We start from the raw sequence: 55,598 nt of genomic DNA, 5'->3' as shown, positions 1-55,598 counted from the left end.
CTACCAGGCGTTCGCGATGTACTACCGCTTTGCCGCCGCCGACGTGGCCAGCCCCGCCTTTCGCCCGCGAGCGATCTCACTGGTGATGGCCGGCGGGGTCGTGGCCGCCTTCCTCGGCCCGTGGAACGCCCACCATGCCCAGGCCCTGCTGCCGGACACGCCGGAGGCCGGACCCTACCTGGTCCTCGGCGCCCTGGCCCTGCTGGCGATGGCGCTGCTGGCCTGGCTGCGCGTGCCGGCGCCGCCGCCAGAGGAACGCGGGCCCGCCCGGCCGATGGCCGAGATCCTGCCGCAGGGTCGCTTCCTTGTGGCCCTGACCGCGGCCGCACTGGGCTATGCGGTCATGGTGCTGCTGATGACGGCGACCCCGCTGGCCATGCGCCAGGCGGACTTCGACATGGGTCAGGTCGCACTGGTGATGCAGTGGCACGTGCTGGGGATGTTCGCGCCTTCGTTTGTGACCGGCCACCTGATCACCCGCCTTGGGATCACACGCATCCTGGCGCTCGGCAATGCGCTGGTGCTGTTCAGCGTGGCGGTTGCCGCGCACGGGGAGACGCTGGGGCATTTCTGGCTGGCGCTGTTCCTGCTGGGGGTCGGCTGGAACTTCCTGTTCATTGGCGGCAGCACGCTGCTGACGACCACGCATACCGCCACCGAGAAGGGCAAGGTCCAGGGTGTGAACGACCTGACCATCTTCACGCTGGTCACGGCCGGCTCGCTGCTGGCTGGCGCACTGCTGCGACCACTGGGCTGGGACGGCCTGAACCTGGCCATGCTGCCGGTCGTCGCGCTGCTGACCATCGCCGTCGCCTGGCTCTGGTTCGACGACACCCGCGCCTCATCCGCCCCACGCGCCGAACCCTGATTTCCCGTTGCCGGGCCGCCTGTCTTGTTGTGGCTGGCTCTGGTTCGGCATCCGGTGTTTACGGTGGCTTCGGGCCGCCGCCTGCCATGCGCTGTCTCGCCAGCGCACCGCGCCCGTTGTTGATCAAAAACGGGCTTCTTTGCTCGTGCAAAGAAGTATCCAAGAAACACGCCCGACTGCCGCGACCCCGGCCCGCTATGCGGGCCGGGGTTTCCCTCGCTCCGAGGCTTTTCGCGGGCGGCGCTGAAACTCGCTGCGCTGTCGCTTCGCTCAGACAGTCAGCGCCTCTCTTCCCGCGAAAACCCTCTCCACTCGGCGCGGCGACAACGGGGGGTGAAGGTCTAAACAGCGGCGATCCCCATGTTCGTGCTTCTGGATGGAGGCTGGGTCTTCGGACATCTTCGGCACGCTCGGCCTACGGCCATAGCGTGCCGCGCCCGCAAGCGGGCGCCAAGGGTAAGATGCCGATGAGCGTAGCGAATCGCATCAGGGTTGCCCGGACGCTGGGATGGTGCGTTTCGCTGCGCTCAACCGCACCCTACGGCGTCGGAGTTGGGCGAAACGTTGGGGAATGGCTCTTGTTTTGACCTTCTCCCCCCGTATGAAGCCCCTTGCGGAAGGGTCCTCGGGACGGACGATTCAAAATAGAAACGGGGGCGCTGACTGTCTGAGCGAAGCGACAGCGCAGCGAGTTTCAGCGCCGCCGGCCCGAGGGCCCTGGAGCAAGGTCCCCGGGCGGAATCCGGGTGCCCTTCTTTGGGTACTTTCTTGGGCAAGCAAGAAAGCCCGTTGTTGATCAAAAACGGGCGCGGCGCGCTCGCGAGTGAGCGCTCGGCAGTATGCGGACCAAAGGCACGTAAACACTGAGGCCGATCCAGGGCCAGCCACAACAAGACAGGCGGCCCGGCAACGGGAAATCAGGGTTCGGCGCGGGGGGCGGATGAGGCGTGGCCGCCGCGGCGTTCGCCGTCGACGTCGGTGACTTCGGCGTCGAGGTCGTGCAGGCGGCGGGTGGTCGCCAGCGGCGAGGTGGTGCCGCGCGCGACCAGGCTGTAGGCCGCCGGAATCACGAACAGCGTGAACAGCGTGGCAAACAGCACACCGGAGAACACGGCCACCCCGATCACGAAGCGCGTCTCCTCGCCCGGCCCGGAGGCCAGGATCAGCGGAATCGACCCGGCCACGGTGGTCAGCGCGGTCATCAGCACCGGCCGCAAACGCATGCGCGCCGCCTCGACTACGGCAGTGTCGAAGTCGCGCCCGCGGTCACGCAACTGGTTGGCGAACTCGACAATCAGGATGCCGTTCTTGGCCGCCAGCCCGATCAGCATGACCATCCCGATCTGACTGTAGATGTTCAGGGTCTGGCCAGTCAGGTGTAACCCCAGTAATGCCCCGACCACCGCGAGTGGCACGGTCAGCATGATCACGAACGGGTGCACAAAGCTCTCGAACTGGGCAGCCAGCACCAGGAACACGACCAGCAGTGCCAGCGCAAAGACGAACAGGATCGCCTCGGAGCCCGTGCGCAGGTCCAGCGACTCGCCCTTGTAGTCGATTCCTGCCTCGGCCGGGAGCAGCTCGGCCGCCTTCGCATCCAGGGCATCCAGCGCCTGGCCGAGCGTCATCCCGTCCTGCAAGCCGGCGGTCAGGGTAACAGCGCGGGCTCGGTTATAGCGTTCCAGAGACGAGGGACCGGCAAATTCCTCGTAGGTGACCAGGCTCGACAGCGGCACCATGGAGCCGGCCGCCGAACGCACGTAGAGGTTGTCGATATCCCCGGGGGTGCGGCGCTGGTCGGTCAGGCCCTCAATGATCACGTCATACTCCTCGCCGCGATCGACAAAGGTGGTCACATCGCGCCCCCCGAGCACGATGTCCAGCGTGCGCCCGACGTCGCGCATGGAGACGCCAAGGTCACCGGCCCGGTCGCGGTCCAGGCGCACGTTGATCTGTGGCTGCGTGGGCTCGTAATCCAGATCCACGCGCGTCAAGCCGTCCATGCCCTCGGCGGCCTCGCGCATGATCTCGCCCCATTCCTCGAGGGTGTCGTAGTCCGGGCCGGAGATCACAAACTGCACGGGTGGACCGATGCGTCCGCGCGAGAGACCCTGGCGCATGACCACGCGCGCCTCGACCCCGGGCATCTCGTCTACAATGCCCCGCACCTCGTCGATCACCTCCTGCCCCGACATGTCGCGGTCGTCCCAGTGCTCGAGGATGGCGATCACAAAGCCGTTGTTCATCAGCTCCGACCCGCCAAATCCGCGCGGCGTACGCACCAGGGCCCGACGGATGGGACCGTCCTCGACCAAGGGCTGAATGCGGGTCTCGATCTCGGCCATCTGGCGGCTCATGTAGTCGAAATTGGCCCCCTCCGGGCCGTCGACCATCACGAAGAAGGCACCGCGATCCTCCTGTGGCGCAAACTCCTCGGGCAGGGTGTCGAACAGATACCAGGCGGCCGCGAGCACGAGCGCCAGGATCGGCACGATCAGCCAGGCTCCCTTAAGGCCGGTCTGCAGCGCACGCCCGTAACCGCGTTCCAGGTAGGAAAAGCCGCGACTGATAAAGCGCGCCGCGCCGGTGTCATCGTCGCCCTTGTGCATCAGCCGCCCGGACAGCACGGGCGCGAGGGTGAGCGCGACCAGGCTGGAGAAGAACACGGCGATCGCCATCGCGATCGCAAACTCGGTGAACAGACGCCCGACCGTGCCCTCGAGGAAGGCCAGCGGCACAAACACCGCAATCAGCACCGAGGTGGTCGCGACGATCGCGAAGCCCACCTGCCCGGCGCCACGATAGGCCGCCAGCAGACCGGGCTCGCCACGCTCGATGCGCCGGTGGATGTTCTCCAGCATCACGATGGAGTCATCCACCACCAACCCCACGGCGAGCACCAGCGCCAGCAGGGTCAACAGGTTGACCGAGAACCCGAACAGGTTGATGCCGATAAAGGCCGCCGTGATCGCCACGGGCACCGTCACCGCCGGGATGATGGTCGCCCGCCAGCTCCCCAGGAACAGCCAGATCACGAATACGACCGCCGCCGTCGCCACGGCCAGCGTGATGTAGACCTCGCGGATCGCCCCCTCGATGAACACCGACTCGTCGTAGGTGGTCACCAGCGAGGTACCCTCCGGCAGGCTGTCCTGCAGATCGGCGGCCAGGGCCTTCACCCCGTTGGCGACATCCAGCACGTTTGCATTCGACTGACGGATGATGCCCAGGCCGATCATGTCCTCGCGGTTGCCGCGGAACTCGCTGCGTTCGGTGTCGGCGCCGATGTTCACCTCGGCGACGTCGCTCAGCCGCACCAGCTGCCCTTCCTCGCCACGCTTGAGCACGAGGTTGGAGAAGTCTTCCGGGGTGCGGTACTGGCGATCGACCCGCACCGTGAACTCGCGCTCGACCGACTCCAGACGCCCGGCCGGGAGCTCGACGTTCTCCTGTTCCAGGGCATCGGCGATGTCCGTTACGGTCAGCTCGCGCGCGGCCAGGGCCTCGCGGTCCACCCAGATCCGCATCGCATAGCTGCGCGCACCGCCGCGGCGCACCAGCGCGACACCATCCACCACCGAGATGCGGTCGATCAGGTGACGCTCCGCGTAGTCCGCCAGCTCCAGCTGATCCATCGTGGTACTGGACAGGTTCAGCCAGAGGATCGGGTTGGCGTCGGCATCCGCCTTGGTGACCTCCGGCGGGTCAATATCCTCGGGCAGGTCGCGCATCGCGCGGCTGACGGCCTCGCGCACGTCGTTGGCCGCCGCGTCCAGGTCGCGATTCAGGTTGAATTCGATGGTAATGCGGGACTGGCCGTCCTCGCTGGTGGACTCCACATAGCGGATGCCCTCGATCCCCGCGACCCGGTCTTCCAGCCGCTGGGTCACCTCGCGCTCGATGATGTCGCCGCTGGCGCCTGGGTAGACGGTGTCGATCGTGACCACGGGCGGGTCCACGTCGGGGTATTCACGTAGCGGCAGGTTGTCGTAGGCGATCAGGCCGAAGGTAATCAGCAGCAGGTTGAAGACAATCGCCAGGACCGGACGGCGATTGGCGACATCCGAGATAATCATTGCGCGTCACCGGCCTCGCCGGTTTCCAGGAACTCGGGCACGCGCGGCGGCAGCACGCGCACGGACTGCCCGTCCCGCACTCGGGACACGCCCTCGGAGACGACCACATCCCCGGTTTCCAGCCCGGACAGGATCTCGGCAAAGCCCGGCATGCGACGCCCAATGCGGATCCGTACGCGCTCTACCGTGCCGTCATCCAGATGGCGGAAGGTGAAGTGCTGATCGGCCACCTGTTGAACCGCGCCCTCGGGGATGGCGACCCGTTCGACCGGATCCAGCGCCAGGCGAATATTGACCAGCATCCCCGGGCGCAGGATGAAGTCGGGGTTGTCCACCGTCGCGCGCACCGTCAGCGTCCGGGTCGACACATCGAGGCGGTTGCTCACCGCCGAGACCTGTCCCTCGAACACCCCGATCGCGCTGCGACCATAGACCGTGCTACCCAGCGGGATCGCGGCCGCGTGCCGCTCGGGGACCGCGAAATCGACCCTCACCCGCTCGATATCATCCAGCTCCGCGATCGGGGTACCGGGGCTCACCAGCGAACCGGGACTCACCTGGCGCAGGCCCAGCCGGCCGGAAAATGGGGCGCGGATCGTGCGGTTGGCCACGCGCGCCTCGGCGGCCGCCAGCCGGGCCTCGGCCTCGCTCAGGCGCGAGCGCTGCTGGTCCACCTGCTGCTGTGTCACCACGCCATCGGCCACGCGATCGCGCACACGTTCCAGTTCGCGCTCGGCCTCTTCGACCTGAACACGCGCCTCGCGCAGAGCCGCCTCGGCCTCGTCTGCATCCAGGCGGACCAGGATCTGCCCTGCCTCGACCTCGTCACCATCGTCGAACAGGACCTCGACCACGCGCTCGGTCACGTTCGCGGTGACTAGCACCGATTCGTTGGCGCGAACGGTACCCAGGGACTCGACAATGGTTTCGAAGGTGCGCGGCTGCACGGTTGAGGTCCGCACCGGCGTGCGGCGATCCGCCTCCTCGGGGGCCTCGTCGGCGGCCTGCGCGTCGCCACTGTTCGACTGGAATTCGCCCTCGAGCCCGTACCAGGCAGCCACGCCCAGCGCGAGCACAGCTACCAACCCCAGCAACCAGCCAATCGCCTTCACCCAGCCAACCCCTCGCTAAAAAGCGGGCCCGAGCAAGCCCGGGCCCGCGTAATCCTCGCCAATAGTGTAACGACCGTCACATTTCCGCGGCGTTCCGGAGTTCGGCCGGGAGATCCCCCAGCGGCCGACCGTGCGGCGCACTGTAATCGATCACCGGGCCCTTCGGCACGATGCGGCTGGGGTTCAGCATCGGGTGGCTGCCGTAGTAGTGCGCCTTGATGTGATCCATGCGCACGGTCTCGGCCACGCCGGGGCGCTGGTAGAGCATGCGCAGGTAGGCCGACAGCGCCGGGAAGTCGATGATGCGCTGGCGGTTGCACTTGAAGTGGCTGTAGTAAACCGGATCAAAGCGCACCAGGGTGGTGAACAGTCGCCAGTCGGCCTCGGTGATCCGGTCGCCCACCAGGAACGGCTGGCGTGCCAGACGCTCTTCCAGCCAGTCCAGGGTCTCGAACAGGCGGTCCCAGGCGGCATCGTAGGCCTGCTGGGAGGTTGCGAAACCCGAGCGGTAGACGCCGTTGTTCACATTTTCATAGACGCGATCGTTGACCGCGTGGATCTCCTCGCGCAGGTCCTCCGGGTAGAAATCCAGCGTATTGCCGGTGATGCCGTCGAAGGCGCTGTTGAACATGCGCACCAGGTCTTCCGACTCGTTGTTCACGATCCGGTCGGTCTGGGTGTCAAACAGCACCGGCACGGTCACGATGCCCGTGTACTTCGGATCGGTGCGGGTGTAGAGCTCGTGCATGTAGCGGGAGCCGTGCACGCGGTCGCCGGTGCAGCCGTCGCAGTCATCGAAGGACCAGCCGGCGTCGCCCATGTAGTGATGCACCACCGACAGCCCGATGTGCGACTCCAGACCCTTGAGCTTGCGCAGGATCAGCGCGCGATGCGCCCAGGGGCAGGCATAGGAGACGTACAGGTGGTAGCGCCCGGACTCGGCCGGGTAGCCGCCCTCGCCCAGCGGGCCCGCGGAGCCGTCGGCGGTCACGTAGTTGCGGTATTGCTGGTCCTGGCGCACGAACTCTCCGTTCTCGTCGGACTCCTCTTCCAGCCAGCCCTCGCGCAGTTCGCCGTTGATCAGAAGACTCATGGGGTTCCCTCTGTAGCGGTCCAGTCGCCACGGTTACGGATGATGGCTTCGATTATCATTTCGATAAATTCGAAGATAAATCGCGTTGTTTCCGCTTGAAGATTCGAAAATATCGAATCAACAACCAAGCACTGAGGTTCAGGAGGCGCGCAGCGTGCCGTCGAAGTAGCGGGCAAGGAAGGTATCGAAGTCCAGGGTATCGGCCGCCTCGATCGCGGCCTGCTCCGCCAGGCTCTGGCGCGCCAGGGCCTCCAGCGTCTCGGCGCGCGGCAGCGGACCGTTGAAGCGAAACGCCTCGCGGTGCTGCGCGGACAGACGGCTGGCGTAGCGGTAGAAGCCCTCCTCGCGCGCCATCATGTCCTCCAGCATGCGCGCCGAGGGAGTCAGATCGGCCTGCTCGACCTTGCCCCACTGCTCGCTTAGCGCACGGCGGTACGGGTCGCCCGGCAGTTCCTGGTCAAGGATTGCGGCGACCGGGCGCATCAGGGCCAGCAGTTCGCGCGCCCAGTCCTGCAGCGCGACCTCGCCGCCGGGGCGACGCAGTGCAAGCCCCGGGCGGCGGCCATAGTGCGCCACATCGAGCAGGTTGGCATCGATCGCGTCCAGCTCACCCGCCTCCAGCTGTGGGCTCGGCTGCAGCAGGCAGGCCAGGGCGAACACCTCCAGAAAGCGCAGCTGGGTCTCGTCCACCCCCAGCGGGTGCTGGGCGTTGATGTCCACCGAGCGCAGTTCGACGTACTCGATCCCGCGCGCCTCCAGCGCATCGGTGGGTTTCTCGAAGCGCTCCAGCGGCTGCTTCGGGCGCACCGTGGAGTAGTACTCGTTCTCGATCTGCAGGATGTTGGCGTTCAGCTGGCGATACTCGCCATCGACCTTCACGCCGATGCGCTCCCACTCGGGACTGGGCGTGTTGATCGCGCAGCGCAGCGAGTCGACGTAACCGCCAAGGGAGTTGTAGTCCGCCTTGATGCCGGTGTCCGCCTCCTTGCGGTTGGTGTACCCGATGTCGCCCATGCGCAGGCTGGTCGCATGCGGGAGGTAGGAGGTGTCGTCGTCGAAGTCCTCGAGCACCGCGCCGTGGCCCTCGAGGAAGGAATTGCACACCGCCGGCGAGGCCCCGAACAGATACGGCACCAGCCAGCCGAAGCGCAGCAGGTTGCGGATCATGCCCATCATGCGCTCGTCGCGGAACGCGCGGTCGTCCTGTTCGCCCAGCACCTGCGCGAGCGCCGGCCAGAACTCGGGGCGCGGGGAATAGTTGAAGTGCACCCCGGCGATCACCTGCATTTTGCGCCCGTAGCGGTGCCCCAGTCCGATACGGTAAACGGTCTTCATGCGCCCGGCGTTGGACGTGCCGTACTGCGCGACCGGGATCGCATTGTCGTCGGCGGTCACGCAGGGCATGGAAGTGGACCACAGGGTCTCGTCGCCGACATTGGCGGCGGCGAAGGCCTGCAGGTCGTGCAGGAAACCCAGCGTCTCGCGCACATCGTCGAACGGCGGGGTGACCAGCTCCAGCAGGGCCTCGGAGTAGTCGGTCGTGATATTCGGGTGGGTCAGCGCCGAACCCAGTGCCGCCGGGTGTGGGGTCAGGGCCGGCGAGCCCTGCGGGCCGACGCGCAGGGTCTCCTTCTCCAGGCCAATGCGCCCGTGCAGGCCAGTGCCCGCCAGGCGCTCCGCCAGCTGCGCGACCAGTCCCTGCAGATTGCGTTCGTCGGTTCCCACTGGGCTGCGTTTCCTGCCTGTCTGCAAACCCGGCGAACATACCGGAATGCGCCCCCGGGGTCACATGCAACCGGCACGGGGTTGCGGGAAGCCCAGCGCCCGCGCAACCTTGCCGGCAACCGTTTGCGCTGACCGGAAGCCACCGAGATGTCCAGTAACGATTTACCCGATGACCTGATGGAACGCTTGAGCGCCCGTGCCCGCCGCGAAGGCCAGGACCCGCAGGCCCTGATAGAGCGCTGGCTGGAGACGCCGGCGACCGCCGCCAGCCTGCATGTCTCGGCCCCGGTGAACGCCCTGGTCGAGGGGCTTTATCGCGAGGACACGACGATCGCCGACATCCTCGATCGCGGCGATTTCGGGCTGGGGACCTTCAACGACCTCGACGGCGAGATGGTGGTCCTGGATGGCGAGGTCTTCCAGCTGCGCTCGGACGGCCGCGCCTACGCGGTCAGCCCGGAGACACGCACGCCCTTCGCCTGCGTCACGCGCTTTCGCCCGTGGAGCGAGGAAACCATCGACACCCCGATGGACTACGACGGGCTGCTCGCCCTGTTCAACCGCCTGATCCCGTCGCACAACATGGTCTACGCGATCCGGCTGGATGGCGTGTTCGATTACGTGCGCACCCGCTCGGTCCCGCGCCAGGACGCCTACCGGCCGCTGGTGGAGGTTGCCCGCGAGCAGCCGGAGTACGAATTCGAGGGCATTGAGGGTTCGATGGCCGGCTTCTGGACCCCCGAGTTCATGCAGTCAGTTGCGGTGCCCGGCTACCATCTGCATTTCGTGGACGCCGACCGCCGCTGCGGCGGTCACCTGCTGGAGGCCCGTCCGCGATCCATCCGCATCGCCCTGCAACACCTCCCGCGCGTGGACCTGGGCCTGCCCATGACACTGGACTATCTGACCGCGGACCTGTCGCGGGACACATCCGAGGATCTGAACGAGGCCGAACACTGACCTGACCGTTCATACGCGCCTTTGCCTGCGCCCGCGCTGCATATTAGTCTTTTCTTATTTTTGGTAATCGGAGCGCCCGTGGACCAGGAAAGACAACGCCGCAGCTGGGACGAGATCGTGGTGGATGCCCTGCGCACGCCCGCCGCCTGGCTGTTTCTGCTCGGGCTGGCAGCGGGCGCCGGGATAGTGCACTGGGGCGTCGAGCCGGGGCCGCCCGAGGGGGTCCTGATGGTCACCCTGCACAATGACAGCGAGGTCCCCATCCGCGCGGTTCACTTCGACTTCGGGCACGACCTGTCCGAGTCGTCGCTGCGCGAGGGCGAGATCGGCCCCGGAGAACGCCGCCGTGTGGCCCTGAACCACCCGCCCGGGGCCGGTTTCAACGTGGAGATCCGCTACGCCGACGGCCATAAACAGGAGTTCTGCGCCAACCGCGGCGTGGAGGGCCGGGAGCAGGAAGTCCGGGTCTATCGCTGACACCCCCGTCACGGTCATCCCGTGACAAGTGGATCGACGGCTCGCCATGGCCTATAAGCCAGGTTGCGGGGTGCAGACGATGCCACAACGATCGACCAGTATGCTCGACTTCTTTGCGCGGGGGCACGACGCGCCGTTCCTGCAGGAGGTCCGCGCGCGGGGAAACCCGCCGATCCCGATGATCGAGAACGCCCACCCGCCGGGGCGCATGAGCACGCCGCCAGTGCGCGAGCTGATGATCAGCGACACCTGCGGGGCACCCTTTCGCTTTCGTTGCGACATCGGCGCCGGGGCTTTTTCCGGCTGGGCAGACCCGAAGGAGTTCGTGGTGATCCCACCGAACGTTCCTACTTACTGCCAGATGCACGACCCTGCCAGGATGCGTTTTGTCGGTATACCCGCGGGACTCGCCCGCGCCTGCCTGGAACGCGCCCCCGATGACCCGCTGGACTTTGGTCCCCTTCATACCCGCACACAGGCCGACCCGCTGGTGAGTCAGGCCCTGGCGGCGCTGTGGCAGGAGATGGGGCGGCAGGACCCGGCCGCACGTCTGTTCGTGGAAAGCATGATCGCGGTGCTGGTCGTGCGCCTCGCCCGCCTCGCGGATCAGCACCAGGAACTGGCGTCGCGCCGAGCGGGTCTCGCGCCGCACCAGTCGGCACGGGTCATCGAATACATGCGCGGCCATCTGGATCACCGCGTCACACTGGGCGACCTGGCCGCCCTGACCGGTCTGTCACCCTGGCACTTCGCGCGCGCCTTTCGCGAGACGCATGGCCTGCCACCACATCGGTACCTCACGCGCCTGCGCCTGGACCGGGCCCGCGATCTGCTGGTCCGCACCCCCCTGAGCGTTACCGAGATCGCCAGCGCCACCGGGTACTCGTCGCAGCAGCTGGCGCGACACTTCCGCCGCGCCTTCGGTGTTGCCCCGGCGGCCTACCGGCGCATCCACACGGGCAGCGCCGCATAGGGCCACACGGTTTTTTCGAGCCTTCCTCGCTCGACCCGCACCCGCCTCGGGGTGGCCGGCCAGCGGCGGACGCCCCCGGCGGGACATTTGCCGCAAGAAAGCGCCGCCCGGCGCAAGTTTCTGACAGCGCAGGGCGCCCCCGCCCCCTAGGCTCGAGACAAAGCCATCCGCCACCCCCGAGGCCGGCCCATGTCTTCTGCCTCGCAAACCAGAGCAACGCCACGGACTGCCGAGGCCTTCGGCGAGCACCTGATCGAGGTCCTCAACCACGGTGCGTTGTGCCTGATGATCTCGATCGGACACCGCACCGGGCTGTTCGACCGGATGCGCGACCGCCCCGGCGCGACCGCAGAGGCGCTTGCCACGGCCGCGGACCTCCACCCGCGCTACGTGCGCGAATGGCTGGGGGCGATGGCCACTGGCGGCTTCGTCACCGTGGAGCCGGAGGGCCCGCGCTTCGCCCTGCCCCCGGCACACGCCGCCTGCCTGACCCGGGCCGCCGCGGCTGACAACCTGGCCGTCTTCGCCCAGTACATCGGCCTGCTGGGCGGGGTGGAGGACCGGATCGTGGACGCCTTCCATACCGGCGAAGGCGTCGGATACGAACACTATGCCCGCTTCCACGAGGTGATGGCCGAGGACAGCGGCCAGTCCGTCCTGTCGTCGCTGGAAAGCGACATCCTGCCGCTGGTGCCGGGCCTGACCGACCACCTCGAACGCGGCATCCGCGTACTGGATGTCGGCTGCGGCAGGGGCCGTATCCTCAACCGGCTGGCGACGCTCTACCCGCGCAGCGAGTTCACGGGGCTCGACCTGTCGGCAGAGGCCATCGAGCAGGCCCGAGCCGAGACGCAGACCCTCGGGCTGGACAACGCGGTGTTCATTGAGGCGGATGCCGCGACGCTCGATCGCCACGTGCCGGCACGCCAGTTCGAGCTGATTACCACCTTCGACGCCATCCACGACCAGGCCGACCCGCTGGCCACCTTGGAGGGCATCCACCGCGCACTCGCGCCCGAAGGGATCTACCTGATGCAGGACATCCGCGGTTCCGGCGCGATCCGCGACGATCTCGATCATCCCCTGGGCCCCTTTCTCTACACCGTGTCCTGCATGCACTGCATGCCGGTATCGCTCGCCCAGGGCGGCCCGGGGCTGGGCGCAATGTGGGGCGAACCCCGGTCCCGCGAGTACCTGGCGCGCGCCGGATTTCACGACATCCAGGTCCATCAACTGGCCCATGACCCGCAGAACAACTGGTACGTGGCCACCCGATAACCCAGCGAGGAGGAATCACCATGACCGACACAAGTCTCTACGAACGCCTGGGCGGCGAGGCACGCATCCACGAGCTCGCCACGACCATCTTCGACAAGCACACGCAGAACGCCACCATCCGCAACCGCTACGCCAACACGGATCGCGATGACGTGATTCGCCTGGTGACCGAATTTATCTGCAACGGCACCGGCGGCCCGCAGGCCTACAGCGGACGCGACATGCTGACCACCCATCGGGGCATGAACATCAGCGAAGAGGAATTCGTCGCGGTGGTCGACGACATCGTCGAGGCCCTGGACGAACATGGGGTCGGCCAGCGCGAGAAGGAAGAACTGCTGATGATCTCCTGGTCGCTAAAGCCCGAGATCGTGCGGGTCTGACATCCCGGAGGAACGAACCATGAAGACCTATTCACCCTTCACAGGCCTTGCGCTGTCGGTCGCAGTCGCCGCGACCCTGGCCCTGACCGCCCCGGCGATTGCCGCCGAACCCGACGACCACTTCATCATTCGCGACACCGAACAATCCCGCGAGGAACTGGCGCGGACCGTCCGCGAGTTTGCCGAGAACGAGGAGGACTGGATCTTTCTGGCCGAGTTTGGCCTGGCCGGTGGCGACATCACGGCCCTGAAGGTCTGCTATCTGCCCCTGGGGCCCGACATCCTGGATGCCGGGATGCACGTCGGCGCGATGATGCCCTGCGGCCATATCGGGCTGTACGAGGAAGACGACGTCACCAAGCTGTCCATACTGCACCCCAAATTCATGACCACACTACAACCGCACCCGAGCCTGGAGCGGGCAGTGGAACGCGCCGAGCCGGCCTTCGAGGCGCTGCTGGACCATGCCCTGGGCCCGCGCCCGCAAGGCAATGCGCCGTAGCCACACACCAGCAATCCGCGGCGGGGTGGCCCACGCCTGGCCGCGGGCATGGGTCTCCGGACAGAGACCGTCCGGAGACCCGCCAGCCGGAATGACCCTTGAGGAGATGCCGGTTTGATTGCGCAAACTGCCTGTCACAGAACCGTCACTTTCGCGTTGTACGCTGTCGCGATGACGCACTCACGTTCTCGCCACTGGGCCGGGGCCGGCGCCGACCTCTGGCTTCTGCTGAAGGCGGTCGACGGAGTGGCAAAGGCACAGCGCCTGGCCCGGGCCGCCGGCTGGGTGCTGGCGCTGGCCGGTGCGGTCGTCGTCGCACTCGGCCTGCTGATGCAGCACACCCCGACGATGATGGAGGGAACACTGGTCGCACTGCTGGCCGTCATCGGCGGTTGGCTGCGCAGTCGCATCGCCGCCACGCTCCTGATGCTGCTGATGGCGCTCGGGCTGGCCACCGGCCTGGCGGCCGGGGCGGCGACAGGGGGCCTGTTGGTGCAGGTGGCCCTGTTCGGCGTGGCCCTGCGCATGGTCGAAGCGGCCTTTCGCTTTCGCCAGCGACATGCTTTCGCGCAGCGCCAGAACGGTCAGTAGTTCTCGGAGCAAACGGGGCTTCGTCACGGAGACTTGAACCCGTCTCGCGGGCCAGACAGGATGAAGCTTTCCACCCGCGAAGGAACCGCATACGCGATGTCGGTCGTCGCCCGTCTGCAAACCCGCCTGCGGCGCTTCATCTGGCCCGGCTGGGCCACACGTGTCCTGGGGTCGCTGTCGATCCCGGGGCTGATCCTGGCCACGCTGTTTTTCGCCGCCTCGCTGACCCCGAGTCTGATCCCGCGTACCGACGACGTGCAGGGCGTCCTGTCCGGGCTGTCGCTGGCCGCGGGCTACGGGCTGGGCGTGTTTTTCCACTGGCTGTGGTCCTACCTGGAGCTGCCCGAGCCCAGCGAGCGCGTGCACAACACACTGGTGCTGATCGCCGGAGGCGGGGCCGCACTGATCGTGCTGATGTTTCTGTGGCAGGCCACCGAGTGGCAGAACACCATCCGCGAGTTGATGGATCAGGAGCCGGTGGACGGAGGCTTCCCGGTCCGCCTGGGGCTGATCGCCGCGGCCGTGTTCGCCGCGACCCTAGCTGTCGGGCGACTGTTCCAGTTGCTGGTGCGGTTTCTCGCGCAGCACCTGCGGCGCTTCATCCCGCGCCGGCTGTCGAACGTGATCGGCGTGGTGGCGGCCGCGGCAGTATTCTGGGCCGTGATCGACGGCGTCGTCCTGGAATACGGCCTGCGCACCGCCGATCGCAGCTTCCAGCAGTTCGACGTACGCGAGTACCCCGGGGCCGAGCAACCGACCAACCCCGCCCGCACAGGCAGTGCCGAATCGCTGGTCTCCTGGGAAGAGGGCCTGGGTCGCCAGGGCCAGCGCTTCATCGGCGACGCCCCGGTCGCGGCCGACATCGCGGACTTCACCGGTGAAGTGGCCTTTGACCCGATTCGGGTATACGTCGGACTGAATGCGGCCGAGGAAATCGAGGAACGGGCCCGCCTGGCCCTGCAGGAGCTATTGCGGGTGGACGCTTTCGACCGTTCGGTCCTGATCCTGGCCACCCCCACCGGGCGCGGCTGGGTGGACAACCGCGCGATCGCGCCGGTGGAATACCTGCATAACGGCGATATCGCAACCGTCGCCGTACAGTACTCCTACCTGCCGAGCTGGCTGTCGCTGATGTCGGAGTCCCAGTACGGTCACGAGACGGCCCAGGCCGTATTCGCGGAGATCTACAGCTACTGGAAACAGCTCCCAGAGGACTCGCGTCCGGAGCTGTACCTCTATGGCCTGAGCCTGGGCGCACTGAACTCCGAACGCGCGGCGGACCTCTACGACGTGATCGGCGACCCGTTCAACGGTGCCCTGTGGGCGGGGCCGCCCTTCCGCAGCGAGACCTGGCGCGACATCACGCGCCAGCGCCAGCCGGATTCCCCGGCCTGGCTACCGCGTTTTCGCGACAGCTCGGTGGTGCGCTTCACCAATCAGCAAAACCACCTCGACATCCCCGGCGCCTCCTGGGGCCCGATGCGCATCGTCTACCTGCAGTACGCAAGCGACCCGATCACCTTCTTCGAGCCGCAGGCGCTGTACCGCAAACCCGAATGGATGCAGTCGCCACGTGGCCCGGATGTCTCGCCGGACCTGACCTGGTACCCGGTGGTCACCATGCTGCAGCTGGCCGTGGACGTGGCCATCGGCGATGCCGCACCGCGCGGCTACGGACATGTCTATGCCACCGAGCACTACATCGACAGCTGGCAGGCGGTGACAGCCACGGAGTGGTCGGAAGACGAGCTCCAGTGGCTGAAGCGCCACCTGGCCGACTAGTCGGAAGCCCCCTGTGGAATCAGGCCGCGCTTGCGGAGATTGCGGCCGGTGATGCTGACCGCGCCCGCCACGCATCCCGCGTACAACAGCGCAACAACACCCAAAATTCCGAGGAACACGGGGTCCAGTGCGTTGCCTTCGGCCCATACCAGCAGAAATGCAACGGGAAGTTGCGTACCCAAGAGCACGGCCACCATCACCGCAATCACCCGCCACTTCTCGGAGCGCGACAGATAGCGCCCGTTCCTGCGCCCGAAGGCCTCGCACGGCCACATGACCGCCAGCATGAGTATCGCAATGCCAAGTGGCGTACCGAGCTCCTCCAGCTCGAAATACGCAATCACCACCATTGCCGCAATCGACAGCGAGAAATAAAGCAGTACAAACCGCGTCAGCAGATTCTTGATGGACATGATCCCCTCCCTGGGTGTGCGTTGGCCGCACCATCCTGTGCGGCCCGAATGACATCTGAAATACTCTGGCCCCGCGATCAGGGCGCGTTGCTACCTCTCGGTAAACTCGGCGTCCTCGATGAGCACGGGATAGGTATAGCCCGCGCCGAAGTCCCGCTCCAGCACCAGCGTCCCCGTCACCGAAACGCGGTCGCCGACCTCCGGCAACTCGGTGGATGTAATCGTGATGTAGTCACCCTCGTTGCCGGTTCCGTCCACGAAGTGGATGAAGTTCACCCCCATGATGTCCTCGTTGACCCGGCCGACGATGCCCTCCAGGCGCACCGATTCACCCTCGAGTTCGGCCGACGCCTGACTCAGCTGCGCGACCGTATGGACCTCATCCGCGGCCACAAAGGGCACCCACAGGGCCGCCACCAGCAGCCCCGCCACGATTCCTGCTTGCTTGCGCATCCACTCCACTCCATCGCTTGCCTGTGGCAGCCACACGGGCCGCCCGAACGATTGATTCTGGCACAGAACATCCCTTTCACGTCACACCGCCGCCCGCAGCGGACAGGAAGCCCGATACCTTCGATAGCCGCCAGCCGCCCTGCCCCTCCCCCGGGCCACGCCGAATCCGTCCACGCGGCACCCCGCACATAAAACGTGCGACGATGTCGGCATGCACGACACGCCCCATTATCCGTTGCGCGGCCTGCTCAAGCGGCTGATCGAGCCCTTTGCGACTGGCCATAGCGGCCGTGTGCCGCTCGGCCCCGATGAATGGGAGACCCTGCGCCGCCAGGTTCCGTTCATCGCGACGCTCACGCCCGAGGAGACCGAACGCCTGAAGGGGCTGGTCGAAGAGCTGTTGGGCACCCGCGAGTTTGTGGGCATCGAGTCCGAGCCGACCCCCGGCCAGTGCCGCATGATCGCGGCCTACGCGGCACTACCGGTCCTGGAGCTGGGGCTCGCCCCCTATCGTGACTGGCGCACGCTGGTGCTGTATCCGGATACCTTTGTGCCGGAGCACGAATGGGTGGACGAGGACGGCATCGTGCATCAGGGGGCCATGCCGCAGTCCGGCGAGGCCTGGGAGCGCGGACCGGTCATCCTGTCCTGGGCCGATGTCGTTCGCGACGGTGCCGTCGTGGTGCACGAGATGACCCACGTGCTGGATGCCGGCAACGGCGAGGTGAACGGCTTTCCGCCACTCGCGCGCGATCACTCCGCCGAGGACTGGACCCGCGACTTCACCGCGGCCTACGAGGCATTTGTCGAGGCCGTGGAGAACGACACCCCGGAAGACCGGCTGCCGCTGGATCCGTACGCCGCGACCGCGCCGGAGGAATTCCTGGCCGTGGCCGCAGAGGCCTTCTTCTTCGAGCCGCAAGGGCTGCGCGAGGCCCTGCCGGCGGTCTATGATCATCTGGCCCGATATTATCGCCAGGAACCACACCGTCGCGCGGCGGCCATCGCCACGCAAGGGACCCACTTGCCACACGAGATCTCCGCATGAAGACCCTGTCGCCAAGCCTTTTCCTGCTCGCCATGCTTTGGTGGATGATCCCCGGCAGCGCTGTCGCTGTCGATGACCTCGACAGCCGCTACGTGACCCTGGAACCCGTGGTGGTCAACATGGAATCCTCCGACCGCGCCCGTTACCTGCAGGCCAAGATTCAACTCGAGGCTGCGGAGATGGGTGACGCCCGCGAGATTCGTGGACATATTCCGGCCGTGCGCGACCGGCTCATTCGCATCCTGGGAGGGCGCTCACCCGACAGCCTGCGCGGCAGCGCGGCCCGCGAGGACTTGCGCCAGGAGGCGATGGAAGAGCTCAACGAGCTGCTGGAGGAACTGACCGGCGCCCCGCGCATCGAGGCCCTGTACTTCTCGGACTTCATCCGCCAGTAGTAACGCGCGCCACCGGCCAAACAAAGGAGACCCCGGCAGCCAAGATCTGCCGGGGCCCAAGCTGCCCGACGGAGGACCGGGCCGGGGTCCCGCCAGGGACCCAGTTCATCCTGCCAAGATCAGTGCGGCCGGTGCAGCAGTGGCATCTCGCCACGCTCGACCATGTGCCGGATCAGGGTCGCCCGGCCAGGTTCTTCCTGCTCCAGCTCGGCAGCACACTGTGAATCCTGGTGCGTGGCCTCGGCCAGCAGCACCTCGAGCTCACGCAGGTCCACCTTCGGCTGCTGCAGATCCTCCGGCTTCGGGTTCTCCACCATGTGGGTCTCCCAGAACATCCGGGGATGCCAGCAGTGCAGTTGTGCATCCGGGTGCTGAAAGAGTTCGACACAACGACGATTGAGTTCCTGTGCATTCATTGCGAATGACTCCTCGTGCCGGTGTATTCACTCTTCTGTATAGACCCCCGAATACCCGAGTGCAAGGCTCGGGCATTAGACCTGGCCCACAGAATCCCCGCGCGCTGACTCAAGTGCCTCCAGCGCCTCCATCCATTCGGCCTCGGCGTTCTCCAGGCGCGCACGCAACTCGCCCTGCTCACGGGTCAGCTCGGCCAGCCGGCCCGTGGCATCTCCGGTGTACAGCGCGGGATCGGCCAGCTCGCCTTCGATCGCCTCCAGCCGCTGCTGCAACTCGCCACAGGCCTGCTCCGCCGTATCGGCCCGCTTTTGCAGTGGACGCAGCGCCGCGCGTGCCTGAGCAGCCTGCTGGCGGCGCTCCTTCTGCGAACGCGGCGCTTCCGGCGCGCGCGACGCCGATGGCGCGGAGGCGTCCGGCGTCTCCCGTTCGCGCTGCAGCTCGCGCGCGTAGTCATCCAGATCGCCGTCAAACTCGGTCAGACAGCCCTCCTCGACCCGCCAGAAACGGTCGCAGACACGCGCCAGCAGTTCGCGATCGTGTGCCACCACGACCAGCCCGCCGGCATAGTTCTCCAACGCCTCCGCCAGGGCCTCGCGCATGTCGAGGTCCAGGTGGTTGGTCGGCTCGTCGAGCAGCAACAGCGCGGGCGCCTGCCAGATGAGCATCGCCAGCACCAGACGCACCCGCTCGCCGCCGGAGCACTGCCCGACGGGGTCGTCCGCACGCTCGCCGGGAAACCCCATGCCGCCCAGGAAATCACGCAGGCGCTGTTCCGGTGCGGCGGCATCCAGCCGCGTCATATGGGTCAGGGGCGAGGCCGCAAGATCCAGCTGCTCGCGCTGATGCTGGGCGAAGTAGCCCACCCGCAGGCTGGGGTCGACGCGCCGCTCACCCGCCGTCGGGGCAAGCGCGCCTGCGAGCAGGGACAGCAGTGTCGATTTCCCGGCGCCGTTGGGTCCCAGCACGCCGATACGATCCTCCGGGCGCAGCCGCAGGTCGGTCGCCCGCAGGCGGCAGGTCTCGCCGTCGCAGACCGCCGCCGCCTCCAGCGCCAGCAGAGGATCGGGCAGACGCCCCGGGGTCGGGATCTCCAGGTGGATCGGGCGCGCGGCGCGAATCACCGCGACCTCATCCAGCCGCTCGAGGCGCTTCAGCCGGCTCTGGGCCTGGCGCGCCTTGCTCGCCTTGGCGCGGAAACGGCGCACGAAGTCCTCCAGGTGCGCGCGCTCGGCGGCGACCTTCGCGGCCGCCGCCTCGCTTTGTGCCGCGACCTCCGCGCGTCGTTTCTCGGCCTGGGTGTAGCCCCCGCTGTAAAGCTCGATCCGTCCGCGCTCGATATGCGCGATGTGTGTGACTACCGCATCAAGGAAACGCCGGTCGTGGGCGATCACGATTACGGTGCCCGGATAGCGCGCCAGCCAGCCCTCCAGCCAGACGATGGCCTCCATGTCGAGGTGGTTGGTCGGCTCGTCCAGCAGCAGGAGGTCCGACCGGGTCATCAGGGTTCGCCCCAGGCCGAGCCGCATCCGCCAGCCACCGGAAAAGTCGCTCATCGGACGATCGGCATCCTCCGGCGCAAACCCGAGACCGGCCAGCAGGCGGCGCGCGCGGGCCTCGGCGGACCAGCCATCGACCGCATCGATGGCCGCATACAGCTGCGCGTGTTCCGCGCCGTCCTCGACCGACTCCAGCTGGCGCTCCAGCTCGCGCAGCTCGGCATCGCCATCGAGTACGTAGTCGACCGCTCGACGGGGGCTGCCCGGGACCTCCTGCGGGAGGTGGGCGACCACCCACTCCGCCGGCACATCGACATGGCCGGCATCCACGGAGAGCTCGCCCTGCAACGCGGCCAGCAACGAGGACTTGCCGCAGCCATTCGCCCCGGTAAGCCCTACGCGCCAGCCGGCGTGAACAGTCAGGTCGCTGTGCTGCAGCAGCACCTGCCGGCCACGCCGCAGCTCGATATCGGAGAGTCGGATCATGAGCGTAGTGTAGGGAAACGGTTACCCGCGCACACATGACAGTGCGAGTTCAAAGCCCCCTCCTGACCCAGGCGTCAATTTATTGCCACCCCTTGCCGCCTGGGGCGGCCTTGCCTTGCCACCCCGGCAGAAAGGCGCCGATTTTCCGTCACCCCAAGAAAGACAATAAACGCACCACATTGTTTATACTCGTTTTTTATTAAATGGCACAAAATTCGCTTCAGCTTGAGCCCAAGACTTTTGGATACGGCGAGGCGGCCATGAATCGCGACGGAAACGCAGGGAATCTGCGCCTGGTATCGGGCAAGGGGAAATCCACCGAGCACCCCGAGGCCCCATTTGACGCGCTGGCCTTCGTCCAGTCCCTGACCGCGACACTGGAATTCGACGCCGTCCTTCAGCGCCTGCAAGAGCAGCTCCACACCCTCCTGCAGCATTCCGGATGGATCTTCTACACCGACAACGAAGACCAGTCGTGGTCGGGCGGCGAGGATGACCGTCACCGCATCGAATACGGGCTCAGCTACAACGGCGTCACCATGGGCTCCTTGATCCTGATGCGCGGACGCCGCTTCAGCGACGCGGAACAGCAGCAGATCGAGGCGCTGCTCGGGCTGGCCGCCCCCGCCCTGCACAATGCCCACCGGTTCCGGCGGCTGATTTCCAACCTGGAGAGCGACGAACTCACGGGGCTGGGCAACCGTCGTGCCTTCGAGATCCAGGGCGCCAAATGGCTGGCCGACTGCCGCCGCCAGGACCGCCCACTGTCCGTGCTGGCCATCGACCTGGACCACTTCAAGCGCATCAATGACGACTACGGCCATGCGGTGGGCGACGAGCTACTGCGCCGCGTAGCGGACACGCTGCGTACGGCCACACGGCAGTCCGATCTGCTGGTGCGTATGGGCGGAGAGGAATTCCTGGCCGTCTTGCCGGGGGCCGACCTGGCCTGCGCCATGGAGTGCGCGGAACGCATCCGCACGGCGATTGCGAGTATCCGCGCCACCGCGACCGCCGATGATGCATCAGCCCTGCAAAGCGAGGGCGTAGTCAAGGTCACGGCCAGCATCGGGGTCGCGAGCGTGGGCCGCCACACGACGCTGCAGGCCCTCTACCAGAAGGCCGACGAGGCGCTGTACGCTGCCAAGCAGTCCGGGCGCAACCGCGTCCTGGCGGGCAACTGACCCCCGGCCGAAGCTGGACTCAGGGGTTCGCGCCAGGCTGAATAAAATCCACACAGGTAAGCGCCGTGGCCAGGATGGCCTGGCGCAGGGCCTCGATCGCCTCCGGCCGCGGAAAACTGGTACGCCAGGCCAGCGCCACCCGGCGGCTGGGGGCCGGGTCCTCGAATCGACGCACGGCCAGCAGGCGCTGGGCGTAGCGATCGGCCCCCACCGCAGTACACGGCAGAATGGTCACGCCCATACCCGAGGCCACCATATGGCGAATGGTCTCCAGTGAGGACCCCTCCATATTGCGCGGCGTACTGCCATCGGCCGTAACCGTCCTCTGGCAGGCGGGGCAGCGTTCCAGCACCTGATCACGGAAGCAGTGCCCGGCACCGAGCATCAGCAAGGTCGCATCCGCCATGTCCTCGAGGGTCAGCGTCTTTCTGTGCTGCAGGGGGTGGCCGCCCGGCAGCACCGCGACGAAGGGCTCGTCGTACAGCGGCAGCGTGACCACACCCGGTTCTTCGAACGGCAACGAAATGATGATCGCGTCCAGTTCGCCGTGCTTCAGTCGCTCGCGCAGTCGATCGGTGTAGTTCTCTTCGATCACCAGCGGCATCCTGGGTGCGCGCTCGCGCAGCACCGGGATCAGCTCGGGCAGCAGGTACGGGCCAATGGTGTAGATGGCCCCGAGCCGCAAAGGACCCGCCAGCTGGTCCTGACTCTGCACCGCCACCGCACGCAGATGCTCCACCTCGGTCAGCACCCGGCGGGCCTGGGTCACGACTTGCTCGCCGGCCGGGGTCACGCTGACCTCGCCACGGCCGCGCTCGAACAGGGTGACCCCCAGTTCATCTTCAAGTTTGCGAATGGCGACGGACAAAGACGGCTGACTGACATGACAAGCCTCGGCCGCCCGACCAAAATGACGCTGGTCGGCCACCGCAACGACATAGCGCAACTCGCTCAGCGTCATCGTTCGGGGCCCCGATGCCCCGCACCGCCATCGCCATCCACCAGGCGCCCGTCATCGGGCAGGTCGAGGGTGACCTGGCGCAGACGACGGCCATCCAGCGAGATCTCGCCCACATGTCGGCTGGCCCCGTCGGTGGCGAATTCAAAGCGGTATTGCCGCCACCAGGCCAGGCCTCCGGGCCGGCGCCGAATGGACTGGCGCGTGCGTACCACGCTGCCATCCAGCAACTGCACACCGGCCTGCTCGCAACTGCGGCGCGCGATCTGGCGCACCCGTTCGTGGGTGCGCCAGGAGTCGTTCACGTAAAAGGCCACCAGAACCAGGGCTAGGATTATCAGCAAAGCCGTCATGGACGGGTATGATACCCACATTCCGTTTCTTGCCGACGACCACCCTGCACTCGACGCCCCATGTCCATCAGCACAAACGCATTCAATCAACTCGCCGGAGAGCTCCGTTCTGTTGGCCAGAGCGAGCTGCTACCTCGCTTCGAGGCCAGGATCGCGGTGGACTACAAGGCCGATGGCTCGGTGATCACCCAGGCCGACCATGCCGTCGATGCACGACTTCGCGACCTGCTGGGGACCGCGATCGCAGGCGAACCCGTATTGAGCGAGGAGCAATCGCGGCAGGAGCAGGCCCGCGTACTCGACGAGGCACCCGCCTTCTGGCTGGTCGACCCGCTGGACGGCACCAGTAACTTCGCCGGCGGCATGCCCTTTTTCGCGATCTCCATTGCGCGCATCGAAGACGACCGCGTCACCCATGGCGCGACCTACGACCCGGTACGGGACGAACTCTTTACCGCACGCGAAGACGGACCCCTGCTGCTAAACGATGCGCCCCCCCCGGCAGCCGCCCGCGCCCCGGCCAGCCGCCTGGACAAGGCCATCGCCCTGGTCGACTACAAGCGCCTGGCCCCCGACTTGGCGGCGGCCATGGCCACTAACGCCCCGTACCGCTCGCAGCGCAACCTGGGGGCCTGCGCCCTGGAATGGGCCTGGCTGGCGGCCGGGCGCGCCGATCTGTATCTGCACGGCGGGCAGGCCCTGTGGGACAGCGCCGCCGGAACGCTGATGCTGGCCCGCGCCGGCGGCACAATGAGCAACCTCGAGGGCGAGGCGGCGTTTGGCCGCTCCCTGAACAAGCGCTCGGCCATCGCGGCCCGTTCGGCCGCGTTGTTCGATCAATGGCGGGCATGGACCTCCCCACACCGAATGCCCTCCATGGCCTCTCAATCGTGAAATCCAGAAAATCAAACAACGGGCGCTTGTCGGCGGGGGATTTCACTCCACGCTATCTCCCCATCGCCTGGAAGATCGTCGCGGTCGTCGCCATCCTCACCCTGCTGGGCATCGGCACCCTTTCGGTGGTGGTGCTGAACCAGGTCACCAATGTCCTCAACAACCAGATCCAGGCCCAGGCCGAGCTGACCCTGGCACCCGTCGCCCGCACCTCGGCCGAGCTGATGCTGGCCGAGGACTATCTGACCCTGGAGACCCTGCTGAACTCGCTGGTCGAGGACGGTCGCGTCGAATCGGTCACCGCCTACGCCATCGACCGCGGCGTGATCGCCTCGGCCGGCACCCCACCCTCCCCCGGGGGAGGCATCAGCGAAGGCGTGTGGCCACTGGCCGTTCCGGTAGAGCCCTACCAGCGCGAGGTGTACTTCCAGGATGTACAGGTCGGGTACATCGAGGCGCACATCGACACGACCCCCATGCAGGAACTGATCCGCAACACCATCAATGCGGGGATTGCGACAGCGATCGGGGTCTTTCTGCTCAGCCTGATCCTGGCAATCGACATCAGCAAGCGCCTGGTGCGCCCGCTGGAGCGCCTGGCACATGCCATGCGCGAGCGCATACGCCATCCCGTCGACGAACATGGGCGACCCGTGCCGATGGTGCACGAGGACGAGATCGCCCAGCTGACCGACGCCTTCAACAACATGGCCCAGGACCTGCTGCGCAAGGACCAGGTCGAATCGGCCCTGCGCCGTTATGTCTCCGACGCGATCGCGCAGGACATCCTGGAGAATCTCGACCGGATCGAGCTCGGAGGACGGGCGGTCGAGGGCTCGGTGCTGTTCGCCGACATCAAGGGCTATACCGCGCTGTCGGAGCGCTGCACCCCGGAAGAACTCGGCCGCATGCTGAATGAATTCTTCGGTCCGATGGCGGAATGTATTGCCCGTCACGGTGGGACGGTAGACAAGTACATGGGCGACTGTACCATGGCGGTGTTTGGCCTCGGCGGTGACGAGAACCATCGCCAGACGGCCGCACGAACCGGGCTCGCGTTGCTGGAAACGGTCGCCGCGATCAACGCTGAACGCGAGGCCCGGGGCGAGGAACGCGTCGAATTCCGCATTGGCTTGAACGCGGGCGAGATGCTGGCCGGCAACATGGGCGCGCAGGACCGCATGCAATTCACCGTGGTCGGCGACACCGTCAACGTGGCGGCCCGCCTGGTCACGGTCGCGCCATCCGCCGGCATGGTAACCACGCAGTGCTTCATGGAGCATGAGCAGGTGAAAGGGCAGTTTGAAACCGAACACTGGGGGACGCACGAGTTACACGGCGTCAGCGAACCCGCCGAGGTCATTCGTATCCTCGCGGTGGCGGACACCCATTGATGCGGCTCCACGGCGCGCGACCGGGCCTGCTGCTGGCCGCCCTCGCTCTGCTTTTTTTCCAGGGCTGCGCCGGCATGCAGCCCTTCATGACGGCGGAAGACCAGATCGAAGCCGCCGTCGAGGAAGGCGAGTACCAGCGCGCCCTGGAGCTGATCAACGAGCACGACCCCGAGCCAGCCGCCGAATGGACCTCGCGCCGAGAGCAGATCGAGATCATGGCGCAAGAGGCAGCAGAGCAGGCCATGAAGAAAGCACGGGCTGTTTCCGCCGAGGGCGCGGTCGCAGAGGCCCTGGGGATCCTGGAGGACGCCGACTCCCGCCTGCCCGAAAGCGAGGAGCGTGCCCGCTTCATTGACCAGCTGGAGCGCCAGCGCCAGGTCGGTCTGCGCACCCTGCAGCAGCGCCACGATGTCCTTGAGGCCCGCAACCTGGTTCAGCAACTCCGCCTGCTGGAGATCATGCGCCCCCTGGTTCCGGATACCGGTCAACTGCCCGCAGACCCGGACGCCCTGAGCGAACGCGCCCCCGCCCTGGCCAAGGCCCTGGAGCAGTATGCCGACGACAGCGATGGCCGCGAGCGCCTGGAGCTGTTGCGCCTGGCACAGGATTTATCCCCGGTCAGCGAACGGGCCACCCGCATCCGCGAACTCCAGGAGGAGATGCGCACACGCGAGGAAGACAAGGACCGCGAAGAGGAGGCCGAGCGCCTGTCCGCGATCAACGCGCAGTTGCGTCAGGCACTGCAGGCCGGCGAATTGCAGCGGGCGGCTCAGTGGTGCCGTAGTGGCGACATCCGGCTGGACGAAGATGCCTCCGGCCCCGACCAGGCCGCCCAGCGAGCACGCATCTCCCTGTGCGACGAGTGGCGCGAACAGCGCGACCAGCGCGCCGAGCACCTGCTGGAAGAGGGCCGCCGCCAGTACACGGCCGGCCAGATCCAGGAGGCGGTCGACACCTGGGAAGAAGGACTTGCGCTGGCCCCCAGTCATTCCGGGCTGGCCACCGCGCGCGAGCGGGCCCTGCGCGTACTTGAACGTCTTGACACCCTGCGCATCCCCGAGGCCCCGGCGCCGGTCGATCCGGAGGCCTTCCCCATCCCCGACACCGAGGATGCCGAGGGGGACGAGGAGCCGGAGTCCTGAGATCTGGCAGGCTGCCAGGTCGTCCCCATGCGGCGACCCTGCTAGGATTGCCGCGCCCGCCTAACCGGAACCACCCCCTGCGATGAGTGCTTCTGTCCACGACCTGATCACCGACGAACCCCACCGAGTCCTGCAACTGGGCAGTACCGAGGTCGTTGTGCTGGGCACCGCGCATGTCTCCCGCGCCAGCGCCGACAAGGTGCGTGCCCTCGTGGACACCGGCGAGTTCGACGCGGTGGCCATCGAACTGTGCGAGAGCCGCCAGCGCGCGATGCTGGATCCCGACGCGGTCGGGCGCATGGACCTGTTCAGCGTGATGCGCCAGGGGCAAGCCCCGATGATCGCCGCGAGCCTCGCCCTGGGGGCCTATCAGCAGCGCCTGGCGGAACAGTACGGGATCGAGCCGGGGGCCGAGATGCGCGCGGCGATGGACGCAGCCCTGGATGGCGGGCTGCCGCTGGCGCTGATCGACCGCGACCTCGGCCTGACGCTACGCCGCACCTACCGCGCGGTGCCCTGGTGGCAGCGCATGGGGCTGATCGGCGGGCTGTTCGGCTCGGTCCTGTCGCGCGAGAAGATCGACGAATCGGAGATCGAACGGCTGAAGGAAGGCGACATGCTGGAGTCCACCTTCAGCGAATTCGCCGAACAGTCGGAGGACCTCTATCGCACGCTGATCCACGAGCGCGACCAGTACATGGCGGCCCACCTGCGGCGCCTGGCCGCGTCCGGCAACCACCGCCGCATCCTCGCCGTGGTCGGTGCCGGGCACCTGTCCGGGATCGCAACCCAGGCGGAAGACGAACTGACGCCACCCGACGCCATCCTGGACTCCCTCGACCAGTCACCGCCCAAGGCACGCTGGCCCAAGGTCCTGCCGTGGGTGATCGTCGCCGTGATCCTGACCGGCTTCGTGATCGGCTTTTTGCGCAATCCGGACATCGGCCTGCAGATGGTGATGGACTGGGTGATGATCAACGGCGGCCTGGCCGCCATTGGCGCCATCATCGCGCTCGCGCATCCGCTGACCGTGGTCACAGCGGCGCTGGCCGCACCCCTGACCTCGCTGAACCCGACCATCGGGGTAGGCTTCGTCGCGGCCGCGGCCGAGCTGTTTCTGCGCAAACCGCGGGTCGACGACTTTGCCCGCCTGCGCCAGGACACCACCACCCCGAGGGGCTGGTGGCGCAACCGGGTCTCGCGCGTGCTGCTGGTCTTCCTGCTGACGACGCTCGGCTCCGCGGCCGGCACCTATATCGGCGGTGCACGCGTATTCAGCCACCTGTTCGGTAGCTGACCTACTCCGGGATCCGCAGCACCAGCTTGCCGCGACGCCCGCCGGCCTCGATACGCCGGTGCGCCTCGGCCGCCTCGGCCAGCGGCAGGCTGTCCTCCACGTTGACCTGCAGCCGCCCGCTGGCCAGGCGCGCGAGCCCCTCGGCCACCAGCGTGGCCTGGTGCTTCAGGCGCCGGCGATCCCCTTCCAGCATCGGGGTCAGCATCAGCTCCAGGCTGATACTGGGGTTGCGCAGGCGCGCCGCGTTCCAGTCCACGTCATCCGGCGGCGCCAGCAGGGTCACCAGATCACCGCCGTAGGCCACCTGTGCCAGCCCATCGCGAAAGACCGGCCCGCCCACGGTATCCAGCACGATGTCGAAACCGCGCCCGTCGGTGTAGCCCCGGATCGACTCCCCGGCGTCGGGCCGGGTCAGGTCGACCACGTCGCCGCCCAGGCCGGTGACCAGGCGCTGCGCCTCTTCGCGACGCACCAGCCCCAGGACCCGGGCCCCGGCCGCGCGCGCGATCTGCACGGCCATCTGTCCCACCCCGCCTGCAGCGGCATGCACCAGTACGGTCTGTCCACGCTGCAGATCGGCACGTTCGAACAACGCCTCCCAGGCCGTGAGCCAGGTCAGCGGCAAAGCCGCGGCCTGCAGGTCCGTCACCGCGGCCGGTACCGGCACCACGGCCGCCTCCGGGACCACCACCTGCTCGGCATAGGTACCCGGGGCCGCCCCCACGCCACCAAAGCAAAAGGCTACGCGCTGCCCCGGTCGGACATGGCGCACACCGCTGGCGCAGGACTCGACCACACCGACGCCGTCACAACCGGGCGTGTTGCGTGGCGCGCCGGGCACCAGCATGCCCCGCGTCCGAACCTTGGTGTCGACGGGATTCACCCCCGCCGCCAGCAGTCGAATCTTTACGTCGTCAGTCCCTTCAAGCTCGGGCTCGGGGACCTCCCTCAGTTCCAGGACATCCGCCCCGCCGGGCTCGTCGAAAACGATGGCTCGCATCGAGCGACTCCTCGTGTTTGAACATGCCTTGTGGATTTTGATACCGCTCCGGGAAACCTTGCCGGCGACGCGCTAGAGTCCGATCCCGATGCCGATCCCGAAACGCACGCCCGACGACGGCCTCGGGGGTTCCGGGTCTGGCCACAGGTGGACCGAGTAGGCATCCAGCAGCGGGAAGACATAGGCCAGCTGCCCGATCGAGCCCTCCTCGGTCCCCGATACCGTCCCCACCGCCGTCACGCGCCGCCCCGGGCGGTAGTCGACCGGGTCGGCAAAACCATCGAGCTTGAGGCGAAAACGCCCTGTGTTGGCCTGCCGTGTCTGGGGTTCCTGGCGCTGCAGCGGGTAGCTGACCACCTCGAGTACCGTGCTGTCCGCACGGTTGTCGACGCGGGCAATCACCCCGCCCCAGACCTGGTCCTCGGCGGGCAGATTGTCAGCCGTCACGCTGCGCGGGGGCACCGGATCACCCACCGCATCGGGGATGTCCAGCGGGCCGGAGGCGCAACCCGCCAGCAGCACCGGCGCAAACACCAGCACCAGCGCAGCGACCCGGGTGCGCCATGCGTTACCAGTACCAGGGATCATATCGCCAGGGGTCGTGACGCCAGTGGTAGGGGTGCGGCCGCCAGTACGGGCCCATATAGCCCGGCGGGCCCCAAGGGTCGTAGTAATACGGATCGCGCGGCGGGGGGCGCTTGGCCCACAGGTGTACCGTCTGTGCGTCGATACGGACGAAGCGATAGCCGAACTCGCCAATTGAGCCGTCCTCTATGCCATCCAGCCGGCCGCGCACCGTGACCTCGCGCCCCTCCGCGTACACCTGGGGATCGAGGAAGTCGTCGATATAGGCACGGAACCGGCCCTCCGACTGGTCGACCTCGCGCGGACGAGCCTCGCGATTGAGCGGGCGCGCCACCACCTCGAGCCGGGTGCCGTCCCGGGTGTTCTCGACCTTTGCAATGACACCGCCCCAGACCACGGCCTGGCCCTTGGTCGCCTCGGGGTCGGCCAGGACCTCGGCGCGGGTCAGGGGCTCCTCCGGCAGGGGCTCGATCCCTTCGGGGATGCTCGCACAGCCCACGAGCAACCCGCCCAGCAGCAAGCCGGTCAGCGCAGAAAAGTGACGCAGAAGGTTCATGCCTCTAGGACCGCCCGCAGCGCATCAAGGTTCGCGTCACTCCGGGCCTGACGCACAAAGCGCCTCGACATCCACGATCTCGTGCTGGGCCGCCTCCACGGCCCGCAGCAGGTCCTCCGGCTCCAGCCCGACGGCCTGCCAGACACCCTCGTCCACCGGTGGGGCATCGGCCCAGTCGCGCGAGTCAATCTCGGCCAGGTGGGCCCCGGTATTGGCAAGATGCACCAGCATCACCGCCAACCGGTGCCCCTCGGGCGCTGACTGCGGGTGGTGGTGCCCAGCCACACAGGCCACCAGCCCCTCCGGCAGTCCCCAGTGGGCGGCCAGCGCCCCGCCCAGTTCCGCGTGATCGAAACCCAGCTGCTCGCGCTCGGCCCGCTGCGGACTGGGCCCCGCCCCGATATCCAGGCTGGAGAGAAATGCGCGGTGCGCCGCCTCCGGCGACTGGGTGAACAGCAAGAGCTTGCCCAGATCATGCAGCAGCCCGGCGAGAAACACGCTACCGGCCTGGCGCGGCAGGACGCGGTCAGCCAGGTGGCGGGCGATGACCGCACAGTAGGCGGAATGGCGCCAGAACACCTCCAGCGGCAGACGCTCCTGGTCGGGGATGCGGCCGGTCGCGCGGGTGATCGCACCGGCCACGACCAGACGCTTAAGGGTGTCGCGTCCGAGCAGGTTCACCGCGCGTTCCACGGTATCGACGCTGCGCGTCTGTGCATACGCCGGGCTGTTGGCCAGGCGCAGAACTAGGGCCACCAGACCGGGGTCCCGCCCCAGGGTTGCGGCGATCTGTCCCGGTGTACTGTTGTCATCCTCCAGCAGGCGCGCGACTTCGAACACGACCTGCGGCATCGCCAGCAGCTTGTCGGCCGACTGGACGCGCGCCTCGAGGCTTTCCGTTGCGTGCATCTCGGACATCCTGGTTCTCCACAACAGGGCCGCACGCCCCGCTGTATCTACTGTAGCCCCATGCCCCCCCGCCAGGGAAACGAAGCCCGGGCAAATCGCGGCGGAACGAACCATAATCAGGTACTCGGATCACTAATTGTTGCTTGCACCCCACAACGGAGGTTGTCCCATGGCGTTTCGACTGACCGCTGCACTACTGGCCTTTACCCTCCCCGGCCTGGCGCTGGCCGGCATTCAGACCGAGGAGGTCACCTACGATCATGATGGCGAGGAGATGACCGGCTATCTCGCCTACCCCGACAGCGACGGCCCCCACCCGGGCGTCCTGGTGGTCCATGAATGGTGGGGCCACAACGAATACGCCCGCGACCGGGCCGAGCAACTGGCACGCGAGGGCTATGCCGCCTTCGCACTGGACATGTACGGCAGCGGCAAGAGAGCCGACCACCCATCCGAGGCGGGAGAGTTCGCCGGACAGATTCGCGGCAACCGCGACCTGATGCTGGGCCGCTTCGAGGCCGCCCATGACTGGCTCAAGGAGCACGATGCCACAGCCGACCAGGCGCTGGCGGCGGTGGGCTACTGCTTCGGCGGCACGGTGGTGCTGGAGGCCGCGCGTGCCGGAATGGACCTGGCCCTGGTTGCCAGCTTCCATGGCGCACTGGTGACTGACCACCCGGCGAGTGCGGGCGACGTCACGGCGGAAGTCCTGGTCTTCAACGGTGCGGCCGACCCGATGGTCCCGCCGGAGCAGGTGGCGGACTTCCGCGAGGAGATGGATAACGCCGAGGCCACCTATACCTTTGTCGACTTCTCCGGTGTGGTGCACAGTTTCACCAACCCCGGGGCCGACGAGATCGCCGAGAAGTTCGACATGCCGGTGGGCTACGACGAGCGGGCTGACCGCGACTCGTGGAAGCACCTGCTGAGCGCCCTGGAACGCATGTAGTTCGAGTATCTGGCACTGCTCGAGCGTGGCGGGCCCGTTGCCCGCCACGCTCGATTTACGCTACCCGGCCCCGCCGATCCGGTCAGAAGTTGCGGAAAAAGATCAGGGTCCCAAGCCCCACCACCACGGCCACCATGACCAGGATCGCCAGCTTCAGCCAGCGCCAGCCGCGAGAAGGCGCCGGACGACTGCGGCGCTTGCGCGATGAAGGCCTGGCCGCGGGCGTATCGGCCGCCATCGCCGGTGCGGGCGACATCGGTTCGTTGGCACGGGCCACCAGCGGTTCATGCGCCTCCCCGCGCGCAGCGGGGGCGTCACGTTCCTGCCCCGAAAGAGACGTCGCCGACCCCAGCTCCAATTCGCGGATGCGGGCTCGCAGAGTCTGATTGCGTTCGCGCGACTCCTCCAGTTCCTGCTCACGACGGGCCAGCCGTTCAGCAAGGGCCGAGGAGGAGCCGTCCTGCTCCGAACAGCGGGCCTCCAGGTCGGCCCGTGCCCGCTCGGCTGCGGCGGCACGCTCACACTGCTGATTGCGCTCCTGACGCAGCCGGGACGCCTCTTCCAGGGCCTGATCCCGCTCCTTCTGCACGGTCTCGCGCAAGCGGTCCAGCTCGACCAGCTCGTGGTCCAGCCGGATATTCTCGTTCTCGAACTCGCGCACGCGGGCACGTAGTACTTCTAGCTCCTCGACCCGCTCGGACGAGTCCGGAGTGGCCGTCTCCTCGCCCGGATCTTCGCCCGCGATCAGCTCGGCCGCCTGCAGCTCGGCGAGCTGGCCTTCGCTTTCCTCGGCGCGCTGCAAGGCGGCCGTCGCCTCGTCGCGCGCCTCGCTCAGCGCGGTGCGCAGGCGTTCGATCTCGCGCTGCGCCTCGCGCTCACTGGCGGATTGCTGGCGTAGCATCAACTCGCGACGCAGCCGGTCCACTTCCTGCCGCAGGAGCTGGTCGCCGCCACCCCCTGTAGTCAGCGGCAGCAGATCATTGACCACCTCGCGCACGCGACCGGGCACAAAGGGTTTCATCAACACAGCGTTGGCGCCCAGTTGCAGCCATTCGCGACTGGCTTCCTCGTCGCTCTCCTGACCGGTGATAATGGCCACCGGAAGATCGGCCGGGAGCCCTTCGGCACCATCGCGAATCCGCAGCAGCAGGTCCTGGCCATCCAGGCCCGGCATAGACAGGTCCGTCAGCACCAGACCGATATCGGCATTGCGCTGCAGGAGCGACCAGGCCTCTTCGCCGTCCGCCGCCTCGTAGACCACACGCTCACCCTGCAGGATGCGCTGCAGGGCGATCCGGATCACCTTGGAATCATCCACTACCAGAATGGCGGTGCGGGTCGTTGCCGATTGTTGTTCAGTCATCAAAGCCCCCTGGGGCACGTCACGTACCGCGCTCCCCTGCACGGCCGGACTCAAGTCCCGCTCTGAAGGTTACGCATGCGCCCGGCCCGGCGCCAGCGCACGCTGCGGCCCAGCGAGAACCGGGTCACGTTTTTGCGCAGCGCTTAAACGGGCTTCGACTTCCACTGGACCGCATACAGGTCCCGCCGCCGATCGCGCAGGTTGCGCACCGAGCCGTGGTTACGCAGCTCCTTCAGGTTGTCGAGGTCGAGGTCGACGATCAGGGTCATCTCGGTATTCGGCGTCGCCTCCGCGGCCACCGCGTCATGCGGGAACGCGAAGTCGGACGGCGTGAACACCGCCGCCTGCGAGTACTGCATGTCCATGTTCTCGACCCTGGGGAGGTTGCCGACCGAGCCGGACATCACCACATAGCACTCGTTCTCGATGGCCCGCGCCTGGGCGCAGCGGCGCACCCGCAGATAGGCATTCTTGGTATCGGTCCAGAACGGCACGAACAGGATCTGCAGCCCCTTCTCGGCCATCACCCGGGGCAGCTCCGGAAACTCCACGTCATAGCAGATCAGGATGCCGATCTTGCCGAAGTCGGTGTCGAATACGTGCACCTCGTCGCCACCCTGCAGCCCCCAGTAGGCGACCTCGTCGGGGGTGACATGCACCTTGTACTGTCGGTCCCAGGTCCCGTCACGCCGACACAGATAGGAGACATTGCGCAGGACCTCGTCGCTGTACTCCGGCATCGACCCGGCGACGATGTTGATGTTGTAGGCGAGCGCCAGGCGCACCATCTCCTCGCGGATCTGCTCGGTGTATTCGGCCAGATGGCGCACGGCCTCGGCCGGATACTCCTGGTTGAACGCGCCCATCAGCGGGCCATTGAAGAACTCCGGGAACAGGACGCAGTCGGAGCGGTAGCCGGAGACGGCATCCACGAAGTACTCGACTTGCTGAAACAGCGAGTCGAGGTCCGGTGTCGGGCGCATCTGCCACTGGACCACGCCGATGCGCACGTCCGAACGGCTGCCCCCGATCAGCTTCTCCTTCTCCTCGTAGTAGATGTTCAGCCACTCGATCAGCGTCGCGTAGGCGCCCGATTTCTCGTCGTCCGGGAGGTAGTTGGTGATGATCTTGCGAACGTGGAAATCGTTGGCCAGCTGGAAGGTCAGGATCGGATCGGTGATCTCGTGATTCTTGACCTTCTCCACGTATTGCTGCGGGGTCAGGTCGTCCCGGTGCTGCTCGTAGCCCGGGATGCGCCCACCGGCCACGATCGCGCGCAGATTGAGCTTCTGGCACAGCTCCTTGCGCGCGTCATACAAGCGACGGCCGAGACGCAGGCCGCGATACTCGGGGTGGACAAAGATATCGACGCCGTAAAGGGTGTCGCCATCCGGGTCGTGGGTCGTCAGGAACCCGTTTCCGGTGATCTGCCAGTAGCTATGCTGATCACCGAATCGCTTGTACTCGACGATCAGGCTGATTGCTGCGGCCACCACCTTGCCCTTGTCCTCGATACAGATCTGGCCTTCGGGAAAACGGGAGATCTGAGACCGAAACTGGGCCTCGCTCCAGGCCCCGTCGAGGTCGTGGTAGACCCGCTCCATGATCTCGCGGATGTCGTCGTAGTCCTCCATCCGTGTCGGCCGCAGCGTCAGGCGGTGCGGGACATTGGGGTCGGCGTCTTGCTGATTGCTCACGCGTTAAGTACTCCGTGACGGGACCGCTCGCCGGTCGGTTCAGAAAATCCAGGCCAGCAGCAGCCAGAAAAAGACAAAGAACAAGAAAAAGCCGGGGATCATGAACTGCAACTCGCCGATCAGCCCCTCACCAGCGGCCAGCGCGAACACCAGCATGACCAGCACCGAGACGATCGCGGCGACCAGGGCCGCCATCTGCAGCCCAATGCCATCGTCGAACGTGATCGCGACCCACTCGGACAGCCCGGGCAGGGTGACGGCCGCGCCCAGCACGATCAACGCCACCAGCAACGCGGCCAGCGCCGAGGTCCCCAGCAGTATGCGCAGGGCCAGGCCGCTGTCGCGGCGATCGCCGGAACTCACGCGGCCGCCTCGCGACGATCGCGCACATAGTCACGCACGCGGTGCGGATCGGGGATACCGCTCACACGGAACTCCGGGTTGTCGCCGGTGGTGTACACCGCAATCTCGCCGACCCGGAAGATCCGGTTCCAGAAGCTCTGATCGACCTTCACGGTGCGGATCTGGCCAATGTCCAGGTCCACATGGGACTTGCTGAGCAGGCCCTCCTCCAGGTGCACCTGGTCGGCATCGATGCGCAGACGCACCGAGCGCGTCTGCAGATACCACCACAGCAGGATCAACAGCCCCAGACCAAAGGCCGCGATCAGCAGGACACTGAAGATGAAACCGAACGGGTGATTGCGAAACATCGCCGGGCGGGCGTCGATCGCGGGCGCACGACTGGACATGGGACCTCCGGTTCGCGGACAGGTCCCAACAGTGTGCCAGATGGAGCGCCCGCCGCGGGTGTCTCCAGGCGATGCTGCCGCGCCGGTCAAGGAACGCGGTATCGCGTATCAGGCGGGGCGGCTCATGTTCTTGCCGTAGAAGATCTCCATCATCTCGTGCTTGAGCAACTTGGCGATGCGCTTGGCCTCTTTCGCCGAGTAGTCATCCTTGCCCAGGCCGAACAGGTAGCTGTCGAGATCGAAATCCTTGAGCACCATCTTGGTGTGGAACAGGTACTCCTGGTACACGTTCACGTCCACCATCTGGTACTTCTCCTTGGTGTCGCGCGAGAGGAAGTCCTGGATGGAGTTGATCTTGTGATCGATGAAGTGCTTCTTGCCACGCACGTCGCGGGTAAAGCCGCGCACGCGGTAGTCCATGATCACGATGTCCGACTCGAAGCTGTGGATCAGGTAGTTCAGCGCGCGTAGCGGGGAGATGCGACCACAGGTGGAAACATCGATATCCGCGCGGAAGGTTGCGATCCCGCCCTCCGGGTGCGCCTCCGGATAGGTATGGACCGTGATATGACTCTTGTCGAGGTGACCGACCACCGTTTCCGGCAGCGGGCCCGGGCCTTCGGTGTAGCCGATCATCTCGGTCGCCACCGGCTCCTCGGAGATCAGCATCGTCACCGAGGCGCCCTGCGGGTCGTAGTCCTGGCGCGAGATATCCAGGATGTTGGCCCCGATCAGGTGGGCCACGTCCGTCAGGATCTGCGTCAGACGCTGGGCGTTGTAAGCCTCGTCGATGTACGCAATGTACTCGTCACGATGGCGTTCGCCGGAGGCGTAGCAGATATCGTAGATATTGAAGCTCAGGCTCTTGGTCAGGTTGTTGAACCCGTGGAGCTTGATCTGCTTCTTGTGACGGGGCATGGCGTTTCCTCTTGCCCGGTGCGCAGGGAACGGCGGATTGTAGACGTCCCGGGGCGTCAGGGAAACACGCTACGCCCTTTGGGGAAAATTCCCGCCGACTGCGCGGGTGTCTCAGCGGGGCGCGGGGCCCTCGAGGATTTCGAAGTCGTGGGTAACCCGGGCCGCCGCCCCCAGCATCAGCGAGGCCGAGCAGTACTTCTCCGCGGACAACTCCACCGCGCGCCCCACCTGCTTCTCGGACAGGCCATGGCCGTAGACCCGAAAGTGCACGTGGATGTCGGTGAACACCTTGGGCACCGTCTCGGCCCGCGTACCGTCCACTGTGACCTCGCAGTCGAGGACCTCCTGGCGTCCCTTCTTGAGCATCGCCACGACATCGAAACTGGTGCATCCACCCAGCCCCAGCAGCAGCATCTCCATCGGGCGGGCGCCCAGGTTCCGACCACCGGCATCCGGGGGGCCGTCCATCACGATCGCGTGGCCGCTGCCGGTCTCGCCGACAAACGCCACCTGTTCCAGCCACTTCACCCTGACCTGCATGCGCGTCTCCTTTTGCCCACAACTTCGGCCCGTTTGGAAGGCCCTGTGTGGCCTATACTCAACAAAAAATGCATGAACTTTGAGATGCAAGACACAAAATCAAATGCTGGTCGTTGGATTTTGTGACTCGATCCCGACACCCGGGTCCCGCTCACGGAGGGCTGAATTACACTGAAAACCGTCCTCAACAAGCGAGACGTTAAAAGCCATGGATGCCATGACTATGAATAATCCGTTCGTCTACCGCCCGGCGCAGCCGTCGCCGGCACTGGAGCGCTTCCTCGGTTACTGCCATCGCCGGCACTACCGCAAGCGCACGACGATCATTCACTCCGGCACGGTACCGGATACGTTGTACTACGTCGTCAGCGGTTCCGTTTCCGTGTTGGGCGAGAACAACGGCCACGAGCTCGTCCTGGCCTACCTGAACAAGGGCGAGTTCTTCGGCGAACTCGGCATGTTCGAGGATGACCCGCGTTCGGCGACGGTCGTCACCCGCGAGGATACCGAGACCGCCGAGATCCCCTACACCCAGTTCCGCGAGATCGCGCAGCGCGACCCGGAGATCCTGATGCTGCTGACCAGCCAGATCGCCACCCGCCTGCGCCAGACCTCGCGCAAGGTGATGGACCTGGCCTTTGTCGATGTCACCGGCCGCATTGCCCACACCCTGCTGGATCTGGCACGCCAGCCCGACGCCATGACCCACCCGGACGGCATGCAGCTGCGCATCACCCGCCAGGAGATCGCGCGCATCGTCGGCTGCTCTCGCGAGATGGCCGGGCGTGTCCTGAAGGACCTGGAGGAACGCGGGCTGATCACCGCCCACGGCAAGACCATCGTGGTGTTCGGCACCCGCTGAGCGGCACCCTGGCGAAAACCTGCCCGCAGCCAATACGGGCGGGCGCCGCGCCCGCAAGCAAGCAAACCCCGGGCGACTTGTTGCCGTGGTACTAGTCTTCGCCGCGGAACAGCCGGCCCAGCGCCTGGCCCGGATCCTCGGTCCGCATGAAGGCTTCGCCTACCAGGAAGGCATTCACCCCCGACTCCTGCATGCGCGCCACATCCTCACGGGTATGGATGCCGCTCTCGGTGACCAGTAGCGCCGAGTCCGGCACCTGGTCCTTCAGCTCCAGCGTGGTCTCCAGGCGCGTCTCGAAGGTGCGCAGGTCGCGGTTGTTGATGCCGATCAGATCCGCCCCGATCTTCTTCGCGCGCTCGAGCTCCTCGGCATCGTGCACCTCGACCAGGGCATCCATGCCCAGCTCGCGGGTCAGGAAGTACAGTTCGTGCAGCGCGGTGTCATCCAGCGCGGCGGCGATCAGCAGCACGCAGTCCGCCCCCAGCACCCGCGCCTCGTAAACCTGGTAGAGGTCGATCACGAAATCCTTGCGCAGGATCGGCAGCTGGCAGGCCACGCGCGCATCCCGCAGATCCCCGTCACGCCCCTTGAAGAAGTCCACGTCGGTCAGCACCGACAGGCAGGTGGCCCCGTGTTCCTCGTAGCTGCGGGCAAAGACCTCGGGGTTGAAGTTCGGGCTGATCTGCCCCTGGCTAGGGCTGGCTTTCTTGATCTCCGCGATCACGGCCGCGCGGCCGGCATCGATATCGCGCTGTAACGCCGCCCGGAACCCGCGCGGCTCCGGGGCCGACCCCATCCAGCCACGCAGCTCGCGCAACGGCCAGAAGGCCTCGCGTTCCTTTAGTTCCTCGCGCTTGCGCTCGAGGATCCGCTTGAGGATGTCCGGGACGTCAGTCATCAGCTTCCTGCTCCTTGATTGGTCAATCGTGCACTGGTCGCCTGCAGCCGCTCCAGGCGCTCGCGGGCGGCACCCGAATCGATCGCCTCGGCCGCACGGCCAACGCCCGCGGCCAGCGACTCGGCGCCACCCCCGGCGTAGATCGCGGCCCCGGCGTTCAGCAGGACGATATCGCGGGCCGCGCCGGCCTGCCCCTCCAGCACCCCGCGCAGCATCGCGGCCGAGGCCTCCACGCTGTCGACCCGGATCGCGTCCAGCCCGCTCCGTGCCAGCCCGAAATCCTCGGGCACGACGGTGTACTCCTCGATCGCGCCATCCTTCAGCTCGGCCACACGCGTCGGGGCACCGATGCTGATCTCGTCCAGCCCGTCCTCGGCGTGCACCACCAGCACATGCTCGCTGCCCAGTCCCTTCAGGGCCTCGGCCAGCGGCCGCACCCAGGCATCGGAGAACACGCCCAGCACCTGATTCGGCGCCCCGGCAGGGTTGGTCAGCGGGCCCAGCACATTGAACAGCGTGCGCACGCCCAGCTCCTTGCGCGGGCCGATCGCGTGTTTCATCGCGCCATGATGGGCCGGAGCAAACAGGAAGCCAACGCCGACCTCTTCGATGCAGGACCCGACCGCCTCCGGCGCCAGCCCGAGATGGATCCCCAGGTGCTCCAGCACGTCCGCGGAGCCGGACTTCGACGACACCGAGCGGTTGCCGTGCTTGGCCACCCGCACGCCACCGGCCGCCGCGACCAACGCCGAGGCGGTGGAGATATTGAAGGTGCCGGAGGCATCGCCGCCGGTGCCGCAGGTATCGACCAGCCCGGTGCGCGGGACATCCACGCGGGTCGCCAGCTCGCGCATTACACCGGCCGCCGCGCGGATCTCCTCGATGGTCTCGCCCTTCATGCGCAGGGCCACCAGCAGCCCGCCAATCTGGGCGTCGGTGGCCTCTCCGGTCATCACTAACTGCATCACGGCGGTCATGGCCGCCTCGTCCAGGTTCTGACGTTCGATCAGGGCCGCTATGGCTTGCTGCACGGTCACAGGGCTGCTCCTGTCGGGGAATGGGGAGCGCTAGTGTAACGCCCGCTCCCGCGCGGCACGAACCAGGGAAACGCTGCCCCCTATGCACACTCGCGTTGGTACCCCAGGTTTTCCGAGGCTAGGCGCGGCCCTTGCCGGTAGTGGTTCTACCGGCAAGGGCCGCAACGCAGGATCGGGGAACCTGGGGTGCCAACCCCGAAGGGGCTCGGCCGCCCGTTTTTGATCACAACGGGCGCGGGAACAACGTTGCGGTTCCCTTGTGCAGAATGACTGCACGGCAGTCACCGCGCCTTGTTCGCACGCAAAAGCGACTCGAGCGCGAGTGTGCATAGGGGTCAGCGTTTCCCTAATCCTCCGCCGAACCAGACAAAAGCAGCAAAGAGCCAGATGACCGCCGCACCGGCGACCAGGTGCAGCAGGACGTCATCCAGCCAGTCGACCACGAAGAGCGTGAGCAGGGCTGCAAACCCGAGCTGAATAAAGGCCTGCATCGCCGAGGCCATACCACGCGCCCCCGGATAGCAGTCCAGCGCCAGCAGGGTCAGCGAGGGCATCCCGAGGGCCAGGGCAAAGCTGTACAGCGCAAACGGCAGGGTCACCGCCGCCACCGAGGGCTCCGGGGCCAGCGCCGCCCAGCCCACCAGCGCCAGCGAAATCCCGGTGAGCAGCAAGCCGATGCGGACCGTGACCTCGGGCGCCACGCGCCCGGCACTCCAGCCGGAGGCCACGCCCCCCAGCATCAGCCCGACCACCATGGGCGCGAACAGCCACCAGAAATCGCGCTCGCCCCCGCCGAGATGGACATAGATCAGCGCGGGCGAGGCCGCGACGAACAGGAACTTGGCCCCGAACAGGGTGGTATGCACCAGCACCGGCTGCAGGAACTGCAGGTTGCGCAACGTACCCGCATAGCGCCCCAGCACCAGCCGCGGCCGGCTGGACACGCGCCCGACCGGGGGCAGGGTCTCCGGCAGCCAGAGACGCGCGGCCAGCAGCAGCACGACCCCGTAGAGCACCAGGAACGCGAACACCGACCGCCACCCGAACGCGGACTGCAGATAGCCGCCCAGGATGGGCGCGATCGCAGGCCCCATCGCGAACATGATCGTCACAATCGCGAATACGCGCCGCGAATCGATGGGGTCGAAACGGTCGCGCACCAGGGCACGGCTCACCACCACCCCCGCCGCCGCCGCGAAGCCCTGGCCGATCCGCAACCCGATCACTTGCCAGTACTCCACCGCCACCACCAGCAGCGCGGATGTCGCGACATAGGCCACTAGCGCCCACAGCACGACCGGACGCCGGCCAAAGGCATCCGACAGCGGCCCGGCTACCAGCGTGGCCAGGGCAAAGGCGACCAGATAGGAGGACAGCGTCGCCTGCATCGCCGCACCGTCGACGGACAGGTCCGCGGCCATCGCCGGAAACGACGGCAGGTAGGTATCCAGCGAGAACGGCGCCAGCAGCGCCAGGGGCGCGACCAGCAGCGCGAAGCGCAGCCGGGTGCGGCGTTCTAGGGAAGCACTGGTCAATGTACGCGCCCGCGCTCGAGTCGCTTTTGCGTGCGAACAAGGCGCGGTGACCGCCGTGCAGCCATTCTGCACAAGGGAGCCGCAACGCCGTGCGCACACCCGTTTTTGATAACAACGGGCGGCCGAGCCCCCGCATTGACTAGCTTGTGGGGTTGGAGCCCCATGTTCCCCGATCCTGCGTTGCGCCCCGAATCAATCAAAAACGGGCCGGTAGAACCACTACCCGCTGCACGATGCTCCTGGTCTCGGAAAACATGGGGCACCAACGCGGGTGCGTACATTGACCAGTGCTTCCCTCCGCTCACGCCGGCTGGGGCAGGCGGCGCAGGAAGTTGTCGAGGAGCTCGTGCCCCTGCCGGGTCAGGATGGATTCGGGGTGGAACTGCACGCCCTCGACGTCCAGTTCACGGTGGCGCAGACCCATGATCTCGTCGCGGGTGCCATCCTCGCGCTCGGTCCAGGCGGTGACCTCCAGGCAATCGGGCAGCGAGGCCGACTCCACTACCAGGGAGTGATAGCGCGTGGCCTCCAGCGGATTCTCGAGGCCCGCAAAGACCCCCACCCCGGTGTGATGCACCGGGGAGGTCTTGCCGTGCATGATCTCGCGGGCCCGCACCACGCGCCCGCCGAACACCTGACCGATCGCCTGATGCCCGAGACAGACCCCGAGGATCGGAGTCTGCCCGGCAAAGCGGCGGATCACCTCCATGGACACACCCGCCTCGTTCGGGGTGCAGGGGCCGGGCGAGATCATGATCCCGGCAGGCGCCAGCTCGGCGACCTGGTCGGGGGTGATCTGGTCGTTGCGATGCACCTCGACCTCCGCCCCCAGCTCGCCCAGGTACTGGACCAGATTGAAGGTGAACGAGTCGTAGTTGTCGATCATCAGGATCATGCCGGGAGTCCCTCCGCCGCACCGGACCGGTACAGATCGCAGACTAGCGCGAGTGCGCCCGGCGTGTCCGACAACCGCGTTCGTGCTGCCCGTTCTGCGTCGGTCATCACGCCCTCAGCCACGGTGCTTGCGCGGCCCTAGTCCGCCCAGTGCCAGCTCGGCTGCGCGCACGACCGCGCGCCCCTTGTTCAGGGTTTCCTGCCACTCGTTCTCGGGCACCGAGTCGTGCACCACGCCGGCCCCGGCCTGGATGTGCAGCTCACCGTCATGCAGTACGGCCGTGCGGATCGCGATCGCGGTATCCATGTTGCCGGACCAGGAGAGGTAACCGACCGCACCGGAATACGGCCCGCGCTTGACCGGCTCCAGCTCGTCGATGATCTCCAGCGCGCGGATCTTCGGCGCGCCGGAGACCGTACCGGCCGGGAAGGTCGCCCGCAGCACGTCCATCGGCGAGTGCCCCGGGGCGAGCTGGCCCTCCACATTGGAGACGATATGCATCACGTGCGAGTAGCGCTCGATGGTCATGGTGTCGGTCACCTCCACCGAGCCGATCTCGCAGACCCGACCAACGTCGTTGCGCCCGAGGTCGATCAGCATCAGGTGCTCGGCGCGTTCCTTCGGATCGGCCAGCAACTCGACCTCCAGCGCGCGGTCCTCCTCCTCGGTACGCCCGCGCGGGCGGGTACCGGCGATCGGACGCACGGTCACGCGGTCATCCTCCAGCCGCACCAGGATCTCCGGCGAGGCCCCGACCACATGGTGGTCGTCCAGGTCCAGGTAGTACATGTAGGGCGACGGGTTCAGCGCCCGCAGCGCGCGGTAGAGGTTCAGCGGGGGCGCCGAGAACGGCACGCTCATGCGCTGCGCCAGCACCACCTGCATCACGTCGCCGTCCATGATGTATTCCTGCGCCCGCGCCACGGCAGCCTGGAAGCCCTCGGCCGACCAGCCCGGCACATACTCCGGCACCGCGTGCGGGTGCGGCGGGTCCTCCGGCGGTACCAGCGGCTCGCCGATCCGGCTCTCCAGCTCGTCGAGGCGTTCGGCCGCCACGGCCTGTCCGTCGGGGCGAGAGGTATCGGCATGCACCACGAGATACAGCCGCCCGGAGAGGTTGTCGTAGACCACGACCTCCTCGGAGACCATCAGCAGGATGTCCGGCAGCCCCAGCGCACCGGGCTTGTCCGGGCCCTCCAGGCGCGGCTCGATCAGGCGCACGGTCTCGAAGCCGAAGTAGCCGACCAGGCCACCGGTGAAGCGCGGCAGACCCGGCAGCTCGGCAACCTTGAAGCGCGCCTGGTAGGCCTCGACCCAGGCCAGTGGATCGGTCTCGGTGGTCTGCTCGACCAAGTCACCGTCGGTCTCCACCGTGATGTCGTGACCGTGCACCCGCACCCGGGTCCGCGCCGGCAGGCCGATAAAAGAATAGCGGCCCCAGCGTTCCCCGCCCTGCACCGACTCGAACAGGTAGGAATACGGCCGGTTGGCCAGCTTCAGGAAGATGGACAGCGGGGTCTCGAGATCCGCCAGGACCTCGCGCACCAGCGGGATGCGGTTATAGCCCTCGCGGGCCAGGGCGTCGAACTGTTCGGGGGTCATCACAAGGGTTCCTGACAAGAGAGGGGCAGACGGCGCGGCAGATCAGTCGCCGTTTCGCCATCGCCCCGCTGTCCGGTCCATTGCGATCATGTCAGGCCGCCCGGGCTGGCAGCAGTCCCGGCAGTTCGTCCAGGCGATCCAGCACGGCGTCTGGATTTTCGTCGCGGATGTCGTCGCCGTGATTGTAGCCGTAGGTCATGCAGACGATCTGGAAGCCCGCCGCGCGCGCCGCCTTCACGTCGCTCTTCGAGTCCCCGACCATCAGCGACTCGGAGGGGTCGACACCCAGCTCGTTCGCCGCGTGCAACAGCGGCGCCGGGTCGGGCTTTTTCTGCGGCAGGGCATCACCGGCGACCACGATCTCGAAGTCATCGAGGATGCCCTTCTCGCGCAGCAGCGGCACGGTGAAGCGCTCGGCCTTGTTGGTCACGCAGCCCAGGCGGTAACCGGCGGCCTTCAGCTGGTCCAGCCCCTCGCGCACCCCCGGGTACAGCGGCGAGCGCCCGGCGGTGTTCTCCTGGTAGATGCGCATGAACACCGGCAGGGCCCGCTCGAAGGTCTCCGGGTCCGGCTCGCCGTCGAGCGCATTGAGCAGCGCCCGCTTGACCAGCCTTTCCACGCCGTTGCCGACCCAGTTGCGCACGGCCGCCTCGCCGCGCTCGGGCAGGCCGAGCTCGCGCATCATGGCATCCACGCTATAGGCGAGGTCCGGCACGCTGTCGATCAGCGTGCCGTCCAGGTCGATCAGGATCATGCGGGGGCGCTTCAGGGACATCCTGGTCTCCGGGCGAATCAGGCCTTGGCCATCTCGTCGCGCATCTGCTGGATGATGCTGTTGTAGCGGTTCGCGTCGGAGTCGCTGGACGCGCCGAAGATCGCGGAGCCGGCGACGAAGGTATCCGCACCCGCAGCCTTGATCTCGCGAATGTTGTCGGCCTTCACACCACCGTCGATCTCGAGGCGGATATCACGCCCGGATTCGTCGATCATCTTGCGCGCGGCGCGCAGCTTGTCGAGGGTGGCCGGGATGAACTTCTGGCCGCCAAAGCCCGGGTTCACCGACATCAGCAGGATCATGTCGACCTTGTCCATCACGTATTCCAGGTAGGACAGCGGGGTCGCCGGGTTGAATACCAGACCCGCCTTGCAGCCCTCGGCGTGGATCAACTGCAGGGTGCGGTCGATGTGGTCGGAGGCCTCCGGGTGGAAGGTGATGTAGCTGGCGCCGGCCTGGGCGAAGTCCGGGATGATGCGGTCCACCGGCTTGACCATCAGGTGCACGTCGATCGGCGCAGTCACGCCGTGCTTGCGCAGGGCATCGCAGACCAGCGGGCCGATGGTCAGGTTCGGCACGTAGTGGTTGTCCATCACGTCGAAGTGGACGATGTCCGCGCCGGAGGCCAGGACGTTGTCGACTTCCTCGCCCAGACGGGCAAAGTCGGCGGAGAGGATGGACGGGGCAATGAAATCGGGTTGTGCCATGGGAAGCCTCGCAGAAATCTCTGGGATAGCGGGACCGACCATCGGCCACGCTCTCGGAACCGCGGAACTTTACCGGATGCCGCCATAGCAGGCAAAAGGCGGCGCATGCGACAGGCCCTCCAACGCAAACGGGCCGGGGAAACCCCAGCCCGTCGGCTTGCCACTTCGCGGTTGTCTGAATCAGTTGAATTCGGACTCGATGAAGGCGGCCACGTTGGCGATGTCGTCATCGCTCAGCGCCTGGGCATGCGGGCGCATCAGACCGGTATGGGAACCGACCTCTTCACCGGCGCGGTAGCGCTCGAGCTTGTCGGTCACGTATTCGGCGTCACGACCGGCCAGCGCGGGGAAGATCGCCTGCCCCTTGCCCTGTGCACCATGGCAGCTCAGGCAGGTGGACTGGTACTTGGACTGGCCAGCCTGGATGTCGGCCGCCTGCGCGGCGGAGGACAGCATCAGCACACTCCCTGCGATCCCGGCCAGAACGAACAGCTTGGTTTTCATTGTTGTGGTCTCCTCGTTTGCAGCTCACCAACGGGGTTGCGCCCCATCGTGAAGTGAACGTTAGCAGGGCTTCCCTGAACGGTTCATTAACATAAAAACCGGTAGGGAAATGCGGCCACAAGAAGGTTTGAACGGATCAGCGCCCGTGCACATAGCGCTCGTCCGACCAGGTCGCCAGCCACTCGGGGCGCACCATCACCAGGCCGGTCACCACCATGCCGTTGAGGACAGCCTCGGGCAGCACGAGCAGGGCCAGATAGCGCACGTAATCGCGGTAGATATCGCCCCAGGCCAGGTCGGTGAACAGCCCGTAGATCACCGCCGAGGTCAGCACCGTGGCCGCCACCGTCAGGGCCCCGCCGAGGAACGCGACCCCGTACAGGTAGATGAACATGTGGCGGGGCAGCCAGGCCTCAGTCGCCCGCAGCAGCCCCCAGGTCACAGCTACCGGAAGCACGCCCGCCAGCAGGACTGTCAGCGGAAAGGCCGCAAGCGGCAGCGCCCCCAGCAGGGCCAGTCCCGCGACCACCAGAAATACCATCAAGATCGCCAGCTGCCAGCCAAACATCAGCGTAATCGTGGCCATGCCAAGAAAGTGCAGCGCCAGGCCCTCCAGGGTCTGTGCACGCAGACCCCAGATCAGAAACAGACACAGCGTGGCGATCACAAAGAGCTGCGTGCGCCCGGGGACAAAGAAGGCCTCCCAAGGCATGCGTCGCAGCATGATCAGCAGCCCCGCCCCCAGCAGGAGGGCGGACAGCACGCGGAGCGCAACCGGGAGTTCGCCCGCCCCCTCGACCATGGTCAGTCGGGCTCGCGTTCGGCGGCCGCGACGGTGTACTCGCGGCCCTGCTTGACCTTGTCGTAGTTGCCGAACACTTCCTTGAACCCCTTCTCGATAAACCGCCGCAACCCGGTAATGGTTACGACATAGATGCGACCACCGGGGTTCATCTGCTCGTGGGCATCCAGCAGATAGGTGTAGAGCATCTCCCGGCCCACCTTGGCCGGCAGGTTCGAGGCCACGAGATCGAAACGGCGGTCACGGATCTGGGCAAAACCGTTGCTGTTTACGCACTCGACGTTGGTAATGCCGTTGAGCTCGGCGTTGCGCCGGCTGTACTCGACCGCCAGGAAATTGGTGTCCACCAGCGTCGTCATGCCCTGCGGGGCCTTGCGCGCCAGGGTCAGGCCGATCGGGCCATAGCCGCAGCCCAGGTCCAGGCAGTCATCACTCGGACGCACATCGATGCGATCCAGCAGCATGCGCGTGCCATCATCGATCCGGCGCGGCGAAAAAAGCCCCCAGGTCGTGCGAAAGCGCAGGGACTCGCCCGCCAGGGTATCGGCGAATTCGAGGTCGCGCTTGAGCTCCGCCTGACGCGCCCGGCGCGAACGGGAATCCGGGAACGCCTCGGTCACTCGGACACCCCCGCCGCCCGCGCCAGGTCCTGCCACAGCCCCTCGGCGGTGGACGCCGGGGCCATCGCATCGTCCTCGCCAGGCAGGCCCAGCACGCTCAGGTGCCCCATCTTGCGCCCCGCCCGCGCCTCGCTCTTGCCATACAGATGCAGGCGCGCACGCCCGGCCTCCAGCACGTCGGACCAGTCCGGACTTCCGTCCGCGGGCCACAGCCCCCCCAGCAGATTGACCATCGCCACCGGGGTGGTCAGGCGCGCCGGGGCGAGCCCCAGACCGCAGATCGCGCGCACCTGCTGCTCGAACTGGGAGACGGTGCAGGCGTCCAGCGTGTAATGACCGGTGTTGTGCGGGCGCGGGGCGATCTCGTTGACCAGCAGATCCCCGCCCATACTCAGGAAGAACTCGACCGCCAGCACGCCACAATAGTCGAGGCGGTCGGCGATCAACTGCGCGATTGCCACGGCTCGGCCGGACAGGGCCTCGTCGACACGCGCCGGCACCCGGCTCAGGTGCAGGATGCCGCCTCGATGCATATTTTCGGATACCGGGAAGGCCTCGCTGCGACCATCTGCGGTGCGCGCCACCACGACCGACAGTTCGCGCTCGAGCTGCACCCGCTCCTCGAGCACGCAGTCCACGCCACCGAGCTCCGCGTGCGCGGCCGCGAGATCGCCCATGTGCTCCATCGGGCGCTGCCCCTTGCCGTCGTACCCCAGGCGGGCCGTCTTCAGGATCGCCGGGAAGGATGGCGCGCCGGTGGTGTCCTCGCCACCATCGCCACCATCGCCACCGGCCGTGACCGGGCGCCAAGGCGCGACCGCCACCCCGATCTCGGCGAGAAAGCGCTTCTCCTCCAGCCGGTCCTGGGCCACGCCCAGCGCGCAAAGGCCGGGCCGCAGACAGGCATTGGCCTCCAGCCACTCCAGTGCCGGGCGCGGGATATTCTCGAATTCGCAGGTAATCACCGCGCACTGGTCGGCCAGTGCCGATAGCGTCTCCGCATCCTCGTAGGGCTGGCAAAGGTGTCGCGTGGCGACCTGTCCGGCGGGGCTGTGCGGGTCGGGATCCAGCACCCACACGGCATAACCCATCTCGCGCGCGGCCCGCACAAAGTAGCGGCCGAGCTGCCCGCCGCCGAGCAGCCCCAGTGTGGCGGGAGGCAGGATCATGATGCGGCCGGCGGCAGGATCTGGTTCAGCACCGTATCGCGCTGCGCACGCCGGAAAGCGTCCAGACGTTCGCACAGGGCGGGGTCGGAGTTGGCGAGCATCGCGGTGGCAAACAAGGCGGCATTGGCCGCACCGGCCTCGCCAATGGCGAAGGTCGCGACCGGGATCCCCTTCGGCATCTGCACGATCGACAGTAGCGAGTCCTGCCCCTTCAGATGGCGCGAAGCCACCGGTACGCCAAGTACCGGCACCGAGGTCTTGGCGGCCAGCATCCCGGGCAGGTGCGCAGCCCCCCCGGCCCCGGCAATGATCGCGGCCAGGCCTCGTTCGCGGGCCTGCTCGGCATATTCGAACAGGAGATCCGGGGTACGGTGGGCGGAGACCACACGCGCCTCGTAGGGCACGCCCAGTTCCTCCAGCACATCTACCGCGCGTTCCATCGTCGCCCAGTCGGAGGTACTGCCCATCACCACGCCCACGCGCGCAGCGGTTGTGTCGTTGTTGGCCGTCATGGACGGAACCTTAGCCGCCCCGCCTCGGGGCGACAAGCCCGCAACGGGGCCGAATCCTTACGGCGCCGGGCGGACACCGCTCGATCGACCTCTCGCGCGCTGCTCATCTCAGTTCCGCCAGCAGCTGACGGATCATGCGCTCGGCCTGGGAACCATAGCCCCCGCCAAACAGGTGGTCGTGGTTCAGGATGTGGTAGAGGTTGTAGAGCGTCTTGCGCACCGGGTAGCCGGCATCGACCGGACGGATCTCCTCGTAGGCGTTGAAGAAGTCCTGCCCGGGATGACCGAACAGCTCCATCATGGCCAGGTCCGCCTCCGGATCCCCGTAGTAAACGGCCGGATCGAACAGCACGGCCGTACCATCGGACTGGAAGCCCCAGTTGCCGCTCCACAGGTCCCCGTGCAACAGCGACGGCTCGGGGCGGTAGTCGCTGAAGAACCCGCCCAGACTCGCTTCCAGAGACTCCAGCGCCTGGATCAGCGAATGCGCGGCCCCGCGCTCGCGCGCCAGACTCCGCTGGAAGCCCAGGCGCTCGTCGCGATAGAACGACACCCAGTCATCGTGCTGGCGGTTCGACTGCGGCGTCGAGCCAATGTAATTGTCGTGATCCAGCCCGAAGCGCGCCGCCATCTTCATGTGCATGTCGGCCACCCCGTGCCCCAGCGCGACCCCGTCGCGCCGGCCACCCAGGTCCAGCTCCTCCAGCACGATGAAGCAGGCACCCCCCGCCTTGCCCGTACCGATCACCGCGGGGATCTTCACCCGCTCGCAGCGGGCCAGCTCCTCCAGTCCGCGCGCCTCGGCGGCAAACATCGCCTCGGCCATCGCGCCCCGGTTGAGCTTCACGAAAAAACTCCGGCCATCGGTCCCGGTCACGCGCTGGGCCTGGTTGATCGAGCCCCCGGAACAGGCCTGGCTTCCTGTCGGCTCGAACGCGCTTGCGGTATGGTCCGTGATGCACTGGGCCACCGCCGCCGTGATGGCGTCAGGGCCCGCAGAATCCAATTGGTTCATCCTCGGTATCCGGCTTGCTGATCAACATGCAGGTTAACGGTTGCCGCGGGATTCGTCAGGAGACTCACCCATGGCCTTTCGCAAACTCGAGCCACTGTGCGACAAGATCGGCGCCGACCGCATCCGCGCGGTCATCGACGACTTCTATCGCCGCCTGTCCAGCGACCCGGAGATCGGGCACCACTTCGAACGCATTCAGGACTTCGAGTCCCATGTCCGGCGCATCTCGGATTTCTGGTACATGAACCTGGGCGGACGTCTGGAACAGCCGCCCACGATCGACATGGTCGGCAAGCATGCGCCGATGAACCTGACCGAGGCCGATCTGGCGATCTGGATGCGGCACTTCAAGGCGACCACCGAGGAGCATCTGGAGGCGCCACTAGCGGCCGAGTGGCAGCAGCTGGCCGAGGGCATCGCCAGCCGGATGCGCGAGGACATCATTCGCTAGCGTCGCCCTACCCTCCTGCCCTGTTGAGGCTGGCCCTGGTTCGGCATCCGGTGTTTACGGTGCCTTCGGCCGGCCGCCTGCCTGCGCTGTCTCGGCAGCGCGCCCCGAGTTACTTCTTTGCTCGTGCAAAGAAGCAACCAAGAAACACGCCCGGGATTCGCCCAGGAACCTTGCTCCGGCCGCGCCAGGCCGGCGGCGCTGAAACTCGCTGCGCTGTCGCTCCGCTCAGACAGTCAGCGCCTCTCTTCCGGCCTGTCACGCCCTCCACAAGGGGCTCATATCGGGAGGGTAGGTCAAAACCAGTCGTATTCCAGCGCTTCTGGCTATCCCTTACGCCGTAGGGTGCGTTGAGCGCAGCGAAACGCACCCTGCCAACGCCGGGGCAACCCCCTGATGCGATTCGCTGCGCTCATCCGCATCCTACATGGGGGTTGGCGCCCGCTCGCGGGCGCGGCACGCCAGGGCCACAGGCCGCGCGTGCCTAGATATGGGAACACCTAGCCTTCAACCATTGCCACGAACGTCTGGATCGCCGTTGTCTTGACCTTCTCCCCCCGTATGAAGCCCCTTGCGGAAGGGTCCTCGGGACGGACGATTCAAAATAGAAACGGGGGCGCTGACTGTCTGAGCGGAGCCGAAGGCGTAGCGAGTTTCAGCGCCGCCGGCCCGAGGGCCCTGGAGCAAGGTCCCCGGGCGGAATCCGGGTGCCCTTCTTTGGGTACTTTCTTGGGCAAGCAAGAAAGTACCTCGCGGCGCGCTCGCGAGTGAGCGCATGGCAGGCGGCCGGACGAAGGCACCGTAAACACCAGAGGCCCAAACAGGGCCAGCCTCAGCGCGTGAAGCAGCCCCGGCCCGTCAGCAGGCGTTTTCGGTGTAGCCCGGCGCATCGCAGAAGGCGCGCCCGAGCGCGAGGTCCTCGCGCATGTTGCGCAGCGCCTGGAGGTGATCCTCGCGGCTCGCCGCGAGTTTGGACTCCGGCGCCACCGGGAACAGCAGCTGCGACAGCGACGGCGGGTCCTGCCCCAGACGCACCGCATAGACGATCTGGTAGGCATACACCCGGCGCACGTAATCGCGCGTCTCCGAGAACGGGATCAGCTCGGCCCAGATATCGGCGTCCATCTCGCCATCGTCCGGCAGCCAGGAGCGCACGCGATGCGCCCCGGCGTTGTAGGCCGCCGTGGACAGCAGGCTGTGCCCGCCAAAGCGGTCCAGGTTGCGCCGCAGGTAGTAGGTGCCCAGCGTCGCATTGGTCGCCGGGTCGAGGATGTCCCAATCGGAGTTGACCCGGACCCCGGCACTGGAGGCAATCGAGCGCCCGGTCGCCGGCATGATTTGCATCACCCCCAACGCACCGGCCCCGGAGCGCACGTCATGCAGAAAGGCGCTCTCCTGGCGGGCAATCGCCATCGCCCAGGCCGGGTCGATGCCCTGTTTCTCCGCGCCCGGGACGATCACGGAATCGAAGGCCAGCGGGAAGCGCAGCTCGATATCGTCCCAATTGCGGGCCCGCGCAATGGTGAAGATCGCGCGGTCGTACCAGTTCCAGTCGGCGAACTCGGCGGCCGCGGCCTCGAGCTCGGGCGGCTCCATGTTGGCCACGGTACGGGTCCACTCGCGGCGTGCCTCGGCGTAGCGGTCCAGCGCCACCAGCTCGCGCATGCGCTGCATGGAGGGGCGGTCCATGATCGATTCGCGCGCACCATTGGCCAGCTGCAGAGGCTGGTGCCCGATGCGGTAGGGCTGGCCCAGACGATCGGCGGCCAGGAACCCGTGGAAGTTGCGCTCCCGCGCCGCCCGTTCGTAGAAGAAACGTGCCTCGTCGGCATCGTCCAGTTGCTCCAGCGCCCGTGCATACCAGTACTGCCAGGCGGTCTCGTCGCGGGCATCGCGGCTCATGGAGCGGATCGCGCTTTTGACCGTCTCCCAGTCGCCATCATGGAGCGCGGCACGTACCTGCCACTGGCGCAGCTGGTCGTCGAAGACCTCCGCGTCGAGCCCCTCCATGAACTCCAGCGTCTCGGAGCGGAAACGGAGGGCAAGGCGCAGCGCGAGCGCATGCTCAATCTCGCGGGCGGTCTCGGCCGGGAAGCCCAGACGCTCGCCGCGCTCCTCCCAGCCCTTCAGTGCCGCATCCAGGTCCTGCGGAATCCAGCGCTTGAACGCCTGTTCCAGCATCGCCTCGGCAGAACGATGATCGTCCGCGCGGACGTCGACCTCGACCACCCGTGCCGGACGCGACTCGAGCTCCAGCCAGCGCTCCGCCCAGTCGCGATCGGCGCTGGCCAGGTAGCGGCGCAGGTAGCGCGCGAGCCCGGTCTGGCGCGCCTGCATCGCCAGGGCGAAACGCTCCCAGGCCAGCTCATCGGTCAGCCCGCCGGCATCGCGCCAGGCCTTGAGCGCCGGATCACAGGCACTGGGACGGGACTGGCCGTGCAGCCAGATGGAGTCCATATCCTCGATCGCCGCGGAGGTGTTGCCGGTCTCGATCAGTGCCTTGCGCCGCTGGCAGTCCTGCGTGACGGAGAGATCGCGCCCGTCGTCGGCGAAGTCGAGATACCGCGACCAGGCCTCTTCGCGGGCCAGATAGGAGAGGTAGTTGCTGCGCAACTGGCCGGCCAGCGGGGTGTCGTCGTGCTCTTCGATAAAGGCGCGCACGGCATCGGGGTCCGCACGCCCCAGGTCGCGAGCCAGCTCGCGATGATCCAGATAGGGCGTCAGCGGATAGCCCTCGAGCGTGCTGCGGGCATTGCGATAGGCCGCCATGTCGCCACGACTCAGGGCGCGTTCGGCATGCAGGAACAGGCTGCGTTCGAAGACCATCCCGGTCGGGCCCGGGTTAGCCGCCGGAGCCCCGGCGGCGAAGGCCATGACCAGACCGGTCAGACCCGTGGTGAATATCCTGGGCAGGCGCATTGGATTGCGTTCTCGCTTGGCTGATCCGTTCATATTCCGCACGACCTGTGGCGGGCGCAATGGTCTTGTGGTGATTTCGCACCGGCCGGGCCGCATTCCGCGACAATCCCGCGATGCCCCGGCGCGGCGCTTGTGACCGGTTTCACTCGCGTTCGATCACCGAAAACGCCCCGCGTTCCAGGCCATCCAGGGTCCAGGAGGCCACCCGGTAGCGCACCAGTCGCAGGGTCGGATGCCCCACCGCGGCGGTCATGCGCCGCACCTGGCGGTTGCGGCCCTCGTGCAGCGACAGCGCGAGCCAGGTCGTCGGGACGGACTTGCGAAAGCGTACGGGCGGGTCGCGCTCCGGCAGATCGGGCGGCGCCATGCGCTCGACTTTCGCCGGCTGCGTGCGTCCATCCTTCAGGTCCACCCCGGTGCGCAGGGCCTCCAGGGCGGCGTCATCGGGCTCTCCCTCCACCTGTACCCAGTAGGTCTTGCTGGTCTTGTGGCGCGGCTGGGTCAGCCGCGCATTCAGGCGCCCGTCGTCGGTCAGCACCATCAGCCCCTCGCTGTCGCGGTCCAGGCGCCCGGCCGGGTAGACCCCGGGGATGTCGATGTAATCCGCCAGCGTGGGGCGCCCTTCCGGGTCGGTGAACTGCGGCAGCACGCCCCAGGGCTTGTGGAACAAAACGATTCGGTGCATCAATCGCAGCGCACGGTTACACGCTCGGCAAAATGGCGCCCCAGGTCATAGTCCACCGTGGCTCCGTAATCGAGCATCATGGCCTTGGCGACGAGTTGGGGATCCGGGCGGGGGCGCTCCAGCTCTGCACTGCAACCCGCGGCCGCGAGCCCGTCGGCCTCGACGATGCGCGTACCGGCCGGCTCCTCGTGCAGGAGCTCGATGAAATAGGTCGGGTCGTAGACCTTGTACGCCAGGGTCTCGGAACCCACATCGACTGGCTCGTCCAGCGCCAGGCGGAAACGGAAGAACAGGAGCCCGTCTTCCATGCGCATGGACGGATCGGGCTCGGCAGCGACGTCCACCGCGCGCCCGCCGGCCTCGACATGGCTGTACCACTCGTATTCCTCGAGGTTGCCGAGGATCTCGCGGGCGAGCGCCTGCAGCTTCTCCTCTTCGGTCGCGCCCTCCTGATGCGCCAGGGCATCCTCGTAGAGGTACTGCCCGTAGGTCGGGTCGAAGCGCCAGCGATGCAGCATATGGGTGATGCGCCCCTCGCCATCGCGCTCCAGCGTGATCTCCAGATCAATCCAGGCATGCGGATGCGCCTGTACCGGCGCACTGACCAGCAGCAACCACACCAGGCCCGCGGCAAGGATGGCGTAGAGAAGAGAACGTGGCCTCATGCAATCTCCGGGGTCGTGGACCGCCAGGCACCGGCGGCCGCCAGCAGGCGACCATGATAATCGCGCGCGACCCCGAGTTCCGCGAGCCAGCGCGCGGCATCGGGTTTCGGCCCGGTGGGTTGCAGGGCGTCGAGCCCCGGCAGGTCGGGGATGCGGTCCGCCAGCCCGGTCAGGCGGCGCGACAGGCGCAGCCGGTCCGACTGCTCGGCAATGCGCGCGGCCACGACATCAGCGCGGCGGATATTGCAACGCGCCACGGCCTGCGGTTCGGCCAGCACTGTGTCCAGATCGCCCAGGCGGCGCAGGATCCGCGCCGCGGTCCTGGGGCCCACGCCCTCGATACCCGGGATGTTGTCGCTGGCATCGCCCGCCAGGGCGAGCATGTCGGCCACCTGCTCCGGACGGATACGAAAGCGCTTCTCGATCGCACGGCGATCCAGCGCGGTCCCGCGCTCCGGATCATGCATCCGGTCCTGGTCACCGAGGATGACCTGGGTCAGGTCCTTGTCCGCACTCTTGACCTCGATGCGACAGCCCGCGGCGCGGCCGACACGCGCCAGGCTGGCGATCAGGTCGTCGGCCTCGTACTCGGGATGGGCCAGGGTCCGGAAGCCGAGTTGACCAAGCAGCTCCCGGATACGCGCGAACTGTTCGCGCAGCTCCGGTGGCGCCGGCGGGCGGTGGGCCTTGTAGGTGGGGTCGAGCCGGTGGCGAAAGCCCCGGCGCAGGCTCTCGTCGAAACAAAAGGCGATCGGACCCGGGGCGCAGGCGGGCAGCCACTGGCAGAGCGAATGCACCAGCCCGTGCACGGCCCCTCCCGGCCGCCCGAGCGGATCCAGGTCCAGGCCGCGCGCGAACCAGGCACGAAAGACAAAGATGCTGGAGTCGACCAGCGTCAGGGTCGGGCACGGCAGCCCCGGGCGCGACTC

At 67.0% G+C, this 55,598-nt stretch carries 57 protein-coding genes (3 of these 57 running past the window's edge); 19 read left to right on the top strand and 38 right to left on the bottom strand.

From position 1 onward, the window contains the following. On the top strand, positions 1-868 hold the 3' portion of the coding sequence (locus F791_RS0107090) for an MFS transporter (protein WP_019592406.1). The gene continues 344 nt to the left of window position 1, outside the view; the window shows 868 of its 1,212 coding nt (coding positions 345-1,212); its start codon lies off the left edge, out of view; the stop codon is at positions 866-868. A 917-nt stretch (positions 869-1,785) separates the two neighbouring features. Here the strand turns inward: F791_RS0107090 and F791_RS0107085 are convergent. The 4 genes from F791_RS0107085 to gshA all read right to left on the bottom strand — a co-directional run bounded on the left by F791_RS0107085 (position 1,786) and on the right by gshA (position 8,874). Beyond that, a complete protein-coding gene (locus tag F791_RS0107085) occupies positions 1,786-4,944 on the bottom strand; it encodes an efflux RND transporter permease subunit (protein WP_019592405.1) in 3,159 nt (1,052 codons plus the stop codon). Continuing rightward, complete coding sequence (locus tag F791_RS0107080; protein WP_020614792.1) at positions 4,941-6,056, bottom strand: efflux RND transporter periplasmic adaptor subunit; 1,116 nt, start codon at positions 6,054-6,056, stop codon at positions 4,941-4,943. Before F791_RS0107080 ends, F791_RS0107085 begins: the two co-directional genes overlap by 4 nt. A 76-nt stretch (positions 6,057-6,132) precedes the next feature. Continuing rightward, positions 6,133-7,149, bottom strand: coding sequence for a glutathione S-transferase family protein (locus tag F791_RS0107075; protein WP_019592404.1), 1,017 nt, complete (start codon positions 7,147-7,149; stop codon positions 6,133-6,135). A gap of 138 nt (positions 7,150-7,287) precedes the next feature. Continuing rightward, positions 7,288-8,874, bottom strand: a complete 1,587-nt coding sequence (gene gshA, locus F791_RS0107070; protein ID WP_018995054.1) for a glutamate--cysteine ligase — start codon at positions 8,872-8,874, stop codon at positions 7,288-7,290. 147 nt (positions 8,875-9,021) lie between these two features. Between gshA and budA the strand changes: the two genes are divergently transcribed. The 8 genes from budA to F791_RS0107030 all read left to right on the top strand — a co-directional run bounded on the left by budA (position 9,022) and on the right by F791_RS0107030 (position 15,820). Continuing rightward, positions 9,022-9,834: an acetolactate decarboxylase gene (gene budA / locus F791_RS0107065; RefSeq protein WP_018138895.1), complete on the top strand. Its 813-nt coding sequence runs from the start codon at positions 9,022-9,024 to the stop codon at positions 9,832-9,834. Between the two features lie 78 nt (positions 9,835-9,912). Beyond that, positions 9,913-10,311, top strand: a complete 399-nt coding sequence (locus tag F791_RS0107060; RefSeq protein ID WP_019592403.1) for a hypothetical protein — start codon at positions 9,913-9,915, stop codon at positions 10,309-10,311. A gap of 100 nt (positions 10,312-10,411) precedes the next feature. After that, positions 10,412-11,284: a helix-turn-helix domain-containing protein gene (locus F791_RS0107055; RefSeq protein ID WP_019592402.1), complete on the top strand. Its 873-nt coding sequence runs from the start codon at positions 10,412-10,414 to the stop codon at positions 11,282-11,284. 189 nt (positions 11,285-11,473) lie between these two features. Then, on the top strand, positions 11,474-12,562 hold the full coding sequence (locus F791_RS0107050) for a class I SAM-dependent methyltransferase (RefSeq protein ID WP_019592401.1): 1,089 nt from the start codon (positions 11,474-11,476) through the stop codon (positions 12,560-12,562). Between the two features lie 20 nt (positions 12,563-12,582). Continuing rightward, a complete protein-coding gene (locus tag F791_RS0107045) occupies positions 12,583-12,945 on the top strand; it encodes a group 1 truncated hemoglobin (protein ID WP_019592400.1) in 363 nt (120 codons plus the stop codon). A gap of 19 nt (positions 12,946-12,964) precedes the next feature. Continuing rightward, complete coding sequence (locus F791_RS0107040; protein WP_019592399.1) at positions 12,965-13,447, top strand: DUF302 domain-containing protein; 483 nt, start codon at positions 12,965-12,967, stop codon at positions 13,445-13,447. Between the two features lie 171 nt (positions 13,448-13,618). Beyond that, positions 13,619-14,038, top strand: coding sequence for a hypothetical protein (locus F791_RS0107035; protein ID WP_019592398.1), 420 nt, complete (start codon positions 13,619-13,621; stop codon positions 14,036-14,038). 96 nt (positions 14,039-14,134) lie between these two features. After that, entirely contained in the window at positions 14,135-15,820 is a 1,686-nt protein-coding gene (locus F791_RS0107030) for an alpha/beta-hydrolase family protein (protein ID WP_019592397.1), read from the top strand. Here the strand turns inward: F791_RS0107030 and F791_RS0107025 are convergent. Further along, on the bottom strand, positions 15,817-16,233 hold the full coding sequence (locus F791_RS0107025) for an ABZJ_00895 family protein (RefSeq protein ID WP_018137916.1): 417 nt from the start codon (positions 16,231-16,233) through the stop codon (positions 15,817-15,819). The genes F791_RS0107030 and F791_RS0107025 overlap by 4 nt on opposite strands. Positions 16,234-16,323: 90 nt before the next feature. Then, complete coding sequence (locus F791_RS0107020) at positions 16,324-16,686, bottom strand: hypothetical protein (protein ID WP_019592396.1); 363 nt, start codon at positions 16,684-16,686, stop codon at positions 16,324-16,326. Between the two features lie 211 nt (positions 16,687-16,897). Between F791_RS0107020 and F791_RS0107015 the strand changes: the two genes are divergently transcribed. Both F791_RS0107015 and fliL read left to right on the top strand, forming a co-directional pair. Further along, the gene (locus tag F791_RS0107015; protein WP_018993226.1) at positions 16,898-17,734 is read left to right on the top strand and encodes a zinc-dependent peptidase; all 837 of its coding nucleotides are present in this window, start codon (positions 16,898-16,900) and stop codon (positions 17,732-17,734) included. After that, a complete protein-coding gene (gene fliL / locus F791_RS0107010; protein ID WP_018137913.1) occupies positions 17,731-18,129 on the top strand; it encodes a flagellar basal body-associated protein FliL in 399 nt (132 codons plus the stop codon). Before F791_RS0107015 ends, fliL begins: the two co-directional genes overlap by 4 nt. 119 nt (positions 18,130-18,248) lie before the next feature. Here the strand turns inward: fliL and F791_RS0107005 are convergent, their stop codons facing one another. Next, positions 18,249-18,545 (bottom strand): hypothetical protein, encoded by a 297-nt coding sequence (locus tag F791_RS0107005; protein WP_012983699.1) that lies wholly within the window; start codon positions 18,543-18,545, stop codon positions 18,249-18,251. Positions 18,546-18,620: 75 nt separating this feature from the next. Then, the gene (locus tag F791_RS0107000; protein WP_018137912.1) at positions 18,621-20,528 is read right to left on the bottom strand and encodes an ATP-binding cassette domain-containing protein; all 1,908 of its coding nucleotides are present in this window, start codon (positions 20,526-20,528) and stop codon (positions 18,621-18,623) included. A gap of 260 nt (positions 20,529-20,788) precedes the next feature. Between F791_RS0107000 and F791_RS0106995 the strand changes: the two genes are divergently transcribed. Further along, entirely contained in the window at positions 20,789-21,712 is a 924-nt protein-coding gene (locus F791_RS0106995; protein ID WP_018993227.1) for a GGDEF domain-containing protein, read from the top strand. Positions 21,713-21,731: 19 nt separating this feature from the next. Here the strand turns inward: F791_RS0106995 and F791_RS0106990 are convergent, their stop codons facing one another. After that, complete coding sequence (locus tag F791_RS0106990) at positions 21,732-22,673, bottom strand: hydrogen peroxide-inducible genes activator (RefSeq protein ID WP_018993228.1); 942 nt, start codon at positions 22,671-22,673, stop codon at positions 21,732-21,734. After that, positions 22,670-23,023: a DUF3301 domain-containing protein gene (locus tag F791_RS0106985; RefSeq protein WP_018137909.1), complete on the bottom strand. Its 354-nt coding sequence runs from the start codon at positions 23,021-23,023 to the stop codon at positions 22,670-22,672. The genes F791_RS0106990 and F791_RS0106985 overlap by 4 nt, the downstream gene beginning before the upstream one ends. Positions 23,024-23,083: 60 nt before the next feature. Between F791_RS0106985 and F791_RS0106980 the strand changes: the two genes are divergently transcribed. The 4 genes from F791_RS0106980 (at position 23,084) to F791_RS0106965 (ending at position 27,750) form a co-directional block, all read left to right on the top strand. Then, on the top strand, positions 23,084-23,917 hold the full coding sequence (locus F791_RS0106980; RefSeq protein WP_026333009.1) for an inositol monophosphatase family protein: 834 nt from the start codon (positions 23,084-23,086) through the stop codon (positions 23,915-23,917). Between the two features lie 26 nt (positions 23,918-23,943). After that, the gene (locus F791_RS0106975; protein WP_018137907.1) at positions 23,944-25,311 is read left to right on the top strand and encodes an adenylate/guanylate cyclase domain-containing protein; all 1,368 of its coding nucleotides are present in this window, start codon (positions 23,944-23,946) and stop codon (positions 25,309-25,311) included. After that, a complete protein-coding gene (locus tag F791_RS0106970; RefSeq protein ID WP_018137906.1) occupies positions 25,311-26,453 on the top strand; it encodes a hypothetical protein in 1,143 nt (380 codons plus the stop codon). Before F791_RS0106975 ends, F791_RS0106970 begins: the two co-directional genes overlap by 1 nt. Before the next feature lie 82 nt (positions 26,454-26,535). Continuing rightward, positions 26,536-27,750, top strand: a complete 1,215-nt coding sequence (locus tag F791_RS0106965; protein WP_018137905.1) for a TraB/GumN family protein — start codon at positions 26,536-26,538, stop codon at positions 27,748-27,750. 1 nt (position 27,751) lies between these two features. Here F791_RS0106965 and F791_RS0106960 read toward each other — a convergent pair whose 3' ends face one another. The 4 genes from F791_RS0106960 to F791_RS0106945 all read right to left on the bottom strand — a co-directional run bounded on the left by F791_RS0106960 (position 27,752) and on the right by F791_RS0106945 (position 30,809). Further along, complete coding sequence (locus tag F791_RS0106960; protein WP_018993229.1) at positions 27,752-28,750, bottom strand: zinc-binding dehydrogenase; 999 nt, start codon at positions 28,748-28,750, stop codon at positions 27,752-27,754. Between the two features lie 72 nt (positions 28,751-28,822). After that, positions 28,823-29,338: a Slp family lipoprotein gene (locus tag F791_RS0106955; RefSeq protein ID WP_081601190.1), complete on the bottom strand. Its 516-nt coding sequence runs from the start codon at positions 29,336-29,338 to the stop codon at positions 28,823-28,825. Then, positions 29,319-29,891, bottom strand: coding sequence for a Slp family lipoprotein (locus F791_RS0106950; protein ID WP_019592394.1), 573 nt, complete (start codon positions 29,889-29,891; stop codon positions 29,319-29,321). The genes F791_RS0106955 and F791_RS0106950 overlap by 20 nt, the downstream gene beginning before the upstream one ends. A gap of 36 nt (positions 29,892-29,927) precedes the next feature. Further along, positions 29,928-30,809 carry an HDOD domain-containing protein gene (locus F791_RS0106945; protein ID WP_018993231.1) on the bottom strand — a complete coding sequence of 294 codons (882 nt, stop codon included), beginning with the start codon at positions 30,807-30,809 and terminating at the stop codon, positions 29,928-29,930. A 160-nt stretch (positions 30,810-30,969) separates the two neighbouring features. On the opposite strand from F791_RS0106945, the gene F791_RS0106940 reads away from it, so the two are divergent. Beyond that, positions 30,970-31,749 carry a dienelactone hydrolase family protein gene (locus tag F791_RS0106940; RefSeq protein WP_018137900.1) on the top strand — a complete coding sequence of 260 codons (780 nt, stop codon included), beginning with the start codon at positions 30,970-30,972 and terminating at the stop codon, positions 31,747-31,749. Positions 31,750-31,831: 82 nt separating this feature from the next. Here F791_RS0106940 and F791_RS0106935 read toward each other — a convergent pair whose 3' ends face one another. The 6 genes from F791_RS0106935 to F791_RS0106910 all read right to left on the bottom strand — a co-directional run bounded on the left by F791_RS0106935 (position 31,832) and on the right by F791_RS0106910 (position 37,019). Then, on the bottom strand, positions 31,832-33,112 hold the full coding sequence (locus F791_RS0106935; protein ID WP_018137899.1) for a response regulator: 1,281 nt from the start codon (positions 33,110-33,112) through the stop codon (positions 31,832-31,834). A 143-nt stretch (positions 33,113-33,255) separates the two neighbouring features. Further along, positions 33,256-34,809, bottom strand: a complete 1,554-nt coding sequence (locus tag F791_RS0106930; RefSeq protein ID WP_018137898.1) for a bifunctional GNAT family N-acetyltransferase/carbon-nitrogen hydrolase family protein — start codon at positions 34,807-34,809, stop codon at positions 33,256-33,258. A 39-nt stretch (positions 34,810-34,848) separates the two neighbouring features. Continuing rightward, positions 34,849-35,172 (bottom strand): hypothetical protein, encoded by a 324-nt coding sequence (locus F791_RS0106925; RefSeq protein ID WP_019592392.1) that lies wholly within the window; start codon positions 35,170-35,172, stop codon positions 34,849-34,851. Next, the gene (locus F791_RS0106920) at positions 35,169-35,561 is read right to left on the bottom strand and encodes a PH domain-containing protein (protein ID WP_018137896.1); all 393 of its coding nucleotides are present in this window, start codon (positions 35,559-35,561) and stop codon (positions 35,169-35,171) included. Before F791_RS0106920 ends, F791_RS0106925 begins: the two co-directional genes overlap by 4 nt. A 108-nt stretch (positions 35,562-35,669) precedes the next feature. Then, the gene (speD, locus tag F791_RS0106915; protein WP_012983717.1) at positions 35,670-36,479 is read right to left on the bottom strand and encodes an adenosylmethionine decarboxylase; all 810 of its coding nucleotides are present in this window, start codon (positions 36,477-36,479) and stop codon (positions 35,670-35,672) included. Between the two features lie 111 nt (positions 36,480-36,590). Then, positions 36,591-37,019 (bottom strand): OsmC family protein, encoded by a 429-nt coding sequence (locus tag F791_RS0106910; protein WP_018137895.1) that lies wholly within the window; start codon positions 37,017-37,019, stop codon positions 36,591-36,593. A 223-nt stretch (positions 37,020-37,242) separates the two neighbouring features. On the opposite strand from F791_RS0106910, the gene crp reads away from it, so the two are divergent. Further along, positions 37,243-37,881: a cAMP-activated global transcriptional regulator CRP gene (gene crp, locus F791_RS0106905; RefSeq protein ID WP_018137894.1), complete on the top strand. Its 639-nt coding sequence runs from the start codon at positions 37,243-37,245 to the stop codon at positions 37,879-37,881. A 91-nt stretch (positions 37,882-37,972) separates the two neighbouring features. Here the strand turns inward: crp and trpC are convergent, their stop codons facing one another. The 13 genes from trpC to F791_RS0106840 all read right to left on the bottom strand — a co-directional run bounded on the left by trpC (position 37,973) and on the right by F791_RS0106840 (position 49,952). Next, positions 37,973-38,779 (bottom strand): indole-3-glycerol phosphate synthase TrpC, encoded by an 807-nt coding sequence (gene trpC, locus F791_RS0106900; RefSeq protein WP_018137893.1) that lies wholly within the window; start codon positions 38,777-38,779, stop codon positions 37,973-37,975. After that, complete coding sequence (gene trpD / locus F791_RS0106895) at positions 38,779-39,816, bottom strand: anthranilate phosphoribosyltransferase (protein ID WP_019592391.1); 1,038 nt, start codon at positions 39,814-39,816, stop codon at positions 38,779-38,781. The genes trpC and trpD overlap by 1 nt, the downstream gene beginning before the upstream one ends. 335 nt (positions 39,817-40,151) lie before the next feature. Continuing rightward, positions 40,152-41,351, bottom strand: a complete 1,200-nt coding sequence (locus F791_RS0106890) for a multidrug effflux MFS transporter (protein ID WP_018137891.1) — start codon at positions 41,349-41,351, stop codon at positions 40,152-40,154. Between the two features lie 301 nt (positions 41,352-41,652). After that, positions 41,653-42,246, bottom strand: a complete 594-nt coding sequence (locus tag F791_RS0106885; protein WP_018174921.1) for an aminodeoxychorismate/anthranilate synthase component II — start codon at positions 42,244-42,246, stop codon at positions 41,653-41,655. 114 nt (positions 42,247-42,360) lie between these two features. Continuing rightward, a complete protein-coding gene (gene trpE, locus F791_RS0106880; protein WP_019592390.1) occupies positions 42,361-43,848 on the bottom strand; it encodes an anthranilate synthase component I in 1,488 nt (495 codons plus the stop codon). Positions 43,849-43,939: 91 nt separating this feature from the next. Then, positions 43,940-44,623 carry a phosphoglycolate phosphatase gene (locus F791_RS0106875; protein WP_018137888.1) on the bottom strand — a complete coding sequence of 228 codons (684 nt, stop codon included), beginning with the start codon at positions 44,621-44,623 and terminating at the stop codon, positions 43,940-43,942. Between the two features lie 17 nt (positions 44,624-44,640). Beyond that, positions 44,641-45,330 (bottom strand): ribulose-phosphate 3-epimerase, encoded by a 690-nt coding sequence (rpe, locus tag F791_RS0106870; RefSeq protein ID WP_018137887.1) that lies wholly within the window; start codon positions 45,328-45,330, stop codon positions 44,641-44,643. A gap of 180 nt (positions 45,331-45,510) precedes the next feature. Continuing rightward, entirely contained in the window at positions 45,511-45,834 is a 324-nt protein-coding gene (locus tag F791_RS0106865) for a c-type cytochrome (RefSeq protein ID WP_018137886.1), read from the bottom strand. Positions 45,835-45,970: 136 nt separating this feature from the next. Next, entirely contained in the window at positions 45,971-46,636 is a 666-nt protein-coding gene (locus F791_RS0106860; RefSeq protein ID WP_018137885.1) for an energy-coupling factor ABC transporter permease, read from the bottom strand. Positions 46,637-46,638: 2 nt separating this feature from the next. After that, on the bottom strand, positions 46,639-47,256 hold the full coding sequence (locus tag F791_RS0106855; protein ID WP_018137884.1) for a class I SAM-dependent methyltransferase: 618 nt from the start codon (positions 47,254-47,256) through the stop codon (positions 46,639-46,641). Further along, positions 47,253-48,425 carry a 5-(carboxyamino)imidazole ribonucleotide synthase gene (locus F791_RS0106850; RefSeq protein ID WP_019592389.1) on the bottom strand — a complete coding sequence of 391 codons (1,173 nt, stop codon included), beginning with the start codon at positions 48,423-48,425 and terminating at the stop codon, positions 47,253-47,255. The genes F791_RS0106855 and F791_RS0106850 overlap by 4 nt, the downstream gene beginning before the upstream one ends. Then, complete coding sequence (gene purE, locus F791_RS0106845) at positions 48,422-48,937, bottom strand: 5-(carboxyamino)imidazole ribonucleotide mutase (RefSeq protein WP_018137882.1); 516 nt, start codon at positions 48,935-48,937, stop codon at positions 48,422-48,424. The genes F791_RS0106850 and purE overlap by 4 nt, the downstream gene beginning before the upstream one ends. Positions 48,938-49,040: 103 nt before the next feature. Next, a complete protein-coding gene (locus F791_RS0106840) occupies positions 49,041-49,952 on the bottom strand; it encodes a fructosamine kinase family protein (RefSeq protein ID WP_018137881.1) in 912 nt (303 codons plus the stop codon). Positions 49,953-50,022: 70 nt separating this feature from the next. On the opposite strand from F791_RS0106840, the gene F791_RS0106835 reads away from it, so the two are divergent. Beyond that, a complete protein-coding gene (locus tag F791_RS0106835; RefSeq protein WP_018137880.1) occupies positions 50,023-50,403 on the top strand; it encodes a group III truncated hemoglobin in 381 nt (126 codons plus the stop codon). Between the two features lie 855 nt (positions 50,404-51,258). Here F791_RS0106835 and F791_RS0106830 read toward each other — a convergent pair. Beyond that, positions 51,259-53,319 carry a transglycosylase SLT domain-containing protein gene (locus F791_RS0106830; RefSeq protein ID WP_019592388.1) on the bottom strand — a complete coding sequence of 687 codons (2,061 nt, stop codon included), beginning with the start codon at positions 53,317-53,319 and terminating at the stop codon, positions 51,259-51,261. 142 nt (positions 53,320-53,461) lie between these two features. Next, positions 53,462-54,004 carry a pseudouridine synthase gene (locus tag F791_RS0106825; RefSeq protein WP_038049992.1) on the bottom strand — a complete coding sequence of 181 codons (543 nt, stop codon included), beginning with the start codon at positions 54,002-54,004 and terminating at the stop codon, positions 53,462-53,464. Then, a complete protein-coding gene (locus F791_RS0106820) occupies positions 54,004-54,669 on the bottom strand; it encodes a DUF1007 family protein (protein ID WP_018138112.1) in 666 nt (221 codons plus the stop codon). Before F791_RS0106820 ends, F791_RS0106825 begins: the two co-directional genes overlap by 1 nt. Next, positions 54,666-55,598, bottom strand: the 3' portion of a protein-coding gene (locus F791_RS0106815; protein WP_018138113.1) for a 5'-3' exonuclease H3TH domain-containing protein. 15 nt of this gene lie beyond the right edge of the window; 933 of the gene's 948 nt are visible here — the last part of the coding sequence; its start codon lies off the right edge, out of view; the stop codon is at positions 54,666-54,668. Before F791_RS0106815 ends, F791_RS0106820 begins: the two co-directional genes overlap by 4 nt. Further along, on the bottom strand, positions 55,597-55,598 hold a 2-nt sliver of the coding sequence (gene mdh, locus F791_RS0106810; RefSeq protein ID WP_018138114.1) for a malate dehydrogenase. Its footprint extends 922 nt past the window's final position; a 2-nt sliver of its 924-nt coding sequence is all that appears in the window; the start codon falls outside the window, past its right edge — the gene reads right to left on this strand; the stop codon is cut by the window's right edge — 2 of its three bases fall inside, at positions 55,597-55,598. The genes F791_RS0106815 and mdh overlap by 17 nt, the downstream gene beginning before the upstream one ends.

It is taken from the genome of Thioalkalivibrio sp. ALRh, assembly GCF_000381425.1.
In the GTDB taxonomy this organism is placed as follows: domain Bacteria; phylum Pseudomonadota; class Gammaproteobacteria; order Ectothiorhodospirales; family Ectothiorhodospiraceae; genus Thioalkalivibrio.
This window is presented reverse-complemented; position numbering and strand designations above follow the sequence as displayed.

Coding starts and splice junctions, on each gene's coding strand:
- F791_RS0107035 (WP_019592398.1), top strand. CDS start 13,619: ATGACGCACTCACGTTCTCGCCACTGGGCCGGGGCCGGCGCCGACCTC.
- F791_RS0106965 (WP_018137905.1), top strand. CDS start 26,536: ATGAGTGCTTCTGTCCACGACCTGATCACCGACGAACCCCACCGAGTC.
- fliL (WP_018137913.1), top strand. CDS start 17,731: ATGAAGACCCTGTCGCCAAGCCTTTTCCTGCTCGCCATGCTTTGGTGG.
- F791_RS0106940 (WP_018137900.1), top strand. CDS start 30,970: ATGGCGTTTCGACTGACCGCTGCACTACTGGCCTTTACCCTCCCCGGC.
- trpC (WP_018137893.1), bottom strand. CDS start 38,779: ATGACTGACGTCCCGGACATCCTCAAGCGGATCCTCGAGCGCAAGCGC.
- F791_RS0106865 (WP_018137886.1), bottom strand. CDS start 45,834: ATGAAAACCAAGCTGTTCGTTCTGGCCGGGATCGCAGGGAGTGTGCTG.
- F791_RS0106950 (WP_019592394.1), bottom strand. CDS start 29,891: ATGAACCTTCTGCGTCACTTTTCTGCGCTGACCGGCTTGCTGCTGGGC.
- purE (WP_018137882.1), bottom strand. CDS start 48,937: ATGACGGCCAACAACGACACAACCGCTGCGCGCGTGGGCGTGGTGATG.
- F791_RS0106980 (WP_026333009.1), top strand. CDS start 23,084: ATGTCCATCAGCACAAACGCATTCAATCAACTCGCCGGAGAGCTCCGT.
- F791_RS0106945 (WP_018993231.1), bottom strand. CDS start 30,809: ATGTCCGAGATGCACGCAACGGAAAGCCTCGAGGCGCGCGTCCAGTCG.
- F791_RS0106885 (WP_018174921.1), bottom strand. CDS start 42,246: ATGATCCTGATGATCGACAACTACGACTCGTTCACCTTCAATCTGGTC.
- F791_RS0107015 (WP_018993226.1), top strand. CDS start 16,898: ATGCACGACACGCCCCATTATCCGTTGCGCGGCCTGCTCAAGCGGCTG.
- F791_RS0107025 (WP_018137916.1), bottom strand. CDS start 16,233: ATGTCCATCAAGAATCTGCTGACGCGGTTTGTACTGCTTTATTTCTCG.
- F791_RS0106995 (WP_018993227.1), top strand. CDS start 20,789: ATGAATCGCGACGGAAACGCAGGGAATCTGCGCCTGGTATCGGGCAAG.
- F791_RS0107085 (WP_019592405.1), bottom strand. CDS start 4,944: ATGATTATCTCGGATGTCGCCAATCGCCGTCCGGTCCTGGCGATTGTC.
- F791_RS0106830 (WP_019592388.1), bottom strand. CDS start 53,319: ATGCGCCTGCCCAGGATATTCACCACGGGTCTGACCGGTCTGGTCATG.
- F791_RS0106875 (WP_018137888.1), bottom strand. CDS start 44,623: ATGTCCCTGAAGCGCCCCCGCATGATCCTGATCGACCTGGACGGCACG.
- F791_RS0106850 (WP_019592389.1), bottom strand. CDS start 48,425: ATGATCCTGCCTCCCGCCACACTGGGGCTGCTCGGCGGCGGGCAGCTC.
- F791_RS0106960 (WP_018993229.1), bottom strand. CDS start 28,750: ATGCGAGCCATCGTTTTCGACGAGCCCGGCGGGGCGGATGTCCTGGAA.
- F791_RS0107030 (WP_019592397.1), top strand. CDS start 14,135: ATGTCGGTCGTCGCCCGTCTGCAAACCCGCCTGCGGCGCTTCATCTGG.
- F791_RS0106825 (WP_038049992.1), bottom strand. CDS start 54,004: ATGCACCGAATCGTTTTGTTCCACAAGCCCTGGGGCGTGCTGCCGCAG.
- F791_RS0106955 (WP_081601190.1), bottom strand. CDS start 29,338: ATGATCCCTGGTACTGGTAACGCATGGCGCACCCGGGTCGCTGCGCTG.
- budA (WP_018138895.1), top strand. CDS start 9,022: ATGTCCAGTAACGATTTACCCGATGACCTGATGGAACGCTTGAGCGCC.
- F791_RS0107020 (WP_019592396.1), bottom strand. CDS start 16,686: ATGCGCAAGCAAGCAGGAATCGTGGCGGGGCTGCTGGTGGCGGCCCTG.
- speD (WP_012983717.1), bottom strand. CDS start 36,479: ATGCCCCGTCACAAGAAGCAGATCAAGCTCCACGGGTTCAACAACCTG.
- F791_RS0107055 (WP_019592402.1), top strand. CDS start 10,412: ATGCTCGACTTCTTTGCGCGGGGGCACGACGCGCCGTTCCTGCAGGAG.
- F791_RS0106990 (WP_018993228.1), bottom strand. CDS start 22,673: ATGACGCTGAGCGAGTTGCGCTATGTCGTTGCGGTGGCCGACCAGCGT.
- rpe (WP_018137887.1), bottom strand. CDS start 45,330: ATGGCACAACCCGATTTCATTGCCCCGTCCATCCTCTCCGCCGACTTT.
- F791_RS0106840 (WP_018137881.1), bottom strand. CDS start 49,952: ATGAACCAATTGGATTCTGCGGGCCCTGACGCCATCACGGCGGCGGTG.
- F791_RS0106820 (WP_018138112.1), bottom strand. CDS start 54,669: ATGAGGCCACGTTCTCTTCTCTACGCCATCCTTGCCGCGGGCCTGGTG.
- F791_RS0106935 (WP_018137899.1), bottom strand. CDS start 33,112: ATGACTGAACAACAATCGGCAACGACCCGCACCGCCATTCTGGTAGTG.
- F791_RS0107005 (WP_012983699.1), bottom strand. CDS start 18,545: ATGAATGCACAGGAACTCAATCGTCGTTGTGTCGAACTCTTTCAGCAC.
- F791_RS0106835 (WP_018137880.1), top strand. CDS start 50,023: ATGGCCTTTCGCAAACTCGAGCCACTGTGCGACAAGATCGGCGCCGAC.
- F791_RS0106970 (WP_018137906.1), top strand. CDS start 25,311: ATGCGGCTCCACGGCGCGCGACCGGGCCTGCTGCTGGCCGCCCTCGCT.
- F791_RS0106920 (WP_018137896.1), bottom strand. CDS start 35,561: ATGTCCAGTCGTGCGCCCGCGATCGACGCCCGCCCGGCGATGTTTCGC.
- F791_RS0106860 (WP_018137885.1), bottom strand. CDS start 46,636: ATGGTCGAGGGGGCGGGCGAACTCCCGGTTGCGCTCCGCGTGCTGTCC.
- F791_RS0107040 (WP_019592399.1), top strand. CDS start 12,965: ATGAAGACCTATTCACCCTTCACAGGCCTTGCGCTGTCGGTCGCAGTC.
- crp (WP_018137894.1), top strand. CDS start 37,243: ATGAATAATCCGTTCGTCTACCGCCCGGCGCAGCCGTCGCCGGCACTG.
- F791_RS0107000 (WP_018137912.1), bottom strand. CDS start 20,528: ATGATCCGACTCTCCGATATCGAGCTGCGGCGTGGCCGGCAGGTGCTG.
- F791_RS0107050 (WP_019592401.1), top strand. CDS start 11,474: ATGTCTTCTGCCTCGCAAACCAGAGCAACGCCACGGACTGCCGAGGCC.
- F791_RS0106910 (WP_018137895.1), bottom strand. CDS start 37,019: ATGCAGGTCAGGGTGAAGTGGCTGGAACAGGTGGCGTTTGTCGGCGAG.
- F791_RS0107075 (WP_019592404.1), bottom strand. CDS start 7,149: ATGAGTCTTCTGATCAACGGCGAACTGCGCGAGGGCTGGCTGGAAGAG.
- F791_RS0106985 (WP_018137909.1), bottom strand. CDS start 23,023: ATGACGGCTTTGCTGATAATCCTAGCCCTGGTTCTGGTGGCCTTTTAC.
- trpE (WP_019592390.1), bottom strand. CDS start 43,848: ATGACCCCCGAACAGTTCGACGCCCTGGCCCGCGAGGGCTATAACCGC.
- F791_RS0107045 (WP_019592400.1), top strand. CDS start 12,583: ATGACCGACACAAGTCTCTACGAACGCCTGGGCGGCGAGGCACGCATC.